This is a genomic window from Streptomyces sp. NPDC060031, from assembly GCF_042736805.1.
Classification (GTDB): domain Bacteria; phylum Actinomycetota; class Actinomycetes; order Streptomycetales; family Streptomycetaceae; genus Streptomyces.
The window spans coordinates 1-49,591 of the sequence record NZ_JBHWVM010000055.1 but is presented as its reverse complement, the minus strand read 5'-3'; the positions used below and the strand labels follow the sequence as shown (position 1 = coordinate 49,591).

At 69.8% G+C, this 49,591-nt stretch carries 52 protein-coding genes, 1 tRNA gene and 2 pseudogenes; 23 read left to right on the top strand and 32 right to left on the bottom strand.

Going from position 1 to position 49,591, the window contains the following annotated elements:
* Positions 1-63: 63 nt before the first annotated feature.
* From fbaA to ACFWB8_RS23460, 6 genes are all read right to left on the bottom strand, one after another.
* Positions 64-1,113 (bottom strand): class II fructose-bisphosphate aldolase, encoded by a 1,050-nt coding sequence (fbaA, locus tag ACFWB8_RS23485; protein ID WP_385230315.1) that lies wholly within the window; start codon positions 1,111-1,113, stop codon positions 64-66.
* A gap of 299 nt (positions 1,114-1,412) precedes the next feature.
* A complete protein-coding gene (gene pyrE / locus ACFWB8_RS23480) occupies positions 1,413-1,952 on the bottom strand; it encodes an orotate phosphoribosyltransferase (protein WP_385230312.1) in 540 nt (179 codons plus the stop codon).
* Positions 1,953-1,973: 21 nt separating this feature from the next.
* Positions 1,974-2,762 (bottom strand): aldose 1-epimerase, encoded by a 789-nt coding sequence (locus ACFWB8_RS23475; RefSeq protein WP_385230309.1) that lies wholly within the window; start codon positions 2,760-2,762, stop codon positions 1,974-1,976.
* 18 nt (positions 2,763-2,780) lie between these two features.
* On the bottom strand, positions 2,781-3,635 hold the full coding sequence (locus ACFWB8_RS23470; RefSeq protein WP_385230306.1) for an SRPBCC family protein: 855 nt from the start codon (positions 3,633-3,635) through the stop codon (positions 2,781-2,783).
* Positions 3,636-3,668: 33 nt separating this feature from the next.
* The gene (locus tag ACFWB8_RS23465; RefSeq protein ID WP_385230303.1) at positions 3,669-5,309 is read right to left on the bottom strand and encodes a polyamine aminopropyltransferase; all 1,641 of its coding nucleotides are present in this window, start codon (positions 5,307-5,309) and stop codon (positions 3,669-3,671) included.
* A 122-nt stretch (positions 5,310-5,431) separates the two neighbouring features.
* A complete protein-coding gene (locus ACFWB8_RS23460) occupies positions 5,432-5,983 on the bottom strand; it encodes a DUF2617 family protein (protein ID WP_385230300.1) in 552 nt (183 codons plus the stop codon).
* Between the two features lie 688 nt (positions 5,984-6,671).
* Here ACFWB8_RS23460 and ACFWB8_RS23455 point away from each other — a divergent pair.
* Positions 6,672-7,862: a pyridoxal phosphate-dependent aminotransferase gene (locus ACFWB8_RS23455; RefSeq protein ID WP_385230297.1), complete on the top strand. Its 1,191-nt coding sequence runs from the start codon at positions 6,672-6,674 to the stop codon at positions 7,860-7,862.
* A gap of 75 nt (positions 7,863-7,937) precedes the next feature.
* On the opposite strand, the gene ACFWB8_RS23450 is transcribed toward ACFWB8_RS23455, so the two are convergent.
* The 3 genes from ACFWB8_RS23450 to ACFWB8_RS23440 all read right to left on the bottom strand — a co-directional run bounded on the left by ACFWB8_RS23450 (position 7,938) and on the right by ACFWB8_RS23440 (position 9,384).
* Positions 7,938-8,288: a hypothetical protein gene (locus ACFWB8_RS23450; RefSeq protein WP_385230294.1), complete on the bottom strand. Its 351-nt coding sequence runs from the start codon at positions 8,286-8,288 to the stop codon at positions 7,938-7,940.
* Positions 8,285-8,770 (bottom strand): prevent-host-death family protein, encoded by a 486-nt coding sequence (locus ACFWB8_RS23445; protein WP_385230291.1) that lies wholly within the window; start codon positions 8,768-8,770, stop codon positions 8,285-8,287. The genes ACFWB8_RS23450 and ACFWB8_RS23445 overlap by 4 nt, the downstream gene beginning before the upstream one ends.
* Positions 8,771-8,973: 203 nt before the next feature.
* The gene (locus ACFWB8_RS23440; protein ID WP_385230324.1) at positions 8,974-9,384 is read right to left on the bottom strand and encodes a DUF3224 domain-containing protein; all 411 of its coding nucleotides are present in this window, start codon (positions 9,382-9,384) and stop codon (positions 8,974-8,976) included.
* 55 nt (positions 9,385-9,439) lie between these two features.
* Between ACFWB8_RS23440 and ACFWB8_RS23435 the strand changes: the two genes are divergently transcribed.
* On the top strand, positions 9,440-10,597 hold the full coding sequence (locus tag ACFWB8_RS23435; RefSeq protein WP_385230288.1) for a hypothetical protein: 1,158 nt from the start codon (positions 9,440-9,442) through the stop codon (positions 10,595-10,597).
* A gap of 10 nt (positions 10,598-10,607) precedes the next feature.
* Here ACFWB8_RS23435 and ACFWB8_RS23430 read toward each other — a convergent pair whose 3' ends face one another.
* Positions 10,608-11,162, bottom strand: a complete 555-nt coding sequence (locus tag ACFWB8_RS23430) for a YbjN domain-containing protein (RefSeq protein ID WP_385230285.1) — start codon at positions 11,160-11,162, stop codon at positions 10,608-10,610.
* A 135-nt stretch (positions 11,163-11,297) separates the two neighbouring features.
* Positions 11,298-13,892 carry an ATP-dependent chaperone ClpB gene (gene clpB, locus ACFWB8_RS23425; protein WP_385230321.1) on the bottom strand — a complete coding sequence of 865 codons (2,595 nt, stop codon included), beginning with the start codon at positions 13,890-13,892 and terminating at the stop codon, positions 11,298-11,300.
* 134 nt (positions 13,893-14,026) lie between these two features.
* Between clpB and ACFWB8_RS23420 the strand changes: the two genes are divergently transcribed.
* Positions 14,027-14,440 (top strand): pyridoxamine 5'-phosphate oxidase family protein, encoded by a 414-nt coding sequence (locus ACFWB8_RS23420; RefSeq protein ID WP_385230282.1) that lies wholly within the window; start codon positions 14,027-14,029, stop codon positions 14,438-14,440.
* 153 nt (positions 14,441-14,593) lie between these two features.
* Here the strand turns inward: ACFWB8_RS23420 and ACFWB8_RS23415 are convergent, their stop codons facing one another.
* Positions 14,594-14,908, bottom strand: coding sequence for a (2Fe-2S)-binding protein (locus tag ACFWB8_RS23415; RefSeq protein WP_385230280.1), 315 nt, complete (start codon positions 14,906-14,908; stop codon positions 14,594-14,596).
* A gap of 288 nt (positions 14,909-15,196) precedes the next feature.
* On the opposite strand from ACFWB8_RS23415, the gene ACFWB8_RS23410 reads away from it, so the two are divergent.
* Positions 15,197-16,210 (top strand): helix-turn-helix transcriptional regulator, encoded by a 1,014-nt coding sequence (locus ACFWB8_RS23410; RefSeq protein ID WP_385230277.1) that lies wholly within the window; start codon positions 15,197-15,199, stop codon positions 16,208-16,210.
* A 144-nt stretch (positions 16,211-16,354) separates the two neighbouring features.
* Here the strand turns inward: ACFWB8_RS23410 and ACFWB8_RS23405 are convergent, their stop codons facing one another.
* The 4 genes from ACFWB8_RS23405 to dnaK are packed head-to-tail and all read right to left on the bottom strand — an operon-like array spanning position 16,355 to position 20,524.
* The gene (locus ACFWB8_RS23405; RefSeq protein ID WP_385230274.1) at positions 16,355-16,801 is read right to left on the bottom strand and encodes a heat shock protein transcriptional repressor HspR; all 447 of its coding nucleotides are present in this window, start codon (positions 16,799-16,801) and stop codon (positions 16,355-16,357) included.
* Between the two features lies 1 nt (position 16,802).
* Positions 16,803-17,984, bottom strand: a complete 1,182-nt coding sequence (gene dnaJ, locus ACFWB8_RS23400; RefSeq protein WP_385230271.1) for a molecular chaperone DnaJ — start codon at positions 17,982-17,984, stop codon at positions 16,803-16,805.
* A gap of 39 nt (positions 17,985-18,023) precedes the next feature.
* Complete coding sequence (gene grpE / locus ACFWB8_RS23395; RefSeq protein ID WP_385230267.1) at positions 18,024-18,677, bottom strand: nucleotide exchange factor GrpE; 654 nt, start codon at positions 18,675-18,677, stop codon at positions 18,024-18,026.
* On the bottom strand, positions 18,677-20,524 hold the full coding sequence (dnaK, locus tag ACFWB8_RS23390) for a molecular chaperone DnaK (RefSeq protein WP_385230264.1): 1,848 nt from the start codon (positions 20,522-20,524) through the stop codon (positions 18,677-18,679). The genes grpE and dnaK overlap by 1 nt, the downstream gene beginning before the upstream one ends.
* A 286-nt stretch (positions 20,525-20,810) precedes the next feature.
* On the opposite strand from dnaK, the gene ACFWB8_RS23385 reads away from it, so the two are divergent.
* From ACFWB8_RS23385 to ACFWB8_RS23370, 4 genes and pseudogenes are all read left to right on the top strand, one after another.
* Positions 20,811-21,347, top strand: coding sequence for a sugar transferase (locus ACFWB8_RS23385; protein WP_385230261.1), 537 nt, complete (start codon positions 20,811-20,813; stop codon positions 21,345-21,347).
* 110 nt (positions 21,348-21,457) lie between these two features.
* Positions 21,458-23,767, top strand: a complete 2,310-nt coding sequence (locus tag ACFWB8_RS23380) for a (Fe-S)-binding protein (RefSeq protein ID WP_385230258.1) — start codon at positions 21,458-21,460, stop codon at positions 23,765-23,767.
* 239 nt (positions 23,768-24,006) lie between these two features.
* Complete coding sequence (locus ACFWB8_RS23375) at positions 24,007-24,903, top strand: Yip1 family protein (RefSeq protein ID WP_385230255.1); 897 nt, start codon at positions 24,007-24,009, stop codon at positions 24,901-24,903.
* Between the two features lie 23 nt (positions 24,904-24,926).
* Positions 24,927-25,013: pseudogene (locus tag ACFWB8_RS23370) on the top strand (IS5/IS1182 family transposase); the annotation flags it as partial.
* 84 nt (positions 25,014-25,097) lie between these two features.
* On the opposite strand, the gene ACFWB8_RS23365 reads toward ACFWB8_RS23370, so the two are convergent.
* From ACFWB8_RS23365 to dcd, 3 genes are all read right to left on the bottom strand, one after another.
* Positions 25,098-25,622: a GNAT family N-acetyltransferase gene (locus ACFWB8_RS23365; protein WP_385230252.1), complete on the bottom strand. Its 525-nt coding sequence runs from the start codon at positions 25,620-25,622 to the stop codon at positions 25,098-25,100.
* Positions 25,623-25,786: 164 nt separating this feature from the next.
* The gene (locus tag ACFWB8_RS23360; protein WP_385230249.1) at positions 25,787-26,287 is read right to left on the bottom strand and encodes a phosphoribosyltransferase; all 501 of its coding nucleotides are present in this window, start codon (positions 26,285-26,287) and stop codon (positions 25,787-25,789) included.
* Complete coding sequence (gene dcd / locus ACFWB8_RS23355) at positions 26,284-26,871, bottom strand: dCTP deaminase (protein ID WP_385230246.1); 588 nt, start codon at positions 26,869-26,871, stop codon at positions 26,284-26,286. Before dcd ends, ACFWB8_RS23360 begins: the two co-directional genes overlap by 4 nt.
* A 469-nt stretch (positions 26,872-27,340) precedes the next feature.
* Between dcd and ACFWB8_RS23350 the strand changes: the two genes are divergently transcribed.
* Positions 27,341-27,414: transfer RNA gene (locus ACFWB8_RS23350), tRNA-Gly, on the top strand.
* A gap of 133 nt (positions 27,415-27,547) precedes the next feature.
* Here ACFWB8_RS23350 and ACFWB8_RS23345 read toward each other — a convergent pair.
* The 3 genes and pseudogenes from ACFWB8_RS23345 to ACFWB8_RS23335 form a co-directional block, all read right to left on the bottom strand.
* Positions 27,548-27,700: pseudogene (locus ACFWB8_RS23345) on the bottom strand (site-specific integrase); the annotation flags it as partial.
* Between the two features lie 115 nt (positions 27,701-27,815).
* Positions 27,816-28,253 carry an NUDIX domain-containing protein gene (locus tag ACFWB8_RS23340; protein WP_385230243.1) on the bottom strand — a complete coding sequence of 146 codons (438 nt, stop codon included), beginning with the start codon at positions 28,251-28,253 and terminating at the stop codon, positions 27,816-27,818.
* Between the two features lie 30 nt (positions 28,254-28,283).
* Positions 28,284-28,829: an SDR family NAD(P)-dependent oxidoreductase gene (locus ACFWB8_RS23335; RefSeq protein WP_385230240.1), complete on the bottom strand. Its 546-nt coding sequence runs from the start codon at positions 28,827-28,829 to the stop codon at positions 28,284-28,286.
* A gap of 104 nt (positions 28,830-28,933) precedes the next feature.
* On the opposite strand from ACFWB8_RS23335, the gene ACFWB8_RS23330 reads away from it, so the two are divergent.
* Positions 28,934-29,749, top strand: coding sequence for a DUF6585 family protein (locus ACFWB8_RS23330; RefSeq protein ID WP_385230237.1), 816 nt, complete (start codon positions 28,934-28,936; stop codon positions 29,747-29,749).
* A 126-nt stretch (positions 29,750-29,875) separates the two neighbouring features.
* Here the strand turns inward: ACFWB8_RS23330 and ACFWB8_RS23325 are convergent, their stop codons facing one another.
* From ACFWB8_RS23325 to ACFWB8_RS23305, 5 genes are all read right to left on the bottom strand, one after another.
* Positions 29,876-30,421, bottom strand: coding sequence for an MOSC domain-containing protein (locus tag ACFWB8_RS23325; RefSeq protein ID WP_385230318.1), 546 nt, complete (start codon positions 30,419-30,421; stop codon positions 29,876-29,878).
* 157 nt (positions 30,422-30,578) lie between these two features.
* Complete coding sequence (locus ACFWB8_RS23320; protein ID WP_385230234.1) at positions 30,579-30,857, bottom strand: hypothetical protein; 279 nt, start codon at positions 30,855-30,857, stop codon at positions 30,579-30,581.
* The gene (locus ACFWB8_RS23315) at positions 30,854-31,222 is read right to left on the bottom strand and encodes a hypothetical protein (RefSeq protein ID WP_385230231.1); all 369 of its coding nucleotides are present in this window, start codon (positions 31,220-31,222) and stop codon (positions 30,854-30,856) included. The genes ACFWB8_RS23320 and ACFWB8_RS23315 overlap by 4 nt, the downstream gene beginning before the upstream one ends.
* Positions 31,219-31,476 (bottom strand): hypothetical protein, encoded by a 258-nt coding sequence (locus ACFWB8_RS23310; protein WP_385230228.1) that lies wholly within the window; start codon positions 31,474-31,476, stop codon positions 31,219-31,221. Before ACFWB8_RS23310 ends, ACFWB8_RS23315 begins: the two co-directional genes overlap by 4 nt.
* Positions 31,477-31,600: 124 nt before the next feature.
* Positions 31,601-32,062: a DUF4262 domain-containing protein gene (locus ACFWB8_RS23305; RefSeq protein ID WP_385230225.1), complete on the bottom strand. Its 462-nt coding sequence runs from the start codon at positions 32,060-32,062 to the stop codon at positions 31,601-31,603.
* A 161-nt stretch (positions 32,063-32,223) separates the two neighbouring features.
* Between ACFWB8_RS23305 and ACFWB8_RS23300 the strand changes: the two genes are divergently transcribed.
* A complete protein-coding gene (locus tag ACFWB8_RS23300; protein WP_385230222.1) occupies positions 32,224-32,373 on the top strand; it encodes a hypothetical protein in 150 nt (49 codons plus the stop codon).
* 89 nt (positions 32,374-32,462) lie between these two features.
* Here the strand turns inward: ACFWB8_RS23300 and ACFWB8_RS23295 are convergent, their stop codons facing one another.
* From ACFWB8_RS23295 to ACFWB8_RS23280, 4 genes are all read right to left on the bottom strand, one after another.
* Complete coding sequence (locus ACFWB8_RS23295; protein WP_385230219.1) at positions 32,463-33,005, bottom strand: DUF6882 domain-containing protein; 543 nt, start codon at positions 33,003-33,005, stop codon at positions 32,463-32,465.
* Between the two features lie 592 nt (positions 33,006-33,597).
* Complete coding sequence (locus ACFWB8_RS23290) at positions 33,598-35,964, bottom strand: non-reducing end alpha-L-arabinofuranosidase family hydrolase (RefSeq protein WP_385230216.1); 2,367 nt, start codon at positions 35,962-35,964, stop codon at positions 33,598-33,600.
* 459 nt (positions 35,965-36,423) lie between these two features.
* Positions 36,424-37,974: a sigma-70 family RNA polymerase sigma factor gene (locus ACFWB8_RS23285; protein ID WP_385230213.1), complete on the bottom strand. Its 1,551-nt coding sequence runs from the start codon at positions 37,972-37,974 to the stop codon at positions 36,424-36,426.
* 333 nt (positions 37,975-38,307) lie between these two features.
* Entirely contained in the window at positions 38,308-38,583 is a 276-nt protein-coding gene (locus ACFWB8_RS23280) for an isoamylase early set domain-containing protein (protein ID WP_385230210.1), read from the bottom strand.
* A 203-nt stretch (positions 38,584-38,786) separates the two neighbouring features.
* On the opposite strand from ACFWB8_RS23280, the gene ACFWB8_RS23275 reads away from it, so the two are divergent.
* The 7 genes from ACFWB8_RS23275 (at position 38,787) to ACFWB8_RS23245 (ending at position 45,461) form a co-directional block, all read left to right on the top strand.
* Positions 38,787-38,999, top strand: coding sequence for a hypothetical protein (locus ACFWB8_RS23275; protein WP_385230207.1), 213 nt, complete (start codon positions 38,787-38,789; stop codon positions 38,997-38,999).
* 317 nt (positions 39,000-39,316) lie between these two features.
* Positions 39,317-39,742, top strand: coding sequence for an STAS domain-containing protein (locus ACFWB8_RS23270; RefSeq protein WP_385230204.1), 426 nt, complete (start codon positions 39,317-39,319; stop codon positions 39,740-39,742).
* Positions 39,743-39,849: 107 nt separating this feature from the next.
* Positions 39,850-41,382 (top strand): alpha/beta fold hydrolase, encoded by a 1,533-nt coding sequence (locus tag ACFWB8_RS23265; RefSeq protein ID WP_385230201.1) that lies wholly within the window; start codon positions 39,850-39,852, stop codon positions 41,380-41,382.
* Between the two features lie 12 nt (positions 41,383-41,394).
* Positions 41,395-43,002 carry an alpha/beta hydrolase gene (locus ACFWB8_RS23260; protein WP_385230198.1) on the top strand — a complete coding sequence of 536 codons (1,608 nt, stop codon included), beginning with the start codon at positions 41,395-41,397 and terminating at the stop codon, positions 43,000-43,002.
* A 58-nt stretch (positions 43,003-43,060) separates the two neighbouring features.
* Complete coding sequence (locus ACFWB8_RS23255; RefSeq protein ID WP_385230195.1) at positions 43,061-43,864, top strand: alpha/beta fold hydrolase; 804 nt, start codon at positions 43,061-43,063, stop codon at positions 43,862-43,864.
* Positions 43,864-45,138: a PP2C family protein-serine/threonine phosphatase gene (locus tag ACFWB8_RS23250; RefSeq protein WP_385230192.1), complete on the top strand. Its 1,275-nt coding sequence runs from the start codon at positions 43,864-43,866 to the stop codon at positions 45,136-45,138. Before ACFWB8_RS23255 ends, ACFWB8_RS23250 begins: the two co-directional genes overlap by 1 nt.
* Positions 45,135-45,461 (top strand): STAS domain-containing protein, encoded by a 327-nt coding sequence (locus ACFWB8_RS23245; protein WP_385230189.1) that lies wholly within the window; start codon positions 45,135-45,137, stop codon positions 45,459-45,461. The genes ACFWB8_RS23250 and ACFWB8_RS23245 overlap by 4 nt, the downstream gene beginning before the upstream one ends.
* 48 nt (positions 45,462-45,509) lie before the next feature.
* Here ACFWB8_RS23245 and ACFWB8_RS23240 read toward each other — a convergent pair whose 3' ends face one another.
* Positions 45,510-45,914, bottom strand: a complete 405-nt coding sequence (locus ACFWB8_RS23240) for an ATP-binding protein (protein ID WP_385230186.1) — start codon at positions 45,912-45,914, stop codon at positions 45,510-45,512.
* Between the two features lie 918 nt (positions 45,915-46,832).
* Between ACFWB8_RS23240 and ACFWB8_RS23235 the strand changes: the two genes are divergently transcribed.
* From ACFWB8_RS23235 to ACFWB8_RS23215, 5 genes are all read left to right on the top strand, one after another.
* The gene (locus tag ACFWB8_RS23235) at positions 46,833-47,171 is read left to right on the top strand and encodes a MerR family transcriptional regulator (RefSeq protein WP_385230182.1); all 339 of its coding nucleotides are present in this window, start codon (positions 46,833-46,835) and stop codon (positions 47,169-47,171) included.
* A gap of 246 nt (positions 47,172-47,417) precedes the next feature.
* Positions 47,418-47,621, top strand: coding sequence for a cold-shock protein (locus ACFWB8_RS23230; protein WP_030303412.1), 204 nt, complete (start codon positions 47,418-47,420; stop codon positions 47,619-47,621).
* A gap of 412 nt (positions 47,622-48,033) precedes the next feature.
* Positions 48,034-48,468 carry an Hsp20/alpha crystallin family protein gene (locus tag ACFWB8_RS23225; RefSeq protein ID WP_385230178.1) on the top strand — a complete coding sequence of 145 codons (435 nt, stop codon included), beginning with the start codon at positions 48,034-48,036 and terminating at the stop codon, positions 48,466-48,468.
* A 104-nt stretch (positions 48,469-48,572) separates the two neighbouring features.
* A complete protein-coding gene (locus ACFWB8_RS23220; protein ID WP_385230175.1) occupies positions 48,573-48,968 on the top strand; it encodes a DUF2267 domain-containing protein in 396 nt (131 codons plus the stop codon).
* Positions 48,969-49,022: 54 nt separating this feature from the next.
* Entirely contained in the window at positions 49,023-49,469 is a 447-nt protein-coding gene (locus ACFWB8_RS23215; protein ID WP_385230172.1) for a DUF2267 domain-containing protein, read from the top strand.
* Positions 49,470-49,591: the final 122 nt, after the last annotated feature.

The following is a 49,591-nucleotide window of genomic DNA, read 5'->3' as shown; positions in this document are numbered from 1 at the left end:
GGGGCCTCTTCTCTCTCCTCGCACGGCAACGGGCCCGGCCCCCTGGAAGGAGGACCGGGCCCGTCACCGTACGTCCGTGCGGACGGGTGATTTCTTCAGCTTCGTACCGGTGGAGCGCAGGTTCGCGCACGCCTCGGTGACGCGCTTGGCCATGCCGGCCTCGGCCAGCTTGCCCCAGGTGCGCGGGTCGTAGGTGGACTTGGTGCCCACCTCGCCGTCGACCTTCAGGACGCCGTCGTAGTTGCGGAACATGTGGTCCGCGACCGGGCGGGTGAAGGCGTACTGGGTGTCGGTGTCGAGGTTCATCTTCACGACGCCGTTCTCCAGCGCGGTGGCGATCTCCTCGGCCGTGGAGCCCGAGCCGCCGTGGAAGACGAAGTCGAACGGGGAGGGCTTGCCGTACTTCTCGCCGACGCCGGCCTGGAGGTCCTTGAGGAGCTCGGGGCGCAGGACGACGTTGCCCGGCTTGTAGACGCCGTGCACGTTGCCGAAGGAGGCGGCCAGCAGGTAGCGGCCCTTCTCGCCCAGGCCCAGGGCCTCGGCGGTACGCAGGGCGTCATCGACGGTGGTGTACAGCTCGTCGTTGATCTCGTGGCTGACGCCGTCCTCCTCGCCGCCGGTCGGGGTGATCTCGACCTCAAGGATGATCTTCGCGGCGGCGGCCTTGGCGAGCAGCTCCTGGCCGATGGCCAGGTTGTCGGCCAGGGTCTCGGCGGAGCCGTCCCACATGTGCGACTGGAAGAGCGGGTTCAGACCACGGGCCACGCGCTCGGCGGAGACCTCCAGGAGCGGGCGGACGTAGCCGTCCAGCTTGTCCTTGGGGCAGTGGTCCGTGTGCAGCGCCACGGTGATGTCGTACTTGGCGGCGACGACGTGCGCGAACTCGGCCAGGGCGACCGCGCCCGTGACCATGTCCTTGTTGTACTGGCCACCCAGGAACTCCGCACCACCGGTGGAGATCTGGATGATGCCGTCGCTCTCGGCCTCCGCGAAGCCGCGCAGTGCAGCGTGCAGGGTCTGGGTCGAGGTCACGTTGATCGCCGGGTAGGCAAACTTGCCTGCCTTCGCCCGGTCGAGCATCTCGTTGTAGACCTCGGGGGTTGCGATGGGCATCTGTCCGCTCCTTGGATGTGCGGGGAGTGTGCTATTGCGGGCCCTGACCGGGGCGATGTCGCCGTCGCGCCTATCTTTCCAGACTCCGCGCGACACTCCACCCCGTCGGTCGCCCGGCATGGCCGAACCGAGCGGAGTGTTTCACGTGAAACACTCCGCCCCGCCAGAAAAGGGCAGGTCAGGACCTGTCGTGGGATTTTCGAGGACCTAAGTCACCAGTTGTCCCTGGTCCCGGCCCGAGTCAGGGTGAGGCCCCGAGCCAGGAGGAGGCCCCGAGCCAGGGGGCCCCGAGCCAGGGGTCAGGCGAGGCCGAGGTCCCCGAGCTCGTACCCGGTGAGGTAGGGCAGGCCCGCCGCGGCGATGGCGCCGGCCGCACCGCGGTCGACGATCGTCGCGACGGCGACGACCTCGCCGCCGGCCTCGCGGACCGCCTCGACGGCGGTCAGCGGGGAACCGCCGGTCGTCGAGGTGTCCTCGACGACCAGGCAGCGCTTGCCCTTGACGTCGGTGCCCTCGATGCGGCGCTGCATGCCGTGGGCCTTCTGCGCCTTGCGGACGACGAAGGCGTCCAGCCGCTCGCCGCGCGCGGCGGACGCGTGCAGCATCGAGGTGGCGACCGGGTCGGCGCCCAGGGTCAGGCCACCGACGCAGTCGAAGTCCAGCTCGGCGGTGAGGTCGAGCATGACCTGGCCGACCAGCGGGGCCGCCTCGCCGTCCAGGGTGACCCGGCGGAGGTCGATGTAGTAGTCGGCCTCCATGCCGGAGGAGAGGATCACCTTGCCGTGCACGACGGCCTTGTCCTTGATCTGCTGCAGAAGCGCATCGCGTACGTCAGTCATGGCCCCGAGCTTAATTGGGCCCTAGACGAGCCGCCGCCAGGTCCACGTCGTGGAGATCTCCAGCGGGTCCACCGGGGTGATCAGGCGCGGCAGGGTGTTCAGCCCGTTCGGCGGGCCGGACTGCGGTTCGACGCAGACGGCCTCGGACTCCTCGTCGTAGACGACCACCCATTCGCTGCGGCTGGTGACCTTGAGCTCCAGCGCACCCGGCCAGGTGAGGGTGACGTCGACTCCTTCGGGCATGCCGAAACAGTCGTCCCAGGGTCCCGGCTTGGGGTCGATGCGGTTGCCGGTGGGGAGGTGGTCGTCGCCGCGCTCCTCCTGCCAGCCGGCCTCGAAGTCGATGCGTACGTCCTCGCCGCCGAGACCGAGGTTGCGGTGGAACCAGGGGTGCCAGCCGGCCTGCGCCGGGAAGGAGTCCTCGTACGTCTCCACGCCCATGGTCAGGGTCAGCGCGTTCTCGCCGAGTTCGAAGATCTGGGTGACGGTGCCCCGGTACGGCCACGGGTCGCCGAGCTCGAAGGTGAAGGCCGCCTCGGTGGCGGTGGCGCGGGCGCGGCGCCAGGCTGCGTCGCGGCCGAAGCCGTGGAGGGCGTGCGGCGGGTGGTTGACCGGCAGCTGGTGCAGGGTGGCACCGTCCTGGAACTGCCCGTTCCTGGTGCGCCCGCACCAGGGGACCATCGGGAAGGAGCCGTACTTCGGCCCCTGGCGCAGCAGCTCCGTCCCGTCGATCCGCAGACTGCTGATCCGGCAGCCGTTGTCCTGGTCGATGGTCAGCTCCGCGCCACCGGCGCTCAGTTGCGTGCTCATGCGACCGACCCTAAGCGGTCAGCGGCGGCGGCGCAGAGCCCGGCCCAGGACCACCGCCGAGGCCACGGCGAGGGCGGCCGCCGGGGCGAGCCAGCGCAGGTTCGCGGTCGCGGCCGTGGCGCCGGGGGCCGGCACCGGGGCGTAGCGGCCGCGCGGGGGCGCGTGGTCGACCTCCTCGGCGCTGCGGCCGATCATCGTGCGGCGCGCGTGGGCGGCCTCGGCCGGGGGGCGCGCGGAGCCGTCGAGGTCGTCCAGGTCGCCCGGTTCCCCGAACCCGCTCTCCAGGAAGGGGTCGAGGGACGGGGGCGGCACCTCGGTGTCGAACACGGACGCGGTGACCTCGGTGACCTCGTCGCCGTCATCGCCGTCATCGCCGTCGAGGTCCGCGGCCTCCGCCTCCTCGGCCTCGGCGACCACGTCCGTCACGGGCTCCGCCTGCGGGGCGGTGGCCACCGTCACGAGCTGCGCGACGGCCCGGTCGAGGAGCCGGCGTACGGCGGTGGCGGCGGCGTCCGGGGCGAAGCCGGCGGCGCGCCCGTCGGCCACTCCCCCGACGGTGAGGTCCAGGCGGGTCCCGCCGTCGGCCGGTGTCAGGCGCAGCGCGAGGGAGAGCTTGACGGTGCCGCTGCCCCTGACCTCGGTGGCCTCACCCTCGAAGGTGAAGTGGTCGGGCTCCCGCTCGGTGACGGCCAGCGCCACCCGGTAGGTCACGGTGTGCCCGCCGACCCGCACCTTCAGCCGGCCCGACACCGGCCCGGACTCGGTGTCGGCGTCCTGGTGGAGCCCGGGCACGCAGCGCGCCACCCGGGCGGGATCGCGCAGCACGGCGCGGAGGTCGGCTGCCGGTACCGGAACGAACACCTGATGCTCCATGCGGTCGAGCCTACCGAGACGACCGACTCCCGCCTACGTATAGCGCGGGTGCGGCAGCGTGGACGGCGGGAGGCCGGGCAGCCGGCCGCGCTCCGCGTCCCGCGCGGCGTCGTGCAGGGACTGCGTGGACAGCGAGCGCAGGCTCGGCGTGTCGCGGTCCACGCGCAGCTCCGGGACCCGCTCGCGGGCGGCCAGTACGAACCCCCAGTCCTGCGGCGGTGCGTCGGCCGCGCCCTGGGTCCGGTCGGGTCCGGCGGCGAAGCCCGAGAGGCGGCCGCCCGCGCTGTAGGGGGCGGTGAGCAGGCCCGCCGCGCGCAGGGTGGCGTCGACGGTCCAGTACGTGCGCGGCCGGGTGCCGAGGGGGCCCGCGTGGACCGCGAGGCGGCCGCCGGGGCGCAGGGCCCGCGCGGCGAGCCCGTAGAACTCCTGCGAGTACAGCTTGGTGCTGGGGGTGATGCCGGGGTCGGGGAGGTCGGAGACGATGACGTCGAAGCGGTCCCGCGCGGCCGGGCCGCGCAGCCAGCGGAACGCGTCCTGCGTGACGACGTCGAGGCGCGGGTCCTCGTACACCCGTCCGTTGAGCGCGGCGAGCATCGGATCGGTGCGGGCGAGCCGGACCACCCCGGGGTCGAGTTCGACGACGGTGACGGAGGTGACGTCGCGGTAGCGCAGCACCTCGCGGGCGGCGAGGCCGTCGCCGCCGCCGAGGACCAGGACGCGGGAGTGCGGGCCGGTCATCGCGGGGTGCACGAGGGCTTCGTGGTAGCGGTACTCGTCGTAGCCGCTGACCCGCAGGCGGCCGTCGAGGAAGAGGTCGAGGGAGCGCGGGGAGCCGGTGGCGGGACCGGTGAGGACGAGTTCCTGTACGCCGGTCTGGACGGCGACGCGGACCTCCCCGCCGTAGACGGCGCGGCGGGCGACCCGCTCGAAGTCGTCGGCGAGGGCGGTGGCGGAGGCCAGGACGGCCAGCACGGTGATGTTCACGGTGATCAACAGCCAGCGGGCGCGGTGGCTGAGGTCGCGGCGGAACAGCCACAGCACCAGGCCGCCGCCGACGACGACGTTGACGGTGCCGGTGAGCACCGCGCCGGTGAGCTGGCCGAGGACCGGCAGCAGCAGGAACGGGAAGGCGAGACCGCCGACGAGGGCGCCCACGTAGTCGGCGGCGAACAGGTCGGCGACGGCGCCGCCCGCGTCCTGTCTGCGGATGCGCTGGATCAGGACCATCAGCAGCGGGATCTCCGCTCCGATGAGCACGCCGATGGCGAAGGAGAACGCGACGAGCGCGGGCCGGGACTCCCCCAGCCAGGCGAAGCTGGCGTACAGCGCCATGGCCGAGAGCCCTCCGAGCAGCGCGAGTCCGGCCTCCACGGCGCCGAAGCCGAGGGCGGGCCGGTGGCGCAGGCGTTTGGCGAGCAGGGATCCGACGCCCATGGCGAAGACCATGACGGACAGCACGACGGACGCCTGGGTGACGGAGTCGCCGATCAGGTAGGAGCCGAGGGCGAGCAGTTCCAGCTCGTACACGAGGCCGCAGGCGGCGCAGACGAACACGGTGGCCAGGACGAGCAGCCGGCCGGTCCGGGGCCGTACGGGCAGGGCGGCCGGAACGGACGCCACGCCCCGCGGCTGCGGAGCCGGGAGCACCCCGCGCGGGGCGGAACGGTCGATCATGCAGCGAACCGTACGTCACCACCCTCTCACGCCAAGTCACCCACATGGGTGCAACTGGCGCATTGGATAGGCCAGTTGGAGCAATCACCTTGCATCACATCGCAACGCCCGCATGCCGGTCGTCAGGGCAGCAGGGCCGGGGACTCCAGGGACACGGCGGCCGGGGCCCCCATCCGTACGCCGACCCGCGTACGGGTGGCCACCAGCTGCCCCTCCTGCGGGTACGCGTGCCAGGTGCGCCACCGCACCTGCCCCTCGTAGCGCTGCGCGAGCATGGCGGTGAAGGCGTGCGGACTGCCCGGGAAGGTCCCGGCCAGCCCGTTCGGGTGATCCGCGACCAGGGCGAGCAACTCCTGCGCCCGCCCGGCGAACGAGCCCTGCGAGAGGTTCTCGACCCGGGCGGCGAACTCGTACTCCCAGTCGCCGACCCGCTTGGCCACGCCGAGCGGCAGCGGTGTGCTGCTCCCGGGCATACAGGCGACCGTCTCCGAGCAGAGCACCTCACCCTCCTCCAGGAGTACCTGGTGGGAGGCTCCGAGCAGGCGCAACTCGACTTTTGCGCCCACCAGTTCGAGGTTCAGTACGGCCAGGGCGGGCAGCCGCTCCCTCCCGAGGGCCCAGGCCAGATCGGCGGCACGCGTGTCGGTGTAAGTGGTCTGGAGGGTCGTGAGCATGAGTCGGCTCCGCAAACGCGCGAGGGAGATGGGCCGGGGCCCGCCAGCGGTAGTCAACGGGTGGGGGGACACCGGCACGGGTCCACAGGAAGTCCAGGGAGGTCCGAGGACTGGTCTACTCAACCGAGGGAATCATGAAAGGCACGGCACTCACAGCGTTTTTACCCAACTTGAAGTGGTTTACATCCCCCCGAGGGCTACCCAGTTCACGTGTTCAACAAGTTCCACCTGCGCGGCGTAGTGCGAACAGCAGGACGCCCGACGGAAGTTAGCCCGCCGGGCGCCCTGACCTGCGCGGTGCCCGCTGCCCCGTGTCAGCTGGAACCGCACCCCCCGCCACCGCAGGAGGAGGACGACCCACCGCAGGACGAGGAGGAACCACAGGACGAAGAGGAACCGCAGGAGGACGACGACCCGCCGTCGCTCCCCGCCCACCAGCTGCTGCTGCCCGAGCCGGAGCTTCCGTGGCCACCACCCCCTCCGCCGGCCTTGCGCACCAGGAACACGACGACGGCGATGAAGACCAGTCCACTCAGAATGGCGAATCCGACCACGATCCTCGCCCCCCATCTCTCTTCCGCCTCGGTCTTCCCGAGGGGCGGGATCCCCGCGTCCCGCGTGAAGGGGGGATGCCCCTTGGCCACACCGGCCAAAGCACACTTGAGCAAGTCCAGAGGTTGCCCCCAGGATGGCGCCCATGAGCGCACCCGTGAGCAGCAACCGCCCCTTCCTGAACCGCCGACTGGCGGCCTTCGGCACGACGATCTTCGCGGAGATGTCCGCGCTGGCGACGCGCACCGGGTCGATCAACCTCGGCCAGGGCTTCCCCGACACCGACGGCCCCGCGGAGATCGCCGAGGCGGCGGTGCGCGCGATCCGCGACGGCCGGGGCAACCAGTACCCGCCGGGCCCGGGCGTGCCGGAGCTGCGCGCGGCCGTCGCCGCCCACCAGCAGCGCTTCTACGGGCTCGCCTTCGACCCGGACACCGAGGTGCTGGTCACGGCGGGCGCGACGGAAGCCATCGCGGCGGCCCTGCTGGCCCTCCTCGAACCGGGTGACGAGGTCATCGCGCTGGAGCCGTTCTACGACTCGTACGCCGCCTGCATCGCGATGGCCGGTGCGGTTCGCGTGCCCCTCACCCTGCGCGCCCCGGACTTCCGCCTCGACGTGGACGCCCTGCGGGCCGCGGTCACCCCGCGCACCCGGCTGCTCCTGCTGAACACTCCGCACAACCCGACGGGCACGGTCCTGACCCCGCAGGAGCTCGCGGCCGTCGCCGAGCTGGCGGTGGAGCGCGACCTGCTGGTCATCACCGACGAGGTGTACGAGCACCTGGTGTTCGAGGGCTCCCACACTCCGCTCGCCGGGCTCCCGGGCATGCGCGAGCGTACGGTGACCATCTCCTCGGCGGGCAAGACGTTCTCGTTCACGGGTTGGAAGGTCGGCTGGGTGACCGCCTCCCCGGAGCTGATCACGGCGGTCCGCTCGGCGAAGCAGTTCCTGACGTACGTGTCCTCGGGGCCCTTCCAGTACGCCATCGCAGAGGCCCTGGCCCTGCCCGACTCGTACTACGAGGGCTTCCGCGCCGACCTGGCCGCGAAGCGCGACATCCTGGCGGACGGCCTGGCGGCGGCGGGCTTCGAGGTCTTCCGCCCCCAGGGCACGTACTTCATCACCACCGACATCACGCCCCTGGGTGAAAAGGACGGCCTCGCCTTCTGCCGCTCCCTGCCGGAGCGCTGCGGCGTGGTCGCGATCCCCAACCAGGTGTTCTACGACGACAAGGCGGCGGGCGCCACCCAGGTCCGCTGGGCCTTCTGCAAGCGAACGGCGGTTTTGCAGGAGGCGGTGGACCGCCTCGGCCGGCTGGCTCGCTGAGCGCGGTCCGGTGGACATGTGGATACAGGGCCCGGCCCCGGCTCAGCCGGGCCCGTTCCGCACGGGAACGACGACCTACTCGGTGTCCTTGGGGTGCCGAGTAGACGCGTAGACCAGAACTACGGTCGATGTATCGGAGCTGACCAGGTAGCGCACTCGGCCGCCGCTCGTAACCTCGAACTCCCACTGTTCGAGGGCGGATCCCTTCCATTCCTTCGTGGCGAGTTTCCCACGGAGCTGATGCTGGCGATTCCAGTTGCCACGCGCCAGCGGGTCGGTGCGCAACGCCTCCAGGCATCGGTGGGCACTGGGCAGCGCCGCGCGGCACAGTTCCTCCCACCCCGTCACCGCCTCCGTGGTCCCGAAGACGACGTTCCATCCGCTCAGCGGTGGAACGCTGACACGATCGCCCTTCTTGGGGCTCACCCGCCCACCTCGACCGGACCCAGGTCATCCCCGTCGAGCGGACGCAGAGCTTCCTTGAGCTGCTCCGGATCGGCGTTGATGCGAGCCGTCGCCCTCCAGGACACAAGCGCCCGGTGAACAGATTCCCTGGCACCCAGCTCTGCTGCATCGGAAAGGGCTTCCAGAAGTTCTACGGTGAATGCGCGCAGCTCTTCGCCGTCCAGGTGCCGCACCCACGGGAAGACCTCCGGCAGCGCCAGCAGAAGCGACCGGGCTCCGTCGTCATGCTTCATGAGTGCCAGGAAGAGCCGAGAGGCCGTCGTGAGGTTCTCCTCCGTGCGCTCCGCGTGCATCGCAGTCGTCAGCACCATGTCGGGTGAATCTCGATGGGTGACGCGCAAAGCACCGAGGGCGGCAGCCCTGGCGGCTACGGCCTTGGGGTTTCTCGACAGGTCGGTGAACGAAACCGACTCGGGTTCGGCTCCCAGGTAAGCAAGGCTCATACTCAGACTGTACTCAGATTACAGTCTGAGTGCCAGCGATTCTTCGTTGCCCCGCCTCGGCCGGCTGGCTCGCTGAGCGCGGTCCGGTGGACATGTGGATACAGGGCCCGGCCCCGGCTCAGCCGGGCCCGTTCCGCACGGGAACGACGGATGCCGGCGAGCCCAGCCGCACCCCGGGCTTCCAGTGATGTGACCGCAACGGTTCAGAGGTCGTAGTCGAACCAGATGTGGTGCGTGCCGTCCTCGTCGACGCGCAGGCCGCCGGCGCCCGTGATGCCCTTCAGGGCTGCGGTGCCGCTGCCCGGCACGATCGCGAAGTGCTCGGCGCCGCGGGCCGGGCCGCCGTCCGTGGCCGCCGAATGGACGAAGTTGAAGGCGCCCTCGCGGCCGGCGAGGGCGCCTTCGAAGGACTCCATCGCGACGTAGCTGCCGACGCCCGCGTCCTGGTCGAAGGCGGCCGTGAAGAGCGTGGCCGAACGGCCCCTGAGGGTGTCGCCCTCGTAGTGTTTCTCCATCGTGGCGACGCCGACCGGAAGCCCCGTGTCCACCGCGGGTTCCGGGACGAGCGGTACTTGAGTGAAGCTGACGACCTTGAAAGTTCCGGACGCTCTCATCATCCGATGAGCCTACTCACCCACCTGCTCACACACCTGCGGAAAGTCGGGAGACATGGCGACGACGACGGTGTCCCTGCGGCCGCCGGTGCGGACGCGTGCGGCCACGCCGGCGGCGGTGATCGCGCTCGGGGTGTTCGCCGCCGTCCGCGGGGCCGGGCTGCTGGTCCTGTGCGCCGCCGCCTGGTGGGCCGGGCGCAGCCCGCTGCGGGTGCTCGGCGGGTCCTGGGACTCGGTCTGGTACGTCTGGATCGCCGGGCACGGCTACGGCCGGACCCAGATGTGGCCCGCGGGCGGGTCCGTCCAGAGCGACCTGGCCTTCTTCCCCCTGTACCCCCTGCTCCTGCGGGCCGTCTCCCAGGTGCTGCCCGGCGGCCTGGCCGTCGCCGGGCTCGCCGTCGCCTGGGCGGCCGCCGCCCTGGCCGCCGTCGGGGTGTACCGGGTCGGGGAGCACCTGCTCGGGGCGCGGGCCGGGGTGCTGCTCGTGGGCCTGTGGGCGGCACTGCCGCACGGCGTGGTGCTGACCCTCGCCTATACCGAGGCGCTGCTGACCGCGTGCGCCGCCTGGGCCCTGTACGCCCTGCTGCGCGGCCGCTGGCTGTGGGCCGCCGCTCTGGCCGTGCTCGCCGGGCTGACGCGGCCGACCGGGCTCGCCGTCGCGGCCGCCGTGTCCGCGATGGCCCTGCACGCCGTCCTCGGCCGCCGCTCCCGCGCGCCCGAGGTGTGGGTGGCCGGGCTGGCGGCGCCGGCGGGCTGGGCGGCGTACCTGCTCGCCGTCGGGGTTCGGCTGGGCGATCCGCTCGGCGGGTACTTCACGGTGCAGCGGCGCTGGGGCTCGCGCTTCGACTTCGGCGAGGGCGCCCTGCGCTCCGCCGAGCTGGTGCTCACCGGCGGGCACGTGCCGCTCGCCGCCGCCGTGACGGTGGGCGTCCTGGCGCTGGCCGGGCTGCTCGCGGCCCTGCTGGTGCTGGACCGGGCGCCGCTGCCGCTGCTCGCGTACACCGGGGTGCTGCTGCTGATCACCTTCGGCGGGGCCGGCTTCTTCGAGTCGAAGCCGCGTTTCCTGCTGCCCGCGTTCCCGCTGCTCCTGCCGGTGGCCGCCGTCATGGCGAGAGCCCGGCCGCGCACCGCGGTCGTGGTGACCGGGGTACTGGCCGGGCTCTCCTGCGGCTACGGGGTGTACCTGCTCCTCGTGGCCCGTGTGCCCTTGTGAGGCGGGCGGACTAGTTGGTCTCGTCGCCCGCGTCGTCGCCCTTGTCTTCGTCCTCGGAGGCGGAGTCGACGTCCTTCTCCAGGCCGAGCTGCTCCACGAGCCACTTGTCGAACTCGATGGAGGCGCGGACCCAGCTGACCGTGGAGGACACGAAGTGCTCCAGGCTGACGCCGGTGCCGATCAGCATCTGCGCCTCGCCGATCAGGCGGACGGAGCCGTCGTCGTGCGTGTGGCTGTAGACCTTCGGCCACAGGGTGCGGCGGTTCCAGTCGTCGATCGACTCGAGGAGCTGGGGCTTCTCGTCGATCTTGTGCGGACGGTCGTAGAAGGTCCGCACGGAGAAGACCTGCTGCTCGCCCTCGCCGCGGAACATGAAGTACGTGCGGAACTCCTCCCACGGCGCCGCGAGGTCACCCTCGTCGTCGACGACGTACTTGAGCTCCATCTGCTCCAGCAGCTGCTTGACCAGGTCCTGGTCGGGGACGACGGGGCCCGCCGGTCCTGTGGCCTGCGGATCGGGCTGCTGCCCTCCGAAGTTCGGAATCGAGGCCGGGTCGATGCTCACCGTGTACTTCCCTTCGTGCGGATGGTGTCATCCTCCCCCATCGCTCCTACCCCGTGTCCACCCCCGCACGCGCTATCCGCTCCGGGCGGACAGGCGTAGGGAGCAGGTAAAGGTCCCGGACGGCCGGCGGGCGGCTCAGGGGGCCTTGCCGGCCTTGCCGACCAGCAGGTCCCCGTCCGCCACGTCGACCCGTACGGTGTCGCCGTCCTTGACCTCGCCCGAGAGGATCTCCTTGGCCAGGCGGTCGCCGATCGCCGTCTGGATCAGGCGGCGCAGCGGGCGCGCGCCGTACGCCGGGTCGTTGCCCTTGTCCGCCAGCCAGGCCAGCGCTCCGGGGGTGACGTCCAGGATCAGGCGGCGGTCGGCCAGGCGCTTGGCCAGCCGGCCGATCTGGAGCTCGGCGATGTGCGCGAGTTCCCCGCCGCTCAGGGCGGAGAAGACCACGAGGTCGTCCAGGCGGTTGAGGAACTCCGGCTTGAAGCTCGCCCGGACCACGTCCAGGACCTGGGTCTTCTTCAGCTCCGCCGGGGTGGCCGGGTCCATCAGGAACTGGCTGCCCAGGTTGGAGGTCAGGATCAGGATGGTGTTGCGGAAGTCCACCGTCCGGCCCTGGCCGTCCGTGAGGCGGCCGTCGTCCAGGACCTGGAGCAGGATGTCGAAGACCTCGGGGTGGGCCTTCTCCACCTCGTCCAGGAGCACCACGCTGTACGGGCGCCGGCGCACGGCCTCCGTCAGCTGGCCGCCCTCCTCGTAGCCGACGTACCCGGGCGGGGCGCCGACGAGGCGGGCGACGCTGTGCTTCTCGCCGTACTCCGACATGTCGATGCGGATCATGGCCCGCTCGTCGTCGAAGAGGAAGTCCGCGAGGGCCTTGGCCAGCTCCGTCTTGCCCACGCCCGTCGGGCCCAGGAAGAGGAACGAGCCCGTCGGCCGGTCCGGGTCCGCGATGCCCGCGCGGGTGCGGCGTACGGCGTCCGAGACGGCCCGTACGGCCTCGCCCTGGCCGATCAGGCGCCGGCCCAGCTCGGCCTCCATGCGCAGCAGCTTCTGCGTCTCGCCCTCCAGCAGGCGGCCGGCCGGGATGCCGGTCCACGCGCCCACCACGTCGGCGATGTCGTCGGGGCCGACCTCGTCCTTGACCATGGTGTCCTTGGAGACCTCGGCCTCGGCCTCGGTGGCCTCCGCCAGCTCGTGCTCCAGGGCCGGGATCTCCCCGTAGAGCAGCTTGGAGGCGGCGTCGAAGTCTCCGTCGCGCTGGGCGCGCTCGGCCTGCCCGCGCAGGTCGTCCAGGCGCTCCTTGAGCTCTCCGACGCGGTTGAGGGACTGCTTCTCCTTCTCCCAGCGGGCGGTCAGGCCCCGCAGGTCCTCCTCCTTGTCCGCGAGGTCCTTGCGGATCTTCTCCAGGCGCTCCAGGGAGGCCGGGTCGGACTCGTTCTTCAGCGCCAGTTCCTCCATCCGCAGCCGGTCCACGGACCGCTGGAGCTCGTCGATCTCCAGGGGGGAGGAGTCGATCTCCATGCGCAGCCGGGACGCGGCCTCGTCGACGAGGTCGATGGCCTTGTCGGGGAGGAAGCGGGAGGTGATGTAGCGGTCGGACAGGGTCGCGGCCGCGACCAGCGCGCTGTCGTTGATGACGACCTTGTGGTGGGCCTCGTAGCGGCCCTTGAGGCCGCGCAGGATCGCGATGGTGTCCTCGACGGACGGCTCGGCGACCAGCACCTGCTGGAAGCGGCGCTCCAGCGCCGGGTCCTTCTCGATCCGCTCGCGGTACTCGTCCAGCGTGGTCGCGCCGACCATGCGCAGCTCGCCTCGGGCCAGCATGGGCTTGAGCATGTTGCCCGCGTCCATGGAGGAGTCCCCGCCGGCGCCCGCGCCGACGACCGTGTGGAGCTCGTCGATGAAGGTGATGATCTGGCCGTCGCTCGACTTGATCTCCGCGAGGACGGTCTTGAGGCGCTCCTCGAACTCGCCGCGGTACTTGGCGCCGGCGACCATGGCGCCGAGGTCCAGGGAGACGAGGCGCTTGTTCTTCAGGGACTCCGGGACGTCGCCCTTGACGATGCGCTGGGCCAGGCCCTCGACGACGGCCGTCTTGCCGACGCCGGGCTCGCCGATGAGCACCGGGTTGTTCTTCGTACGGCGGGACAGGACCTGGACGACCCGGCGGATCTCCTGGTCGCGGCCGATGACCGGGTCCAGCTTGCCCTCGCGGGCGGCGGCCGTGAAGTCGGTGCCGAACTTCTCCAGGGCCTTGTACTGGCCCTCGGGATCGGGGGTCGTCACCCGCCGTCCTCCTCGTGCGTTCTCGAAGGCGGCCAGCAGCTTCTTCGCGCTCGCGCCCTGTTCGGTCAGGACCTCACCGGCCGCGCCGCCCTTGGCGGCGATGGCGATGAGGAGGTGTTCGGTGGAGAGGTACTCGTCGCCGAGCCTTCCGGCCTGCGTATCGGCCTCGGCGAGTACGGCGAGCAGGTCGCGGGTGGGCTGCGGGGGCGCGACCGTGGAGCCGGTGACGCTGGGCAGGGCGGCCAGCAGCCGCTCCGCTCCGTTGCGCACGGCGGCCTGGTCGGCCTCGGTGGCGGCGAGGAGGTCGGTGACGTTCTCGTTGTCCTCGCCGGCGAGCAGGGCCACGAGCAGGTGCGCGGGGCTCAGGTCCGCGTGGCCGTCCTTGACGGCCCTGCTGGTGGCCGCGTTCAGCGCGTCCCGGCTCTTGTTGGTCAGCTCGGCGTCCACGTGCGACTTCTCCTCTCCGTACGGGTTCATCAGGCTCGTGCATCAGGCGTGTGCATCGGCCATGGATCTGACATGGACAACGTGCACAAAGTTGAGTCTATTCCACTCAAGGGAGGCGACGTACCCTTCGGCGCATGTCCCATGACGTACTCAACCCGACGCCCGAGTACCTCGCCTTCTGGCAGGAGCGGCACGTCTGCACCCTGACCACCCCGCGCCCCGACGGCACACCGCACGTGGTGCCGGTGGGCGTGACGTACGACCCGCAGGCCGGCCTGGCGCGGGTGATCAGCAACAAGCACAGCAAGAAGGTCCGCAACATCCTGGCCGCGCAGGGCGGGCCGCAGGGCGGCGCGCGGGTCGCCGTCTGCCAGATGGAGGGGCGCCGCTGGGCCACCCTGGAGGGGCGCGCGGTGATCCGTACGGACGAGGCCTCGGTCGCCGAGGCGGTACGCCGCTACGCCGAGCGGTACGGGCGCACACCCTCGCCCAACCCGGACCGGGTGGTCATGGAGATCGCGCTGGACCGGGCCATGGGGCGGGCGTAGCCGCCCGCGCCCGTCACCGGCACGTCTCTCCGCATATTGTCCGGTTCAACTACTGGACGCGGACATCACAACGGCGCCATCGTGGTCAGGTCCACGATGGCGCCGTTGTGTGGGGGTAGCGCCTGAGCGATCTGCAACGACGGGGGAATCGCGTCAGGCACTGCGGGGGGTGGCAGTGGTGATGTCGGGTTCGAAGAGCTGGTGGTCGCGCTGATCCAGATTGACGAAGACCATGCCGTACCTGACCTCGCAGCGGACGGGCTGCGGCGCGCCTCGGGGGCGGCGCAGGCACCGGTAGGCACGGACGTCTTCGTCCTCCTCGCGAACCACGACGATCGGCTGGCCGAACAGGGTGACCATCAACGAATCGCCGACGTGGGGGATGGCGGTGGCCAGGTCTATGAACTGCCAGCCGGAGCGGTATGCCGATGCCATTTCACGGCGAAAGCCGCGGTCGTCGGGGGTCATCAGTCCCAGCCAAGGTCGTTGGTGGACGCACTGGGCACCACGTCCCAGCCGAGATCCGGCTCTCCTGTCGCCACGGCGGGCGCGTCGTTACCCCCCACGTCCCCGCCCACGGCACTGACTGCCCCAAAGACCGCAACGGCGGAGAACGCAATGGCAAGTACCGAGCGAAGCATTCTCTTGTACATGGTCGGCTTCGTCCTCACTTGATGGAAATCTTCTCCCCCGCGTGTCAGACGATGGCTCATTCGGGCACGTCACTGCCACAGGGACGATGCATCATGTTCTTGCATGTTCAGGACCCTGGGGGGTGGAGATTTGCCCATAAACAACACAAAGCCGACACATCCTCACCCCATCACGTCCATGTGCGGTGAGGGAACGCGGCTCTACACGGCAGCGCTGAGCACCGGCCGGGTGGCCCGCAGCGAGGTCGAGAACGCCCCCTGCCTGCTCGAATTCGCCCTTCTGCGACCTGACCCGGATGACGCGAACCAACTGCGCGCGGTTCCACCGTCCGTCGCACTCGCACAGCGGCTCCACCCGCTCGAACGGGAGATTCAGGACCGCCGCCGAGACACCATAGACCTCACCGACGCATTCGAGCCGTTTCTGACCATCAGCGCCCAGACTCCCGCGAACACCCACGCCATCACCGTGCTGGAGGGCTTCGACCAGATCCACGCCGCCCTCGACCAGGCCACCGCCGAGTGCCGCACCGAGGTGCTGACCGTCCAGCCCGGCGGAGCCCGGTCCACGTCCGTCCTCACCGAGGCGCTGGAGCGCGCCGCACCCCTGGTCAACCGCGGGGTGCGCATCCGTACGCTCTACCAGCACACGGTGCGGCACAGCCAGGGCACGCTCGCCTACGTGGACCGGATCTCCGCGGGGAGAGTGGAGATCCGCACCCTCGAAGAACTCATAGAGCGTCTCATGATCTTCGACCGCACGGTGGCCTTCATCCCCACGAGCGACGACCGGCGCACGGCCCTGGAGCTGCGCCACCCGGGCCTCGTCGACTACCTCATCAAGGTGTTCGAGCAGCTGTGGCACCGCGCCGTGCCCCTGACGGCGGAAGTGACGTACCAGCACACCCCCGGCGGCATCTCCGGCGTGCAGCGCTCCATCGCCCAGCTCCTCATCGAGGGGCACGTGGACGAGGCCATCGCGCGCCGGCTGGGGATGAACGTACGGACCTGCCGCGCCCACATCGCGAAACTGGCGGCGTCCCTGGGCAGCGGCAGCCGCGCCCAGCTCGGCTTCCTCATCGCCCAGTCGGGCATCCTCAAGGACCAGGAGCTCTGAGCGGGCCCCAGGCCCGGCCTGAGGCCCTGGAGCGCTCCCACGGGCCCGGGAGGGCACGGCAGGCACGGCAAGGCCCGGCAGGCCCCGGCAGGCACGACGAAGGCCCCGATCGGCTGATCGGGGCCTTCCTGTGCCTCGTACGGGTCAGTCCTGCGGGCGCTTGGGGCGCCACACGACCAGCGCGTTGCCCGGCACCGGCGGCTGGTACGGGACCAGGTCGCGGCGGTACGAGGCGTGGACCTGGGCCTCGCGCTGCTGGAGCACGGCGGCCGCGCCGTCCACCGCCGCCGAGAGCTCGGCGACGCGCTGCTGGAGCGCGGCGACCTGGTTCTCCAGCTCGATGATCCGCTTGATGCCCGCGAGGTTGATGCCCTCGTCCTGGGACAGCGCCTGCACCGTGCGGAGCAGTTCGATGTCGCGGGCCGAGTAGCGCCGGCCGCGGCCGGCCGTACGGTCCGGGGAGACCAGGCCGAGACGGTCGTACTGGCGAAGGGTCTGCGGATGCAGGCCCGAGAGCTGGGCGGCCACCGAGATCACGTAGACCGGTGTCTCATCGGTCAGTTGATAGGGGTTCCGGCGGCGGCCGTCCATGTCATGCTCCCTTCGCGGACTCGAACAGCGCGGCGCGCGGATCCTCCGACCCGGTCGCGTCGCGGTACATCTCCAGCGCCTCGCGCGCCTTGTCGGACAGCTCCGCCGGGACGGCCACCTCGACCGTCACCAGCAGGTCCCCGCGGGTGCCGTCCTTGCGGACCGCGCCCTTGCCGCGGGCGCGCATCGTGCGGCCGCCCGGGGTGCCGGGCGGCAGCTTCAGCGTCACCGAGGGGCCGTTCAGGGTCGGGACCCTGATCTCGGCTCCCAGCGCCGCCTCCGCGAACGTCACCGGCACGGTCACCGTGAGGTTGTCGTCCTTGCGGCCGAAAACCGGGTGGGAGTCGACGTGGACCACGACGTACAGATCGCCGCCGGGTCCGCCGCGCTCGCCCGGAGCGCCCTTGCCGCGCAGCCGGATCCGCTGGCCGTCGAAGACGCCCGCCGGGATCCGGACCTGCATCGTCCGGGAGCTGCGGGCCCGGCCGCTGCCCTTGCAGATGTCACAGGGGGTCTCCGCGATCAGACCGCGGCCCTTGCAGTCCGCGCAGGGGTCGGTCAGCGAGAAGCCGCCGCCGCTGCCGCGCGAGACCTGCCCGGTGCCGACACAGGTCGGGCACACCCGCGGGGTGCCGTTCTTGTCGCCGGTGCCCGAACAGGCCTTGCAGGGGGACTGCGAGGACATCCGGAGCGGGACCGTGGCCCCGTCCACCGCCTCCGTGAAGGAGAGGGTGACCTCCGACTCGATGTCCTGGCCGCGGCGCGGCTGGGTACGGGTCCCCGTACCGGCGCCGCCACCGCGGTTGAACAGGCCGCCGAACACATCGCCCAGGCCGCCGCCGAAGCCGCCGCCCGCGCCGCCCTGCTGCTGCCCGCCGAAGAGGTCGCCGAGGTCGAAGTTGAACGAGCCGCCGCCCGCGCCCGGACCGGGGCGGAAGCCCCCGTTGCCGAACAGCGCGCGGGCCTCGTCGTACTCCTTGCGCTTCTTCGGGTCGCCGAGGATGTCGTTCGCCTCGGAGATCTCCTTGAAGCGCTCCTCGGCCGAGGTGTCGCCCTTGTTGGCGTCCGGGTGGAACTCGCGCGCGAGCTTCCGGTACGCCTTCTTGATCTCGGCCTCGGTGGCGTCCTTCGGGACACCGAGGACCTTGTAGTAGTCCTTCTCCACGAAGTCCTTCGTGCTCATCCCCGGCGTCCCTCCTCTCGCGTTCCTACTGGTTCAGCCTCAGCCCTTGTCGGGGGCATCCGCGTCCTTGTCCGACGGCGCGTCTCCGTCCGCGGACTCGGACTTGGGGGTCGCGCCCGGCTGGGGCTCGGCCACCGCGACCCGTGCGGGACGGATCGTACGCTCGCCGATCCGGTACCCCGGCTGCAGAATCGCCACGCACGTCGTCTCGGTGACGTCCGGCGCGTACGAGTGCATCAGGGCCTCGTGGATCGTCGGGTCGAAGGGCTCGCCCTCCTTGCCGAACTGCTGCAGGCCCATCTTGGCCGCGGCGGTCTCCAGCGATTCGGCCACCGACTTGAAGCCGCCGACCAGCTCGCCGTGCTCCCGCGCCCGGCCGATGTCGTCCAGGGTCGGGAGGAGCTCCGTCAGGAGGGACGCGACCGCGATCTCCTTGACGGCGATCCGGTCCCGCTCCACCCGACGGCGGTAGTTCTGGTACTCCGCCTGGAGCCGCTGGAGGTCCGCGGTGCGCTCGCCGAGCGCGGTACGGGCCTGGTCCAGCTGCGCCAGCACGGCCACATCCTGTGCGCTTGCGTCCCCAGCCGGGGCCGCCGCCTCCTCCGCGGAGGCGTCGGCGGCCTTCGGCTCGTCGGGCGTGCCGTCGACGGGGACTTCAGGCTTCTCGTCGAAGCCCGGGGTCTCCTCCGACATCAGGCAGCGCCGCCCTTCGGCTTCTCGTCGTCGACGATCTCGGCGTCGACGACGTCATCGGCGGCGTCCGGGGCCTGCTGGGCACCCTCGGCGCCCGCGGCACCCTGAGCGGCCTGGGCGTCGGCGTAGATGGCCTGGCCGAGCTTCTGGCTGACCGCGGCGACCTTCTCGGTCGCGGTGCGGATCTCGGCGGTGTCCTCGCCCTTGAGCTTTTCCTTCAGCTCGGCGATGGCACCCTCGACCTCGGTCTTGACCTCGGCCGGGACCTTGTCCTCGTTGTCCTTGACGAACTTCTCCGTCTGGTACACGAGCTGCTCGGCCTGGTTGCGGGTCTCGGCGGCCTCCTTGCGGCGGAGGTCCTCGTCCGCGTACTGCTCGGCCTCCTGGCGCATGCGGTCGACCTCGTCCTTGCCGAGCGAGGAGCCGCCGGTGACGGTCATCTTCTGCTCCTTGCCCGTGCCGAGGTCCTTGGCCGTGACGTGCATGATGCCGTTCGCGTCGATGTCGAAGGAGACCTCGATCTGCGGGATGCCGCGCGGGGCCGGCGGCAGACCGGTCAGCTCGAACATGCCGAGCTTCTTGTTGTACGCCGCGATCTCGCGCTCGCCCTGGTAGACCTGGATCTGCACGGACGGCTGGTTGTCCTCGGCCGTCGTGAAGATCTCGGACCGCTTGGTCGGGATCGTGGTGTTGCGCTCGATGAGCTTGGTCATGATGCCGCCCTTGGTCTCGATGCCGAGGGACAGCGGGGTCACGTCGAGGAGCAGGACGTCCTTGACCTCACCCTTGAGCACACCGGCCTGGAGGGTGGCGCCGATGGCGACGACCTCGTCCGGGTTGACGCCCTTGTTGGCGTCCTGACCGCCCGTGAGCTCCTTGACGAGCTCGGCGACGGCCGGCATACGGGTGGAGCCGCCGACCAGGACCACGTGGTCGATCTCGGACAGCGCGATGCCGGCGTCCTTGATGACGTTGTGGAACGGGGTCTTGCAGCGGTCGAGCAGGTCCGAGGTCAGCTGCTGGAACTGGGCGCGGGTGAGCTTCTCGTCCAGGTGCAGGGGGCCCTCGGCGGAAGCCGTGATGTAGGGCAGGTTGATCGAGGTCTCCGTGGAGGAGGACAGCTCGATCTTCGCCTTCTCGGCGGCCTCGCGCAGACGCTGGAGCGCCATCTTGTCCTTGGCCAGGTCGACGCCGTGGCCGTTGGCGAACTGCTTCACGAGGTAGTCGACGACGCGCTGGTCCCAGTCGTCGCCACCGAGGTGGTTGTCACCGTTGGTGGCCTTGACCTCGACGACGCCGTCACCGATCTCGAGGAGCGACACGTCGAAGGTGCCGCCGCCGAGGTCGAAGACGAGGATGGTCTGGTCGTCCTTGTCGAGGCCGTAGGCCAGGGCGGCGGCCGTCGGCTCGTTGACGATGCGCAGGACGTTCAGGCCCGCGATCTCGCCGGCCTCCTTCGTCGCCTGGCGCTCGGAGTCGTTGAAGTAGGCCGGGACGGTGATGACCGCGTCCGTGACCTTCTCGCCCAGGTACGCCTCGGCGTCGCGCTTCAGCTTCTGCAGGATGAAGGCGCTCATCTGCTGCGGGTTGAAGTCCTTGCCATCCAGGTTGATCTTCCAGTCAGTGCCCATGTGGCGCTTGACGGAGCGGATGGTGCGGTCCACGTTCGTGACCGCCTGGCGCTTCGCCACCTCGCCGACGAGGACCTCGCCGTTCTTGGCGAAGGCGACGACGGACGGCGTGGTCCTGGCGCCCTCGGCGTTGGTGATGACGGTGGGCTCGCCGCCTTCCAGAACGCTGACGACGGAGTTAGTGGTGCCCAGGTCGATGCCGACCGCACGTGCCATTTTGATTCCTCCAGCTGACTTGAGTGGAACAGACTCAAGGATGCCGCAACGCCGCGCTGACGTCAACAGACCTGAGCCGGGGGGGCTCAACCTTTAGGTCGCCCTTAGGCGCAACTAACGCTGGCGAGGCCGAAAGACCGCAGGTGGCATCGGCCACGATCCAGCCCCGCCGGCGTTTGAGGCGCGGGGTCTGGGGCGGAGCCCCAGGGGCGGCGGCGCGGCCGAACGGGGCACCGGGGCCGCGCGGCATCCGAAGACCGCCGGAGGCGTACGGCACGGTGCTGGCATGCCGCCCACTCTCACCGCTCCTCGCGTACGGGTACCCGCCGCACCGCCGGCCAAGCGGATGCTCGACCTCCTCGGGGCGGTGGCCCTGCTGGCCCTGCTCGGCCCACCGCTCGCGGCGGTCGCCGGACTGCTGTACGCGACCCGGGGCGCCCGGGCCTTCGTACGGGAGCCGGCCGTCGGCCTCGGGGGCCGCCCCTTCCGCACCTGGCGGCTGCGCACGGACGCCGGCGCGGGCCGCCTCGGCGCCGCCCTGGAGCGGTGCGCCCTGGACGCGCTGCCGCAGCTGCTCAACGTGGCGCGGGGCGAGATGTCGCTGGTCGGGCCGCGCCCCGGAAACAACGCGGCGGACCGGCCCGAGCGGCTCCTCGTACGGCCCGGGATGACCGGGCTGTGGCAGGTGAGCGCGCGCTCGGACCTCCCGTGGGAGGAAATGGACCTGCTGGACCGGCACTATGTGGAGAACCACTGGCTGGGGATGGATCTGGCGATCCTCGCGCAGACCCCGCGGGCCGCCTGGCGACAGAGGCGAGCCTGAGCGACGCAGATCACCGCGCGCTCGGCTACATTGCGGCGTCGGGACTGGGTAACCTCAAGCCTTGACTGGATAAGTTACCGCTTAGTAAGTGCCGCCCGAGGAGCCCTCCCATGCAACTCGCCGCGATCATCGTGTCGCTGGTCCTGACCGTGCCCGGCGTCGCGCTGCTCGCCCGAGCCGTGGCGAAGATCTACCGGTTCGTCAAGCTCGGCCAGCCCGTCCCCGCGGGCAGCCGCACGGACCGCCCGAAGGCCCGTACCCTCACCCTGATCAGGGAGTTCCTCGGCCACAGCCGGATGAACCAGTGGGGCATCGTCGGCTTCGCGCACTGGTTCGTCGCCATCGGCTTCCTGACGCTGCCGCCCACCCTGATCCAGGCGTACGGGCAGCTCTTCAAGGCCGACTGGCTGCTGCCGCTCATCGGCGACTGGCTGCCCTTCGAGCTCTACACCGAGCTCATCGGCCTGATGACCGTCGTGGGCATCGTCATCCTCATCGGGATCCGGATGCTCAGCCTGCCCTCGCGGGCCGGTCGCAAGTCGCGCTTCGCCGGCTCGAAGTCCGGGCAGGCGTACTTCGTCGAGTCCGTGATCATCACCATCGGCCTCGCGATCCTGACGCTGCGCGGCCTCGAGGGCGCGATCCACCACGTCGACAGCTACGAGCCGGCGTACCTCGCCTCGTACCCGCTGGTGCTGGCCTTCAAGGGGCTCTCGCTCAGCGCGCTGCAGAACGCCATCTACTTCACCGCGATGGTCAAGATCAGCGTCTCGCTGATCTGGATGATCGTGGTCGGCCTCAACACCAACATGGGTGTGGCCTGGCACCGCTTCCTCGCCTTCCCGAACATCTGGTTCAAGCGCGAGGCCGACGGCTCGACCGCGCTCGGCGCCCTGCAGCCCATGACCAGCGGCGGCAAGGTGATCGACTTCGAGGACCCGGGCGAGGACGACGTCTTCGGCGTCTCCCAGGTCGAGCAGTTCTCCTGGAAGGGCATCCTCGACTTCTCCACGTGCACCGAGTGCGGCCGCTGCCAGTCGCAGTGCCCGGCCTGGAACACGGGCAAGCCGCTGTCCCCCAAGCTCCTGATCATGTCGCTGCGCGACCACGCGCACGCCAAGGCCCCGTACCTGCTGGCAGGCGGCGGCAAGGACATGGAGGGCAACGAGAAGGCCACGGCCGAGCAGTTGAAGGACGTCCCGGCGTCCGCCCTCGCCGAGGCCGAGCGCCCGCTGATCGGGACCGCCGAGGAGAACGGCGTCATCGACCCGGACGTGCTGTGGTCCTGCACCACCTGCGGTGCGTGCGTGGAGCAGTGCCCGGTCGACATCGAGCACATCGACCACATCGTCGACATGCGCCGCTACCAGGTGATGATCGAGAGCGCGTTCCCGTCGGAGGCGGGCACGATGCTCAAGAACCTGGAGAAGAAGGGCAACCCCTGGGGCCTCGCCAAGAAGCAGCGGGTGGAGTGGACCAAGGAGGTCGACTTCGAGGTCCCGATCATCGGCAAGGACGCGGAGGACCTCTCCGAGTTCGACTACCTGTACTGGGTCGGCTGCGCGGGCGCCCTGGAGGACCGGGCCAAGAAGACCACGAAGGCCTTCGCGGAGCTGCTCAACATCGCGGGCGTCAAGTTCGCGATCATGGGCGGCGACGAGAAGTGCACCGGCGACTCCCCGCGCCGCCTGGGCAACGAGCCGCTGTTCCAGCAGCTCGCCCAGGAGAACGTGGCCATGCTGAACATGGCCTTCGGTGAGGACGACGAGGACGAGTCGACGAAGAGGCCGAAGTCGGCGAAGCGGATCGTCTCGACCTGCCCGCACTGCTTCAACACCATCGCGAACGAGTACCCGCAGCTCGGCGGCGAGTACGAGGTCATCCACCACACGCAGCTGCTCCAGCACCTGATCGACGAGGGCCGCCTCACGCCGGTCACCCCGGTCGACGGCCTGATCACGTACCACGACCCGTGCTACCTGGGCCGGCACAACAAGGTCTACACGCCGCCGCGCGAGATCATGTCGGCCGTGCCGGGGCTGCGGCAGCAGGAGATGCACCGCCACAAGGAGCGGGGCTTCTGCTGTGGCGCCGGCGGCGCGCGGATGTGGATGGAGGAGCGGATCGGCAAGCGCATCAACAACGAGCGTGTCGACGAGGCCCTGTCCCTGAACCCGGACATCGTGTCGACGGCGTGCCCGTTCTGCCTGGTGATGCTGACCGACTCGGTGAACGGCAAGAAGAACGAGGGCCAGGCCAAGGAGTCCGTGCAGGTCGTGGACGTGGCGCAGCTGCTGCTGGACTCGGTGAAGACGCCGGAGCCGGTGGGTGCGGTGTCGCCCGACGAGGCGGGGGCGGGGGCGGAAGCGGTGGCGGAAGCCGCCACCGACGAGGCCGAGGCCGAGGCCGAGGCCAAGTAACCCGTAGTCCTTAGTCCTTGGTCCTTGGAACACGAGACGGCCGGTCCCTGCTGAAGGGGCCGGCCGTTCTCGTACGTCGAAACACGTGACGAAGGGCCGCAGACCGCGGCGCGGGCACCTGACCCACCCCGAGGACGCCCCTCGGGTACCCCCTAGGGGATGTCACAGGTCAGCCGCAAAGGGTGCTTCTTCCGGCAGCCCGGCCACCGGGCCCCGCCGGAGCAGGTACTTTCGATCACGTGGCTGGATTCAGGATCGGACGCGGCCGGGACAACAACCGCGCCCCGCAACAACCCCCGCAGCAGCAGCCGTACGGTCAGCAGCAACCGCCGTACGGCCGGCAGCCCTACCCGCCCGCCGGTCCGCCGGCGGCCCCGCAGCAGCAGTGGCCGCAGCAGGGCGCGGGCCACGGCGAGCCCGAGTACTTCGACCCGTACGGGCACCAGGGCGGATACCCGGGCGGGCACCAAGCCGGGCACCCGGGCTCGTACGCGAACGACAACCCGGGGCACACCCAGGCCTTCGTCTACGGCGAGGACCCCTACAGCCAGGGCGCGACGTACCAGGCGGGTGCGGCCGCGGCCGGCCCGACGGGTCCGCGGCTGCCGTGGAAGGAGCTGCTGCGGGGCATCGTGGTGCGCCCGGGGCCGACCTTCCTGCAGATGCGCGACTACGCCGTCTGGGGCCCGGCCCTGCTCGTGACCTTCCTCTACGGACTGCTCGCGGTCTTCGGCCTCGACGACGCCCGCAAGGACGTCATCAACGCGACCCTGGCCAAGGCCGTGCCGATCGTGCTGTCGGCGGGCGCGGCCTTCGTGATCTGCGGGCTGGTCCTGGGCGCGGTCACGCACACGCTGGCCCGCCAGCTGGGCGGCGACGGGGCGTGGCAGCCGACGGTGGGCCTGTCGATGCTGGTCATGACCCTCACGGACGCGCCGCGGCTGCTGTTCGCGGTGTTCCTCGGCGGCGACAACATGTTCGTACAGGTGCTGGGCTGGGCCACCTGGCTGGTGGCGGGCGCGCTCTTCACGTCCCTGGTCAGCAAGTCGCACGACCTGCCGTGGCCGAAGGCGCTGGGCGCGTCGGCCATCCAGCTGGTCGCCCTGCTGTCGATCATCAAGCTCGGCACGATCTAGTACGTGTCCGACGAAACGTTAGTGGAAGAGGACTCGGGCGGTCGCGCGGCGGGCTGACCAGCAAAATCCACCCCGCCTGCGAGGGCGGGCTGCGCCCGCTGGCCCTTTCCACGGCACCGTCACCGTCGCGGCGATCCGGCTACGGCTACGGCTACGGCTACGGCTACGGCTACGGCTACGGCTACGGACCTGAACTACTGGGCCGGGGAACCTTTTGGGTCGATGATGTCTTTCGCCAGGAGATCGAGCAGCAAGCTGTCGCGCCATACGCCGTCGCGGTCTTTCCAGAACTCCCGGAACACGCCGACTCGTCGGAAGCCGATCTTTTCATAGCAGGCGATGGCCGGGAGGTTGTCGGTGGCCGGGTCGATCATCACGCGGTGGTGTCCGCCGGGGCCCAGCAGCCAGCGGACCAGGGTAAGCAGTGCATCGGAGCCGTAGCCGCGACGGTGGTAGTCAGGGTGGAGGAACATGTCGATGCCCGCCTGATGCGTGATGGGCGTCTCGTCCTCCCACCACTGAATCATCCCGACAGCGGACCCATCGGCCACAATCGCCAGAGTCTGGTGATCGGACTTGGCAAGGTCTCCCTCGACGTCCGGCCAGCCGTTCCCCCACCACTGGGCGACCTCCTCGGTCGCCAGTGCGGCACGGAAGAAGGACGCGTCAGCGGAAGTAGCACGCCGAAGCGCCACGGAGTGCCCTGCGAGTGTCTGCATAACGGACATTCTTCACCATACCCACCCCGACAGTCGGAGGGGGTGGGCACCAGGCCAAAACATCACAGGACCCACCGGACTCGGCCTAGTACGCGCTGTGACCCGAAAGGCCCGCCACGCGAGGATCAGCGTGGCGGGCCTTTCACGATCACGTCCATCCGAGGTCAGGCGTCGAGGACCTGGCCCTCACGCTTCACGACGGGCGGCTCGACCGACCAGGGGAAGTTGATCCACTCGTCGGTCTTCTTCCACACGTACTCGCACTTCACGAGCGAGTGCGACTTCTCGTAGATGACGGCGGAGCGCACCTCGGCGACGTGGCCGAGGCAGAAGTCGTGCACCAGCTTGAGCGTCTTGCCGGTGTCGGCGACGTCGTCCGCGATCAGCACCTTCTTGGCGGTGAAGTCGATCGCCTCGGGCACGGGCGCCAGCATGACCGGCATTTCGAGGGTCGTACCGACCCCGGTGTAGAACTCCACGTTCACGAGGTGGATGTTCTTGCAGTCGAGCGCGTACGCCAGTCCACCGGCGACGAACACCCCGCCGCGGGCGATGCTGAGGATGATGTCGGGCTCGTAGCCGTCGTCGGCGATGGTCTGCGCCAGCTCGCGCACGGCGCGCCCGAATCCCTCGTAGTCGAGGTTCTCGCGTACTCCGTCACTCATGCCTCGTGCCTCACCTGGGTGCGGTGGAAGTTCTGGAAGGACCGCGAGGCGGTCGGCCCGCGCTGGCCCTGGTACCGGGACCCGTACCGATCGCTGCCGTACGGGAACTCCGCGGGCGAGCTGAGCCGGAACATGCACAGCTGCCCGATCTTCATGCCCGGCCAGAGCTTGATCGGCAGGGTGGCGAGGTTCGACAGCTCGAGGGTCACGTGGCCCGAGAAACCGGGGTCGATGAAACCGGCGGTCGAATGCGTCACCAGGCCGAGGCGGCCCAGGCTGGACTTCCCCTCCAGTCTGGAGGCGATGTCGTCGGGCAGCGAGATGACCTCGTACGTCGAGGCGAGCACGAACTCACCCGGATGCAGGATGAAGGCCTCATCCCCGTCGGGCTCGACCAGCCGGGTCAGATCGGCCTGCTCGATCGCGGGGTCGATGTGCGCGTAGCGGTGATTCTCGAACACCCGGAAGAACCGGTCGAGACGTACATCGATGCTGGAGGGCTGCACCATCGACTCGTCGAAGGGGTCGATGCGAACCCGTCCGCTGTCGATCTCGGCCCGGATGTCTTTATCAGAGAGAAGCACGTCCCGAGGATACGCAGAGCGCGCGGGCCGCCCCAATCGAGCCGGGCCCCCGCGCGCCCCCGGCGCTAGCGCTTGACCGCTGCCCCCACGGGCACGGCGTGCCTGAGCCGCGCGCACCGCGGACACCGCAGCAGCCGTCCCGGCCCGATCCGTCCGGCACCGAGGTGCTGCAGCGGGAACGAGGCGGTACTGAAAACGTGCCCTTCGGCACAACGGACGACGGTGTGCTCCATCGAGTCCCTTTCCCCAACGAGCTGTACAGCGACTAATCGCCACATTAGGGGATGATCGGGACCCACTCCAGCCACCACTCCAGCCACCGCTCCGCCCCCTCAAGGTACGCCCCAACTCCCGCCCCCACGAACGTCCGTGCACCCGACAAACAACAACGACCTCCGGGCAAATTCACCGGAGGTCGATCATGGGGTAGAGTGTGCAACGATACGGCTCCAGGCAACTGGAACGCTGTGCGGATGTAGTTTAATGGTAGAACATGAGCTTCCCAAGCTTATAGCGCGGGTTCGATTCCCGTCATCCGCTCCATAGCAAAGCCCCAGGTCAGCGACCTGGGGCTTTTGTGTTGCCCAGACCTTTCTCATGGTCCCGTGCCAGATCCGTGCCAGATGCCTTGGTCCTCATGGCACGCACCCGTGCATCGATCCCCGCTGCAAATTCAGAACCTGAACGTCTTCGACATGCCGACCTTCACCCGCGCCCTGGCCCACTTCCGACCGAGCGTCGTACGCCGGAACGGCGCACCCTTCTCCCCCACGAAGACGAGACCCTCGGGCCCCTTCTCCGCGTACCACTCGACGTGCCGCCGCAGTTCTTAGCCGCCCCGGGCGGCGGCTTTCCCCCTCCCCTGCGGGAACTGGCAGGCAACACCAGCCGGGGCCAACACATTTCGGTGCTGGCCCCGGCGGCATGCTCGCGCAGCCGTAGGGCTACACCGCGGCCTCGTCGACGAGAGTGCCGGCGCTGATGGCGCCCCGCAGGACGTGGGCGATCTCCTCGGGCTTGAGGTCGATGCCGTCGAGCCCCTCCACGGTCAGCGGAATCTCCTCCAGCGCGTATTCGCCGCGTCCCTCGGCGCTGAACTCGGGGCCGGTCCGGTCCTCGAAGGACCACGTGGCGATGCGGGCGAGGTAGAAGAGCTGACGCTCGTCGTCGGACTCCATCGTGTGCAGGAGACGGACGATGTCGGCCTTCCCCGCGATCTCCTCGTGGATCTCCCGGTGCAGAGCCGCTTCCCTGGACTCATCGCTCTCCTCGACCCCGCCGCCGGGCAGCACCCAGTACACGGGGGTTCCGGGCTTGGTGCGGCGGATGACCAGCATCGTGTCGTCCGCGGTGACGAGGACGGCTCGGACTCGTTCGATCATGTCGGTCTGTCTCCTTGCTTGTTGACGGTCTCAGTGCAGCAGCCAGCCGCCGTCGACGTGGACGGATTGCCCAGTGATGAACGACGCGGACGGGCCGACGAGGAACGCCACCAGGGCCGCCACGTCTTCGGGGCGTCCGCGTCGCGGGACGCACTGGCGGTTGATCTGGTCTTCCGGGCGGGCGCGGTGGTGGGCGGGGATGGCGGTTTCCGCTTCCACCTCGATAGCGCCGGGCAGGACCGTGTTCACGCAAACGCCGTACGGACCGAGCTCTCGGGCCAAGGAACGGGTCAGGCCTAGAAGGCCCGCCTTGGCGGTGCTGTAGGCGACGAGGTTGGTGCGGCCGGCGCCGGCGTTGACGCTGCCGATGTTCACGATCCGGACCCAGCGGCGTTCGATCACGCCGGAGGTCAGAGCGTGGCAAGTGCGGTAGTGGGCAGTGAGGTTCACGTCGAGGAAGTAGTTCCAGGCGGCTTCGTCGGTGTCCTCCCAGGAGACGCGGGGATAGGAGCCGGCGTTGTTGACGAGGATGTCGGGTGACGGCGTGCCGTCTGAGTCACACGACGGACCAACCATTCAGCTCCGGCGCCGAGTTGGAAGGTTGGCGGGTGGCGGCTCTACCGCCCGCGAATGCCGGACCTTCATAATGGGGCCCTGGTTTCCGGGTGGGGGAGGCTTGGGTGTCGGCGGAGCGTAGTGCTGCACTGGTCCCGGACGCGTTACGTGCCGCAGCGCAGGAGCGCCGGCTGGGGGCCCGCAAGGGGCTGGCGCAGAACGAGCCGAAGCACTTCCCGTGGGGCGCTGTGCTGCCACTCGGCGTGCTCGGCGTGTTCCTGGGGTGGCTGGCCCTGTCGTACGCGATTGAGGACCAGCGGGAGCAGGGCGCCTGGTATCACTCGCTTCCGCTGCTCATTCTCGCGGCGATCCCGCTGGGGTTCGTCGGGTTCTTCCTCCTTGCTTGGCTGTTCCTTCCCCGGCCGCCCCAGGTCTGGGTGGCCTGGTACGAGCACGGCGTCCTGCGGCACATCGACCGCGGGGAGACGCAGGCATACACCTGGGACGAGATCGCCTCGATCACCCGGCAAGACATCAAGGTGACCAACGGGGTCACCAGCGCCACCACGCACCGGCTGACCATTAAGCCCGAGCAAGGTGCCGGAATCGTGGTGGGGGACGAGTTCAGCGGGATGGTCCCGTTCGCCGAGGGTCTCGGCGAAGCGTTCAGCCGCGCACGGGTGCCGCAGGACGCTGCCCGGCTGGAGGCCGGTGAACGGATCGACTTCGGCGTGGTCGACATCAACATCTCCGGCGTCGGGCAGGGCAGCCGCCGCATCGGCTGGCGGGAGGTGGAACGGATCGACGTGAAGCAGGGCCGCGTAGAGATCCGCCGTCGCGGCGACCGCAAGCCGTGGATGACGCTTGCGGCTCCCGGCTTCCCCAACCTGTCCGTCTTCCTGACCCTCGCCGACGCGCTGCGGCGGCAGCACGAGTCCTGAGGAGGTTTCGGCACCCCACATCGCGACCCTGTGCACCATTCGGGCCTTCGAGCGCATGCCTTGTCGAGCGTGTCCCCGGTATAGCCCGGCCCGCAACGCACCATCGGCGCCGCGACCGGGCTTCGGTCACACCGCGGGAAGCGGCATGTGGAGGGCGGCGGGCAGCTCGGGCCGGACGGGTGCGCCCGCCGCGACGGTACCGGAGGCCACCACCACGCCCATGACGCCTGCCCGCCGGACAATGGTGCCGTTGTCACGGTAGAGGACTTCCTTGAGCAGCCGGGGACGCACGCTGTTGATCCGCCAGCACGGATCGCGCAGCCCGGTGAGTCGGACAACGGCATCGGGCCCCAGGCGCAGCAGCGTGCCCAGCGGGAGCGCCTCCAAGTCGAGGCCGCGGGTGGTGACGTTCTCCCCGAGCTCACCCGGCCGGAGCGTGAACCCGGCATCCGTCAGGTGGTCCAGCAGCTCTGCGGGCAGCAGGTGCACCTGGCACAGGTTGGGGGCGGTCGGATCGCGGCGGACACGCCACGGGTTCTGCACCGTGGCACCGGCATGGGCGTCGCCTTCGACACCCACCCCGGCGAGCAGCCGGATGTCCCCGTGGTTGTCCTTGCCTACCGTCTCGTGGGTGTCACTCCTGCTGACGGCCAGCACCGTGCCCGACTCCATCCAGCCCCCGCGTCCCTCGTCACCACGACCGCGCACCAGCTCGATCGAGCCGGTCTCCTGGCCTCCATAGTCGCAGCACCTCTTCACGGGAACCCCTAGCGGGACGGAACTCGCTGGTCGGGGCAGCACTGTGCGAAACGCTCCGGCAGGAAGACGATCAGAGCAGGTGCAGTGGCGGTACGACCAGGACGACGGCGAGGAGGCGTGGCCTCGTCCTCGGGAGCGCCTGGGTCTCGAACCATCCGCCGGAGGGGAGCATGTGCCGGCGAGCCGTACCGGGGGTGGGATCGCCGAGTTCGGCCGGGTCGATGCCGAGGTTGGCGAGCTCGACGATCTGGTCGACGACGGACGTCACCTCGTCGCGCACGACCTTCGGGTAGCCGACCTCGTCCTCGGCGTGGAAGGCGTACTCCCACACCCAACGGTCGTCGGTCACTGGGCGGCCCCGCCGGCGGTACGGATGCCTGCCTCGGCCGCGGCGGCGTTGCGAATGCGGCTGATCTCGGCAGCGACGTCGCGCGCCTCGCCGAGGTCGGTGACCTCTCCGGCGCGGGCTTCGAGCGCGCGGAGCCGGGCGGCGGTCTCCGGGTGCCGGGCGATGGCCACCTCGACGGCCCATGCCTCCGTGAAGGCGCGGAGGGGAACTGCGGACACCTCGGCGCGCGCGCGGGCGGTGCTGGCCGCGCGGTCGCGATCGAAGTCGGCGAGCAGCTGCGGGGCAACCTGGGCGAGGGCGGCGCGGATGGCCTCGGGTTGGGCGGGCGGCTGCGGGACGGCGGACGGCTGGGGCGCGGTACTCATGCGGCTTCGGTCCTCTCCTCCTGATCCGGTTCGCCCGCCTGGTAGGCGTTGGCGAGGGTGGTGACATGCTGGCGGGACCATCCGACGCGGCGGCCTACCGCTGCCTTCTGCCCGTAGCGGTCGGCGGAGCCGATACGGCCCGCCGTGCGGTTGAGATGAGCCTGCGCCCGCGCGAGAGCTTGCTCGGCCCGCCGGACGGCTTTGAGGGCCGCGTCCAAGTCGGTCTTCTCATCGTCGGTCAGAGGGTCACTCACGGCTCGCACAACCCGAGCATAAACCGTCACCTAGCCATGACGCTGTGAAGCCATCTCGAAAAGCATTCAAGCCGCAGGAGCCAAGCCTCCTGGAGACGGCCGGCTGATCCGTGATCCGTAAGGCTCAGCCATCCGGCACAGGGGATTCTTCCCGTCGGACAGGAGCTCCGTGGAGTCGGCGGCCGTGCCACAACGCTCGGCTGCAGCCCGGGCAGGACACCGACCGAAGCCCGTGCACCGACCTCAGGCGACGTCGGTCCACAGGCCGGTGGTCTCGTCTTTTGGAATCCAGAGCAGCGGCTGAGTCTTGCGGCAGTGCGTTGCCGTCCCGGATTGCGGCCCCGGCGGCATTCGCCACGTGCATAGCGGTTTGTGAGGGCAGGCCAAACACGCTTACCTCGGGACTGCGCAGTGTGTGCCAGAGGCCTATGGAGTAGCCCCAGTCGCCTGGGGCATCGCCGCCGGCCACGCCCATGGCGTGCCAGCCGTATTCCGCGACATTCTTTGCGATGCGGCGGTCGCGTTCCTCGTGAGGAACACCACGCGAAGACGCCGGGCCGTCTGTGGGCCGTGGGATGGTGGCCAAGGATGGCCGAAGATGACAGCCCCTGATGCCTTGGCCGCAGGTCAGAGCCAGTCAGTCTGCAGGGTGAAGTCCCAGGTCGGAACAAGAACCAGGGCAGGAAGTGCCTCTCGGCGAGCAGGGCTCACCGATGCGCCCGGGCGGCTGTCACACGTCACAGTGCTGTGCCGCTCTTCCCCAACCCTGTCGTCGCCGAGTCGCTCCTGGACCGGCTGATCAACACGAGCCACCAGGTCATCATGAACGGCCCCGGCTACCGCCCGAACAAGCGGCCCAGGAACCCCACTGACAAGAACGGAAAGACGACCTCATAGGGAGATCTGCCCACCCGCATCACCGGGATCGGTGCTGCCCTGCTGAAGGCCAGGCACCGATCCCTCACGGCACCGCGCTGCCGGTTCCGCTAGTCGATATTGATGTTGAAGGTGGACGTGCTGCCATCCGCAGCGGTCAATGTGACCGGCCCGAACGTGATGATCGCGATGGAGTTGCCGCCCGGGCCCCGATAGAAGCCGGTTGCCTTGGTGATCCGGACGGCCAGAGCCGCGAGGGTTGCCGCCGCCTGCTCGTCGGCGTCGACCTTCGGTTGGGCCAGAGCGTGATGGCCATGTGCTTCCGCCCAGTCCCGAACGCTTCGGGCGTCGCGGCTCATCTCAGGGAGGATGCTCTCGTTCGCCCAGGCCCACAGCCACGTGCCCGACGAAGGGCTGAAGCTGGCCAGGATCTGCGCGGGCGCCGTCGCGGTCTTCTCGGGGAAGGTCCACGTGATGAGGCCCGTCCTCTGATCCAGGCCCCAGCGGTCCGCCGAGCCCAGCCCCCAGGACACGTGCGCCCGAGCCAGCTGGTCGATCACGTCTTCGCCCTGCAGCAGCAGCGTGCTCAGGTCAGTCGGATCCACTCCCTGAGCAGGGCTCTCCGACTTGCTGGCCCGCTTGAACAATCCCATGCCGCGAAGTCTGCCAGAGGCAGCTGCCCGGCCGACGCCCCCTCATGCCGTGCCCAGGCCCCACGCCAGCCGACCAGGTGGGGAATTACGTGAACTTACCCCTGGGGAATAACGCGAACGTTCACACCGTGCCAGGCGCGTGCCAGGCAGGGCGGGGAACAGCGGTCAACGGCGGGTGCCAGGACGAGCCTCCAAGGTCTCCTTGGCACCCGCTTTCCCCGGTCAAAGGCCACACCGAGCGAGCAGGATCGGTGATTCCCAAGCGTTATAGCGCGGGTTCGATTCCCGTCATCCGCTCTTGAGAGAAGGCCCAGGTCAGCGACCTGGGCCTTCTTCGTTGTCTAGACGCCCCGGACCCCGCGCCCGCGCCCGCGCCCACTTGCGACCGGGCCCGGTGTCCACGGTGGCGTCGTAGTGCTTCGGTCCGTACCCACGATGAAAGTCCGCGAAAGAGAGGAACCCCAGCCGACGCGCGGCTGGGGTTCCTCGAGGCGGTGCGTATCGGTCAGCGAGTGGTGTTGCCCGTGCCGTGAACCGCTCGTCTCCGTGCTGGCAGGCCGCTCCGAATCGCGATCACCGTGGATCGGGCAGGTCAGCGCTGCAGGCTGAGGACACCCGGCCGGTACGGCAGTTTGTCGTAGGGGCCGCCCGCGGTGGGGGATTTGCCCTGGTAGAGGAACTGCAGGTTGCAGGGGTCGATGGTCATGGTCTGGTCGGGGTTGTTGCGGACCAGGTCACCGTGGCTGATGTCGTTGGTCCAGGTGGCACCGCTGTTGGCCTTGCCCGCGAAGGGGTTGCTTTCGCTGGCGGCCTGCGGGGTCCACGAACCGCTGAGGCTGGAGGCCGTGAACGAGCGGAAGTAGCGCCCGTTCGCACCCTGCGCCTCAACGATCATGAGGTACTGGTTCTGGCCCTGAACCTTGTAGACCTGCGGCGCCTCGAACAGGTTGTTCGTCGAGTCACTCATGACCGTCGTGTACGACGAGCCGAAGTTGCCGGGGAAGTTCCCGATCGGCATGCTCGCCCGGTAGATGTTTCCGTTGTCACCGGCGAAGAACAGGTACATGTTCTGGCCGTCAGCGATCAGGGTCTGGTCGATCGGGCCGGTGCTGGAGTTGGGGATGCTACCGGTGAACAGCGGCTGCGGCGCGGACCAGCCGTTGGGGTTGGTGGGGTCGCTCGACGTGCGGTAGATGAAGGGCCAGGCACCCCACTGGTACGCCAGCACCCAGATGTTCTTGGGCGCGAAGTAGAACAGCGTGGGCGCCACCGCGGCCTGGTTCATCCCGGTCTGGCCGGCCGACGCCATGTCCGACCAGTTCGTGAAGGGGCTGAACATCATCGAGCCGTACGACGATCCCGACACGTTCGACCCGTAGACCAGGTGCTTGCCGTTGTACACCACGTCGGTGAAGTCCTTCACCGACGCCCACCCGTTCGCCGGCTGCGCCAACGCACCCGTCGACGTCCACCGGTACGTCGACGGAAGAGCACACGTGCCGCCCGTCGGCGCGGGCGTTGTCGGGGTCGACGTCCCGGACAGGCCGGTCCACTTCTGGTTGGTGCCGGACCAGCAGGAGTACAGCTGGATCTTGGTGCGGTTGGCGGTGGCCGCGCCGACGGCGTCGAGGCACAGCCCGGACTGGACGCCGGCGATCGTGCCGTTGGCGTTGATGTTCCACTGCTGGCCGGCGCCGCCGTCGCAGTCCCCGATGACCACGGCGGTGCCGTTGCTGGTGCCCTTGGCCATGGCGTCCAGGCACTTGTTGCCGTAGATCATCAGCTGCTTGCCGGAGGTGTAGGTCCACCGCTGGTTGGCCTGTCCGTTGCAGTCCCACAGCTGCGCCTGGGTGCCGTTGACGGTGGTGGAGCCGTTGATGTCGATACACCGACCGGAGGGGACGCCCTTGATCGCTCCGGTACCGGTCCCGCCGGTGGTGCCGGGGGCGGCCTTGAAGGCGTTCACGACGGCGGTGTAGGCGGCCTTGGGTTTGCCGTTGTTGTCGAACAGCAGGGGGCTGTCGCCGCTGCGCCAGGAGTCGCTGTCACGGATGCCCCATACCGTGATGCCGGTGCACCGGGCCACGGACAGACAGGCGTTGACCGTGTTGGCGTAGTGGGTGGAGGACGCCTGGGCGATGTCCAGCTCGGTGATCTGGACGTCAACGCCCAGGGCGGCGAAGTTGGACAAGGTGGTCTGGAAGCTGGACGGCGGGCCGCCGGTGCCGAAGTGGCTCTGGAACCCGACGCAGTCGATCGGCACGCCACGGGACTTGAAGTCCCTGACCATGCTGTAGACGCCCTGGGTCTTGGCGTCCGACCAGTTCTCGATGTTGTAGTCGTTGTAGCAGAGCTTGGCCGAGGAGTCGGCCGACCGGGCGGTGCGGAACGCTTCCTCGATGAAGCCGTTGCCCAGCACGTTCTGGAACACCGAGCTGCGGTGCTGGGAGGAGCCGTCGGCGAACGCCTCGTTGACCACGTCCCAGGCGTAGACCTTGCCCTTGTAGTGGGTCATCTCGGTGGTGATGTGGTTGTTCATCACGCTGCGCAGCGTGTTCGCGTCGCCGATGGAGCTGACCCAGGACGGGAGCTGCGAGTGCCAGACCGTGGTGTGGCCGCGCATGCGCTGGCCGTGTGCCATGGCATGGTTGACGATCTGGTCGGCGGGGCCGAAGTTGAAATTGCCGCGGGACGGTTCGATGGCGTCCCACTTCATCTCGTTCTCCGGGGTGATCATGTTGAACTCCCGGTCCGAGATCGCCGCGTACGTCGAGTCGCCGAGCCTGCCGGCGGCCACAGCGGTGCCGAAGTACCTGCCCGAGGGGGCCGCCTGCGTACCCAGGTTCGCGGCTCCGGCGGAGCTGGGGAGGAGCGTCACGACACCGGCCACCAGCGCCGCGGCCGACAGTCCTGCCGTCAATGTCCGGCGACGCCGGCCGAGCCGGTGCAGGCCCTTCATGATTCTCCTCGGGGGTCGCGGGTCACCCTGGGTGCCGTGATCGTGCGCGCATCGGCCGGTACGGCCTGATCCGCCGCGGGGTGGGTGCGGTGCAGGACGTGGGGCCGTTCCTGCGTACCGGTCGCCCGGGGTTCGTGGGTGGGTCGCGTCATTGGAGGGGCTTTCTTCACGAGATCCGTCAACGGGGGAAAGCGGGGGACCTCCCACGCCGGCACGTCATGGTGCGCGGCGGGAAGGCACCCCACGCAATGGAGGCCTCCGAACTCGCGGTCTCGTAACAAAAAAGTCGCGCCGCCCCGGCAATTGCTCAGTGATGCATCTCGCAGGCAAAAAACGTTACGCCAAGCCCCGCGGTCTGGATTCGGCGCAGCACTCGGCTCGCTGCCGGGTTTGAGAACGGCGTGCCGCAGGATCACCAGCTGTCACTGCGCGACTCGGACCAAAATGCTCAAGGAACGGTTAAGACCAGGCCCCGCGCATGATGAAGGAAGCCTGGCCGGCGAAGGCCCGAGTGCCGTCGGAGCCATCGAGCCAGATGCCACCGTCGCGGTGGCGGAGGACCGATCCGGGATAGTTGTGCGCGGCCAGGGTTACCGACCCGGTGACCGACCCGGGGTGCGGACAGAAGGTGGCGTCTTCACGGAACAGTTCGCTGCCGTCGTTGGTGCTCAGCCGTAGCCGCAGGTCACGATGGCGCAGATAGCGGCCGTCGGCGGCGCGGAAGGTGACGCACCGTGTGTCGGCCAGCCCCCCGATGACCGTGAACGTGACCCGCTGCCGTGTCTGCGCGCTGCTGGACGCGGAGACTCGGCCGAGCGTCGCGAAGTCATCGGCATACGTGAGGTACAGGGCGGGGTCGTCCACGGACTCCAGCGACTGTGCGCCCAGCGGAACAGTGCCCGCGACGGCGGACGGGCTCACCGGGGACGGTCCGGCCGACGGGGTGGTGCCCGACGGGATCGGCGTGGGACTCCCGACCGTGGGAGCGGCGATGACGCCGGGCACCCGGTGCGCCGGTTCGGGCCAGGTCGCGTAGGTGGCGGTCCCGGCGATGAGCACCGCGCCGGTGGCCAGGCCCACCAGCGGATGAGCCGTCACCGCGGAGAGTTTGCCGATCAGCGCGCTGTGCAGACCGCCTCCACCCGTCGCCGTGCCGACGGCGACGGGTGCCATCGCCAGCCCGGCGGCGCTCGCGGCCGTACCCGACAGCAGGCCCTTGGCGGCCAGCGCGGCGATGAGTCCGGCCGGGACGGCCAGCGGCGCGAGACTGAGGAGCAGGTGTTCGGCCGGAACCCGTTGTGCCGTCGTCGCCGTGCAGACCGGGCAGCCGCGGGTGTGGCGCGCGATCCGCTTGCGCCACACCGATGCACGCAGACCGTCCCAGCCGACGACGGTCTCGCCCAACTCCGGACAGCGCGGGTCGGCCTCCAGCGCGGCGACGATCGTGCGGCTCAGTTCCAGCTGCTCGCGCATGCGTTGCAGGCGTACTCCGACGTGGGCGACAGTGAGCCCCGTCGCGGCGGCGATGTCGTCACGGCTCACCGAACCGGCGCATTCCTGCCACCACAGCGACAGCAGCACCCGATGGTCCGGGTCGAGCCACCGGCCGGCTTCGACGACCTGACGGCGCTCGTCCGATAGATGCAGACGCAGGATCGTCGCGGCCTCGGGTTCGGCGCCGGCGTCCGGTATCTGGAGTGCCTCGTCGATGACCGTGGCCCGGCCGGCGAAGGCGCGTTGCCGGTGCCAGTGGGTATTGATCTGGTGGAGCGTGATCGACACCAGCCAGGACCGGAAGCTCTCCGGGGCACGCAGGGCAGGCAGGTCGCGCACCACGCGCAGCAGGGTTTCCTGGACGACGTCGTCGACGTCGGCATGTCCGCTCAGCGCTCGCCCGACGATGTTGTAGAGCAACGGCAGGTACGCGGCGATCAGTTCCTCGCGCGCCCGGTCGTCACCGGCCTGCGCCGCGACGACCAGCCCCGCGTGGTCCGCATCCATGAGCCCCATTCCAACCTCCCTCAGGGGAGCGATCCGCCGAGTACGGCGCCGCACCTTGGCGTCGGCAAGGGTATGCGGCCAAAGCCTGCTCGCAGGCATGCAGTGCCGCATGGCGATGTGCCGCCTCGTCAGCGGCCGTAGGGGTGGACGAAGGGGACCGACCACCAGCCGCAGGAAGGCCATGGCCGGGCCCGGGCCCACGCGTTCGCCGCCCAGTGAACAACGGGCCTTGCTGCCGAGCGGCGCTCTGAGGGAGCCGGGTCCAGGCAGCCGCTGGCCCGCGCGGGCGGCGACGGCCCCTGACGGCGACGCGGGCTCTACCGGGTCACACCGCTGGGCCCATCAGGTGTGCAGACGGCTGTTGGGGCCCTCCTGATGGCCGGCGCTCTCGTCGTTGAACCAGTAATCCCCGGCCGCCAGATACCGGAAGGAATGCGTGCTCTCGCTCGGCAGCTCGACCGTGACGGCGCGCTTCCCGTCTGTGCGTGGCCGCAGGGTGTGGACACCGGGCTGCCAGTCGTTGAAGTCGCCCACCACGCTGACCGGTCCGGGCGGGGTGTCGACGGGCAGGACGAAGGTGACCTCCGTGCGGTCCTCGCGCAGCGTGCGCTCCAGCATGAGACGGGCTCCTGACGGCAGGGGGCGGGGGATCGCGCCCATCTTCGGTACTGAAGGGATGACCCGCCTTCCGACGCCGCCACATCGGGGACGGGCATCACCCGTGTGCCGCGCTTCGTAGTCGCCGTGATGCAGACCGTCACGGTGCGTGTCAGCGTGATCCGAGAGGAATCCGTACCCCACTCATCAGAGGAGTCGCCGTCATGGGCGGTACGCAGGACAAGCGCCAGGAGCCGGGCAAGGGCCGCGAGCCGCAGGGGCACCAGCGCCCAGGAGACCCCGCGCACGCCCAGCCGGGCAAGCCGTCCCGCGAGCAGGGACAGAAGCAGGGACAGAAGCAAGGGCAGAAGGAGACCTCGCGCCGCCGCGAGGACGACCTGCTGCGCGAAGAGGACCTGCACGACGAGAACCTCTGAGCAGAGCAACGCCCGCCCACGCACCCAGGGCCCGGCCGGTCCGCAGTCCCCCCGGCCGGGCGTCGTCTGGACTGCGGCCATGACTTCTGGGACTGTAAGGGGGACAACCAGCCTGGTCTGGTGGGAGACCCCGCGCCGCCCCCGCAGCCATACCCATGGCCAAGGGCTGGTACGGGTGGTCTCGCTCGGCTGCGCGCGGCCCTACGCCGCGCGCTCAGCGGCCCTCTTTCCCGCATCGGCGGGCGACCGTGATGGGCTCGACCCCTGAACGGGGGCGAACCATGAACGACGGCATCCGCGTCACCACGAGTCACGATATGAGTCGCGATCCAGAGGGCACGGTCATCACGGTGGCCGGCGAACTGGACATGGGCACCTGCCCGACCCTGCACCGGGCCACCGCCGCCGCGGCAGCCAATGGCGCCCCCTTACACCTGGACCTCATCGGCGTGCCCTTCATGGACGTCGTCGCACTGAACCTGCTGCTCGACCTCCAGCGCGACTTCCAGCGGCGTCAGGCAGCGTTGACCATCAGTGGATTCCAGCGGCAGCCCGCACGGCTCCTCACCCTCACGTCCAGCGAGCACCTGCTCCGCAGCACCCCGCCACGCGACGTCATCTTCCGCTCCGCCTCGTCCCCATCTCATTACGACGCGTCCGCCGTCGGGATGCCGGGCGACCGGGGGCGGCCCGGGCCACGGGCTGCGACCGCTCCGCATGCACGTGAACGCGGCGCCCGGTAACGTCGAAAACGCGCGTTCCGCCCAAACCGCCGCGGCCTGGCCGGGCTCGGCCGCCGCCGATGTCGGCAGAGGAACGAGACCACATGCCCAAACACAGCATCCGAGCGGTGACTGCCGCGGCCGCTCTGGCCTGCCTGGCAGCAACCGGCCCCGCGCCCAGCAGCGCCGGGTCACCACCCGCCCAGCCCGCCCGGCAGCCCAGTCCGGCGGTCCCGTCCCGTTTCGTGCCCGGCTCCTGTCCGAAGCCGCCCAAGCCCATCAAAGCGCTGAGCAGCGCACGGTGCGGCTTCCTCGAGGTCCCCGAGAACCGCTCCCGTCCCGGCGGCAAGACCATCAAGCTGGCCGTGGCGGTCATTGCGGCCGTCGCCCCGGCGAAGCCCGCCCAGGACCCCGTGGTGTTCATGGCGGGCGGCCCCGGTGGCGACACGATCGACGACATTCCGTTCCTCATCGACTCCGGCCTGAACAAGGACCGCGAACTGATCGTCATGGCCCAGCGCGGCAACCTCTACGACCAGCCGAACCTCGCCTGCCCGGAGATCGACCGGTTCAACGCGCAGGCCGTGGGCCTGCGCTATGGCACACAGCCGGCGAAACAGCTCATGCTGAAATCGGTGAAGGAGTGCCGGGACCGCCTGGCGGCCGACGGCATCGACCTGAGCGCCTACAACACCACTGAGAACGCAGCCGACTTCGCCGACCTGCGGAAGGCTTTGGACCTCCCCCGGTGGAACGTCTACGGGTACTCCTACGGCAGCAACCTGGCCCTCACGTACCTGCGCCTGCACCCCGAGGGAATCCGCGCGGTGGCGATCGACTCGATCACCCCTCCCCAGAGCGCGGTCCTGCCGTGGGGATGGAGCAGCGCCGCCGAGGGGATCAACAACATCTTCGAGGCGTGCGCGGCGCAGCCCGCCTGCAAGAGCCGGTACCCGGACCTCCCCCGTCTGCTGACGGAGCAGGTGCGCAAGCTCGAGGCACAGCCCCTGACGCTGAACGTCCCGCCGCCGGGCGGAGGGAAGCCCGTCAAGGTCGTCCTTGACGGGGGCGCCCTGCTGGACGTGATCGTCGCCTTCGGCGTCCGGCCCAAGGACATCCCGGCGGCGCTCGAGGAACTCGGCAACGGAAACCCGGAGCGCTTCGCGAAGGCTCGCGCGGCCGGCTCGGTCCAGAAGGTCGGCGCGTTCGCGCACGGTCTGACGAACTCGGTGGCGTGCGGCGAATGGGCGCCGGGGTACTCGGAACCCGACGTGCTGAAGGCAGGACGCGAGGCCTTCCCCGGGTGGCCGGACACGGTCCTGGCCCAGGTGCCGCAACTTCCCTTCCAGTACGCGGCGTGCCGGATCTGGAACGTTCCGGACCGCGCCTCCGTCCAGCGGGTTGCCACGGTCAGCTCGGTGCCGGCGCTCGTCGTGTCCGGCACGTTCGACGTGAAGACCGGGGTGAGTTGGGCGCGGAACGTGATCCGTGACCTGTCCCGCTCGACCGCCGTGCAGATCCCCGGAATCGGCCACTGGGTGGTCCCGCAGTCGCCTTGCGCGCAACGCGTCCTGGCCTCGTTCCTCGCCCGCCCGGCCGCGCCCGGCACCCGCTGCGTGGACGGCCTTGAGCCCGAACCGTTCACGATCATCCCGAAGTAGCCAGGAGGGCAGATGACACGCCGCCAAGCGCCCCGTCGTCGCCGAACCGTACGACGGCTCCTGGCCACGCAGGCCGGCATGGCGACCGGTCTCCTCGTCACCGGCTTGCTCGCAGCACCCGCTCAGGCGCAGTCCCGCACCGAAACCGGCGGCCCCGGAGCACCGATCGGCACGGTCGCCCGGACGGTGGGCGACGCCCGCTTCGAACCGGGACCCTGCCCGAAGACGGCGGAACCGATCGAGGAGCTGAATGGGGCCCGCTGCGGAACGCTCACCGTGCCCGAGAACCGCGCCAAACCAAGCAGTCGAACGATCAAACTCAGTGTCGCGATCGTGCCCGCCGCGGCCGACACACCGAAACCGGACCCCATCGTGTGGCTCGCGGGCGGACCCGGAGACGATGCGGTGGGAGAGGTGAAGATGGCCGTCGACGGCGGCCTGAACCGCGACCGTGACGTGATCTTCATGTCCCAGCGCGGTACGTACTCGGCCGACCCGGAGCTCCTCTGCCCCAACATCGACGGGTTCAACGCACGCGTGGTCGGCCTCGTCTACGACGCTCCGTCCACCGAACGCCTGCACGTCGGGGCCACGAAGGCCTGCCGCGACAAGCTGGCGGGCCGCGGGATGGACCTCAGTGCCTACAACGACACCGAAAGCGCCGCCGACTACGCGGACCTGCGCACCGCGCTGGGCGTCGAGCAGTGGAACCTGTACGGCATCTCCTACGGCACCCACCTGGCGCTGGTCTCCATGCGCCTGCACCCCGAGGGGCTCCGCTCGGTGGGGATCGACGGCATACTGCCGCCGTCCAGGTCCGGATCCGCCTCGACCTGGAGCAGCGCCCGGCAGGGTTTCGACGGCCTGTTCAAGGCCTGCGCCGACCAGCCGGCGTGCAACAAGCGCTATCCGAACCTGTCGGCCACCTTCGACCGGCTCGTCCGCGACCTCGAAGCCAAGCCGGTCACCACCACCGTCACGCTCCCCGGCAACGAGAAGCCGGTGAAGGTCGTGCTGGACGGCGGAACCCTGGTGAACTGGCTGGTCTCCGCCACCCACACGGCGGAGGCCGTACCCCTCTCCCTCGACGAGCTGGCGAACGGCAAGCCGCAGCGGATCGCCCGGCAGTGGGCGGGCTGGAGGCTCAACCCCAAGGGCATCGGAGTGGTTTCGCACGGTCTCGCCTACGGCATCTTCTGCAGCGAGTGGACGCCGTACGAGAGCAAGGACGCGGCGCTCCGGGGCGGACAGGAAGCGTTCCCGTCGTTCCCCCGCTCGGTGCAGGCCCAGGCTCCGCTGCTCACCTTCCTCCGTCCGGACTGCGACGTCTGGAACGTCCCCGCGGCCGCGCGCTCGATCCGGGACGTCACGCGCAGCGACATCCCCACCCTCGCCCTGTCGGGTGCGTTCGACGCCCAGACCGGGGCGGACAACGGGCCGTACGTCGCCCGCACGCTGAGCAAGGCCAAGGTCGTCACGATGCCCTACGAGCCGCACGTGGTGTTCGCCACGTCGAAGTGCGCCCAGGAGATCGCCGTCTCGTTCTTCGAGAACCCGGCCGCGCCGAAGACCGAATGCCTGAAGAGCCTTGAGCCGCCCGAGTTTGAGAACGGACCCTGAAACGGTCGGATCCGGGAGCGCGCGGGGTAGGCGAGTGATGCCTGGGAAACAGCGGGGTATGGATATCGAACGCAGGAACAACGTGACCGTGACCGGCAATCCGCAGGGCCCGACGGTGGTGCTGGCGCACGGGTTCGGCTGTGATCAGAACATGTGGCGTCTTACGGTGCCTGCACTGGTCGAGGACTACCGGGTGGTGCTGTTCGACTACGTGGGCTCGGGCCGCTCGGACCTGTCCGCGTTCTCGGAGAGCCGTTACGCCTCGCTGGACGGCTATGCCCAAGACGTGGTGGAGGTGTGCGACGCACTCGACCTGCGCGACGCGGTGTTCGTCGGGCACTCGGTCAGCGCGATGATCGGCGTACTGGCCGCCGGCATGGCTCCAGAGCGCATCGGGGCGCTGGTGATGGTCGCTCCCTCTCCCCGCTACATCGATGACGGAGGCTATCGGGGCGGGTTCAGCGCGCAGGACATCGACGAACTGCTCGCTTCGCTGGAATCTAACTATCTGGGCTGGTCAGCGGCCATGGCGCCGGTGATCATGGCGAACGCGGAGCGGCCCGAGCTCGGTGAGGAGCTGACGAACAGCTTCTGCGCCACCGACCCGGCCATGGCACGCGTCTTCGCCCGGACCACGTTCCTGTCCGATTCGAGAGGCGAACTCAAGAACGTGGGCGTGCCGACGCTGGTGCTGGAATGCACCCAGGACGCCATCGCCCCCCGCGAGGTCGGCGCCTTCGTCCACCAGGCGATCCCCGGCTCGACACTGATCACCCTTGAGGCGACCGGGCACTGCCCGCACCTGTCCGCGCCCGAGGCCACCAACGAGGCGCTCACCGGGTTCCTGGCAGGCCTGCGGTGATGTGCCGCACCGGGCAGCAGCCCGACCCGCACGGCGCGGGCGAGGAGGAGACGTCGGACGCGGCGTTCGCCGGCCTGCTGGAGGACAGCGCTGAGGAGCTGTACGAGAGCGCGCCGTGCGGGTATCTGTCCACGCTGATGGACGGCACCATCGCGAAGATCAACACCACGCTGCTGGACTGGCTCGGCCTCCAGCGGGAAGCGGTGGTGGGCCGGACGCGGTTCACCGACCTGCTGACCGTGGGCGGCAAGCTCTACCACGAGACCCACTTCGCGCCGCTGCTGCGCATGCGGGGCGAGATCGGCGGCGTCGCCCTGGAGATCAAACAGGCCGACGGCATCCGGATGCCCGTGCTGGTCTCCTCCGTGGTCAAGCGCGGAGCCACGGGCGAGCCGCTGCTGATTCGCACCACCGTCTTCAACGCCCGCGACCGCCGCGCCTACGAGGAGGAACTCCTGCGGGCCCGCAAGGCGGCCGAGCAAGCACTCAGACAGGCGGAGAGCGACCGTGCCCGGCTGCAGGACGCCCTCGCGGTACTCCAGCAGTCGCTGCTGCCCGACACCCTGCCGTCGATACCCGGAGTGGAGACGGCCGCCCACTACCGCACCGCCTCTCCCGACCGGCTCGGCGGCGACTTCTACGACGTCTTCCCCGTCGACGGCACACGCTTCGCCTTCTTCCTCGGCGACGTGTGCGGCAAGGGCCCCCAGGCCGCAGCGGTGACCTCGCTGACCCGCTACACCCTGCGGGCCGCCGCCCTGTACGACCCCGACCCCGTGTCCGCCCTGTCGACCCTCAACAAAGTGCTCCACGAGCGCTACAGCGGCGGCGACCCCCGCTACTGCACCGCCATCTTCGGCATGCTCGAACCGGCCCCCGCGGCGGGGCGTGTCGCCGTCAGCCTCGCCTCGGGCGGCCACCCGCCGGCCCTCGTCCTGCGCGCCGACGGCACAGCCGACTTCCTGTCAACCCCAGGCGGCCTCCTCGTCGGCATCCTGCCGGACGCGCCCTTCACCACCGCCACCACCACTCTCGCCCCCGGCGACACCCTCCTCCTCTACACCGACGGCCTCACCGAAGCCCGCACCGGCGAAGGGCGCACCACCTTGTACGGGGACGAAGCCCTGCACACCTTCGCCATGGGCCACGCCGGCAAATCCCCACACAGGGTCATCGAGGCCCTGACCGGACTGCTGGACGACTTCGGCGACGGCCTCGACGACGACACCGCCCTCCTCGCCCTCGGCGTCCCGACGACGAAGAACCCGCGATGACACCGCTGAAGATCACCACCCGGGACTCCCCGGCCGGTCCCGTCGTGCAGATCATCGGCGAACTCGACTACACCACCGCCCCCGAACTGCGTGACCTCCTCGCCACGCTCACCCTCGAACCGGGCCGGCTCCTCGTCCTGGACCTCGCCCGGATGGAATTCTGCGACTCCAGCGGCATCAGCGCCCTGATCGCCGCCCGCAACCACGCCCAGACCGCCCGAACCGACATCGCACTCGCCGCCGTCCCGGCCCACACGCTGCGCGTCCTGCGCGTCGTCGGCCTGGACCAGGTCTTTCGCCTCCACCCCGACATCGAGTCCTGACCGCGAGGAATCCGTGCGGAAACCGGGGCTACCCGCCGCGGGCCGCGGCTATCCGCGGGTCCGGCGGGGGAGGAGGGCGCGTACGGTTTTGCCGCCTTCGGGGCTGGGCGTGACGGCGGTGGCGAGGGCGAGGTCGTTGACCATGTGCCAGCCGAACCCGCCGGTGCCGTCGACGAGGTCGGGGGTGCGCATGCGCGGCGGGCGGGGGCTGGGGTCCTCGACGGCGACCTCGATGGTGCCGGGGTGGGCGGCCAGGCGGAGCGTGTAGGTACCGCCGCCGTGGCGCAGGGCGTTGGTGACGAGTTCGGAGACGACCAGGATCACGGCGTCGGCGTGCTCCGGGGCGATGGCCGACTGCCCGAGGCCTTCGAGGAACGTCCGGGCGGCCTGGCGCGCCTCCGCGACGGCGGACAGAGAACGAAGGGCTGTGCGCTCGGCGCTCATCGTGGTCATCGCGCGCTCCGGGTCCGTCGTTGGTGTCCGGCCTTGCCTGCCCGGTCGTTGTGCCCTGGCCCACGGCTGTTCAACCCGAAAGAACCCGATTACCTCAGAGACACGTACCCAAAAACCTATCCCGGCCGGAGTAGACATTGGGCGGTGGCGTGGTTATGGTTTCTCTCGTAGCCCAGAGAGACCGCAGGGCCTGGCAGAGACGAACTGCCGGGCAGCAGTACCCGCAGTACCCGCAGTATCTGTAGTTGCAGTGCGCAGGGCGGTGCGGTGGTGGAGTTCCGAAGCCAGAGCAGGTGCAGGACGGCGACGGGACTGACGACCGGACCGGGTGGCCCGCAGTGATCAGGGGCCGCCACGAGCAGTACCGCAGTTGACGCAGTGGCAGTACGTGCAAGTGCAGTTCGCAGTACCCAGCAGTGAAGTCAGTGAGCAGCACCTTGGTGAAGGCGCCGGCTGCGGGCGCGCGCACCAGGAAGTTCGGCAGTGGGGTTCTAAGCCAGAGCAGACGCACGATGGGCGACGGGGCTGGCTGCCGAAGCGTGGCGCTAGGTCAGGCCACAAGCAGTGTGCAGTAGAGCGGTACAGCAGTACGCATCACCAGCAGTACGCAGTCCCCCGCTTGGTAAGTAGTGATCACCGAGGGAAGAACGGAGGAGTTGAGGCGCCATCAGGATCGCCCGGGCGGAAGTCTGAGTCCGGGTACCGCAGGACATCGATAGTGAGGTGGTCTCCGGTCAAGCAACCGCGATCCCCGCATGCCCGACAGCAACTCGGTCGAGTCAGCGGAAACAGAGGGCCGGCGCAGAACTAGGGCCGGCAGATGGTGTAGCAGTTCCTTCGGGGCCCTGGTGCCGTACGCGCCAGGGCCCCTCCCCGCGTTCCGACCCTTTTCCTCCACCTGTTTCGCAGTGAGGTGCGATGACAGCAGACGACTCGTTCGGCCGTCTCGACGACGACGGCTACCCCGCCTACACGATGGGCCGGGCCGCAGAAATGCTCGGCACCACGCAGGGTTTCCTCCGCGCCATCGGAGACGCCCGCCTGATCACCCCGCTCCGCTCCGCGGGCGGTCACCGCCGCTACTCCCGCTACCAGCTTCGGCTCGCTGCCCGCGCCCGGGAGCTCGTCGACCACGGCACTCCCATCGAGGCCGCCTGCCGGATCGTGATGCTCGAAGTCCGACTCGAGGAAGCTCAGCGCGTCAACGCCGAGCACCGCCGCTCAGCGCTCGAAGGGCGCCCGCGAACGGCGGCCTGAGGTGGACGTGCCCGCCGGTCGCGGTGGGCACTCCACCCGCGTGTGTCGCAGGTGTGACGCACCTCGTTCCCTCTGGTGACGGGCCGTTGTGGGCGTGTAGCGTCTGGGGCAGCTGTCGTGGTTCGGAAGTTCCCTTTGCCCACGCTTTCGGCGTGGGCGTTTTGCTGTGCTGTGCCGCAGGAACCAGGGCGATCACCTCCGTCTTCCGCATGTGCGGGAGGCGTTCATCGACTGGAAGGCATGAACATGGCTACGGGAACTGTGAAGTGGTTCAACGCGGAGAAGGGCTTCGGCTTCATCGCCCAGGACGGCGGCGGCCCGGACGTCTTCGCCCACTACTCGGCGATCAACTCGTCGGGCTTCCGTGAGCTCCAGGAGGGCCAGGTCGTGACGTTCGACGTCACCCAGGGCCAGAAGGGCCCCCAGGCCGAGAACATCACCCCGGCCTAACCCTCCCCACCCCGCCCGCGGCCACCGCGACCGGCACTTACGGCTGTCCACACGGCTCGTACGTACCTACCGAACAGCGGACGTCTGCGATGCCGGCGGGACCCGAGGCGTACCGGATCAGGGCCGTGCAGCGTTTGCTGCACGGCCCTGATCTGCGTCTGGACCGGGGCCGACCGACGCAGCCGCATTGGGCGGGTCAGTAGCGGGCACCCCGATCGCCTGGCCGCGCTCCTCGCCGGTGGACCCCGTGGGGGACCGGAGCGGCCGACCGGGTGACTTCGTCCATGACACTCCCCTGCTTGTCACCCGGCAGATGACATTTCGCTTGTCATCTTTCCGATGACATGTTACAACGGATGCACGTTGAAGCGCATTGGCAGTTTCTGCCTGACCTAACTGGAGGTGTTTCGCGATGTTGATGCGCACTGACCCCTTCCGCGAGATGGACCGGATCGTCCAGCAGCTGTCGGGGACGTCCGGGACCTGGTCGAAGCCGTCCGTCATGCCCATGGACGCCTACCGCGAGGGCGACGAGTACGTCATCGCCTTCGACCTCCCCGGCGTGAGCACCGAGGCGATCGACATCGACGTCGAGCGGAACATGCTGCGGGTGAAGGCCGAGCGCCGGCCCGCCGCGAAGGCCGACACCGTGCAGATGGAGCTCTCCGAGCGCCCCCTCGGTGTCTTCTCCCGCCAGATCGTCCTGGCGGACACCCTGGACACCGAGCGCATCCAGGCCGACTACGACGCGGGTGTCCTGACCCTGCGCATCCCGATCGCCGAGCGCGCCAAGCCGCGGAAGATCAGCATCGGCGGCGAGGCCGACCGCAAGCAGATCTCCGGCTGACCAGCCCCGTACCAGCGGCGGAGGACGGGCAACCCGTACCCCCTTTTGGCACCCCGTCCTCCGCACCCGCGCCTCACCCCTCATTTCTTCCCGGAGGTGACGTGATGTCGATGCGCCAGGAGTCGTTCCTCGCCCACGTCCAGGAACACGGCCAGTACGAAACCGCCGAAGAGGCCGATCGCGTTGCACGCGTCGCCCTGGCCCTGCTGGGCGCACACCTCGCCGGCAGCGTGCGAGCCGAACTCGCGGCCCGGCTTCCCGAGACCTACGCCCTGATCCTGCTCAACCCCCTGCAGGCCGCCGAACCGCTCTCGCCCGAGCGCTTCGTCCGCGCGACAGCGGCCTGGATCGAGGGCGCCACCGAGAAGACGGCCCTGTGGGACATCGGCGCCGTGCTCTCGACCGTGGCCGCCGCCGCGGGCGACGCCCTCACCCGCGAGGTCCTGCTCCAGCTCCCGCCCGGTTACGACCTCCTCTTCGGCCACCCCCAGTCCCCCTGAGCAACACCCCCGGCCGGAACGTGAACCTTCGAAGAGAAAGGCCACCGCAGCACCATGTACGACCAGCTTCGACCGGACCGGTCCACCCCCGCCGTGACGTTCGACCAGATGCTGGAACGCGTCCGCTACGAGGGCGCCTACCCCACCCGTGAACGCGCGGAAGAATCCGTACGCACCGTCCTGGCCGCACTCGGCCGGCAGATCACCGGCGACGAACGGATCGAGCTCGCCCAGCACCTGCCCCTCGAAGCGGCCCTCGCCCTGACCTCCTCACCTCCCGACGTCGAACAGGTCAGCGGCTGGGGCTTCGTCAAGGACCTGGCCGCACGAACCGGCGTCAGCCTGGCCGTTGCCCGCTGGGACACCGGCGCCGTCCTCGCCGCCGTCTCCGCCCTCGCCGGACCCGACCTCCTCGCCCGCGTCCTCCAGCGGCTCCCCGACGGCTACGCGCTTCTCTTCGGCCAGGCGCAACTGCGCCGGCCCCAGCCCGCCGCCGCCTGAGCGGCTGAGCGCAGCCGGCTGCGCGGACACGCGACGGGGCCGGGACCGCTACTGCGGGGCGCGGCCCCCCCCCCCCCGGGGGGGAGTTTTTTGGGGCGGGGTAGAAAAGAAATGGGGCACCG

Bases quoted from the DNA above. Each gene is read 5' to 3' on its own strand.
- ACFWB8_RS23405 (WP_385230274.1), bottom strand. From the start codon at position 16,801: ATGGACGGCCGCCGCCGGAACCCCTATCAACTGACCGATGAGACACCG.
- ACFWB8_RS23365 (WP_385230252.1), bottom strand. From the start codon at position 25,622: ATGCAGACACTCGCAGGGCACTCCGTGGCGCTTCGGCGTGCTACTTCC.
- fbaA (WP_385230315.1), bottom strand. From the start codon at position 1,113: ATGCCCATCGCAACCCCCGAGGTCTACAACGAGATGCTCGACCGGGCG.
- ACFWB8_RS23230 (WP_030303412.1), top strand. From the start codon at position 47,418: ATGGCTACGGGAACTGTGAAGTGGTTCAACGCGGAGAAGGGCTTCGGC.
- ACFWB8_RS23260 (WP_385230198.1), top strand. From the start codon at position 41,395: ATGACACGCCGCCAAGCGCCCCGTCGTCGCCGAACCGTACGACGGCTC.
- ACFWB8_RS23360 (WP_385230249.1), bottom strand. From the start codon at position 26,287: ATGAGTGACGGAGTACGCGAGAACCTCGACTACGAGGGATTCGGGCGC.
- ACFWB8_RS23215 (WP_385230172.1), top strand. From the start codon at position 49,023: ATGTACGACCAGCTTCGACCGGACCGGTCCACCCCCGCCGTGACGTTC.
- ACFWB8_RS23270 (WP_385230204.1), top strand. From the start codon at position 39,317: ATGAGTCGCGATCCAGAGGGCACGGTCATCACGGTGGCCGGCGAACTG.
- ACFWB8_RS23475 (WP_385230309.1), bottom strand. From the start codon at position 2,762: ATGAGCACGCAACTGAGCGCCGGTGGCGCGGAGCTGACCATCGACCAG.
- ACFWB8_RS23285 (WP_385230213.1), bottom strand. From the start codon at position 37,974: ATGGGGCTCATGGATGCGGACCACGCGGGGCTGGTCGTCGCGGCGCAG.
- ACFWB8_RS23435 (WP_385230288.1), top strand. From the start codon at position 9,440: ATGGCGACGACGACGGTGTCCCTGCGGCCGCCGGTGCGGACGCGTGCG.
- ACFWB8_RS23220 (WP_385230175.1), top strand. From the start codon at position 48,573: ATGTCGATGCGCCAGGAGTCGTTCCTCGCCCACGTCCAGGAACACGGC.
- ACFWB8_RS23465 (WP_385230303.1), bottom strand. From the start codon at position 5,309: ATGATCGACCGTTCCGCCCCGCGCGGGGTGCTCCCGGCTCCGCAGCCG.
- ACFWB8_RS23455 (WP_385230297.1), top strand. From the start codon at position 6,672: ATGGCGCCCATGAGCGCACCCGTGAGCAGCAACCGCCCCTTCCTGAAC.
- ACFWB8_RS23235 (WP_385230182.1), top strand. From the start codon at position 46,833: ATGACAGCAGACGACTCGTTCGGCCGTCTCGACGACGACGGCTACCCC.
- ACFWB8_RS23275 (WP_385230207.1), top strand. From the start codon at position 38,787: ATGGGCGGTACGCAGGACAAGCGCCAGGAGCCGGGCAAGGGCCGCGAG.
- ACFWB8_RS23225 (WP_385230178.1), top strand. From the start codon at position 48,034: ATGTTGATGCGCACTGACCCCTTCCGCGAGATGGACCGGATCGTCCAG.
- ACFWB8_RS23420 (WP_385230282.1), top strand. From the start codon at position 14,027: ATGTCCCATGACGTACTCAACCCGACGCCCGAGTACCTCGCCTTCTGG.
- dnaJ (WP_385230271.1), bottom strand. From the start codon at position 17,984: ATGAGCACGAAGGACTTCGTGGAGAAGGACTACTACAAGGTCCTCGGT.
- ACFWB8_RS23410 (WP_385230277.1), top strand. From the start codon at position 15,197: ATGTTCAGGACCCTGGGGGGTGGAGATTTGCCCATAAACAACACAAAG.
- ACFWB8_RS23250 (WP_385230192.1), top strand. From the start codon at position 43,864: ATGTGCCGCACCGGGCAGCAGCCCGACCCGCACGGCGCGGGCGAGGAG.
- grpE (WP_385230267.1), bottom strand. From the start codon at position 18,677: ATGTCGGAGGAGACCCCGGGCTTCGACGAGAAGCCTGAAGTCCCCGTC.
- ACFWB8_RS23445 (WP_385230291.1), bottom strand. From the start codon at position 8,770: ATGAGCCTTGCTTACCTGGGAGCCGAACCCGAGTCGGTTTCGTTCACC.
- ACFWB8_RS23335 (WP_385230240.1), bottom strand. From the start codon at position 28,829: ATGGTTGGTCCGTCGTGTGACTCAGACGGCACGCCGTCACCCGACATC.
- ACFWB8_RS23280 (WP_385230210.1), bottom strand. From the start codon at position 38,583: ATGCTGGAGCGCACGCTGCGCGAGGACCGCACGGAGGTCACCTTCGTC.
- ACFWB8_RS23440 (WP_385230324.1), bottom strand. From the start codon at position 9,384: ATGAGAGCGTCCGGAACTTTCAAGGTCGTCAGCTTCACTCAAGTACCG.
- ACFWB8_RS23245 (WP_385230189.1), top strand. From the start codon at position 45,135: ATGACACCGCTGAAGATCACCACCCGGGACTCCCCGGCCGGTCCCGTC.
- ACFWB8_RS23295 (WP_385230219.1), bottom strand. From the start codon at position 33,005: ATGGGATTGTTCAAGCGGGCCAGCAAGTCGGAGAGCCCTGCTCAGGGA.
- ACFWB8_RS23315 (WP_385230231.1), bottom strand. From the start codon at position 31,222: ATGAGTACCGCGCCCCAGCCGTCCGCCGTCCCGCAGCCGCCCGCCCAA.
- ACFWB8_RS23470 (WP_385230306.1), bottom strand. From the start codon at position 3,635: ATGGAGCATCAGGTGTTCGTTCCGGTACCGGCAGCCGACCTCCGCGCC.
- ACFWB8_RS23240 (WP_385230186.1), bottom strand. From the start codon at position 45,914: ATGACCACGATGAGCGCCGAGCGCACAGCCCTTCGTTCTCTGTCCGCC.
- ACFWB8_RS23415 (WP_385230280.1), bottom strand. From the start codon at position 14,908: ATGACCCCCGACGACCGCGGCTTTCGCCGTGAAATGGCATCGGCATAC.
- ACFWB8_RS23325 (WP_385230318.1), bottom strand. From the start codon at position 30,421: ATGGAGTCGGGCACGGTGCTGGCCGTCAGCAGGAGTGACACCCACGAG.
- ACFWB8_RS23290 (WP_385230216.1), bottom strand. From the start codon at position 35,964: ATGAAGGGCCTGCACCGGCTCGGCCGGCGTCGCCGGACATTGACGGCA.
- ACFWB8_RS23380 (WP_385230258.1), top strand. From the start codon at position 21,458: ATGCAACTCGCCGCGATCATCGTGTCGCTGGTCCTGACCGTGCCCGGC.
- dnaK (WP_385230264.1), bottom strand. From the start codon at position 20,524: ATGGCACGTGCGGTCGGCATCGACCTGGGCACCACTAACTCCGTCGTC.
- ACFWB8_RS23460 (WP_385230300.1), bottom strand. From the start codon at position 5,983: ATGCTCACGACCCTCCAGACCACTTACACCGACACGCGTGCCGCCGAT.
- ACFWB8_RS23340 (WP_385230243.1), bottom strand. From the start codon at position 28,253: ATGATCGAACGAGTCCGAGCCGTCCTCGTCACCGCGGACGACACGATG.
- ACFWB8_RS23255 (WP_385230195.1), top strand. From the start codon at position 43,061: ATGGATATCGAACGCAGGAACAACGTGACCGTGACCGGCAATCCGCAG.
- pyrE (WP_385230312.1), bottom strand. From the start codon at position 1,952: ATGACTGACGTACGCGATGCGCTTCTGCAGCAGATCAAGGACAAGGCC.
- ACFWB8_RS23385 (WP_385230261.1), top strand. From the start codon at position 20,811: ATGCCGCCCACTCTCACCGCTCCTCGCGTACGGGTACCCGCCGCACCG.